Raw genomic sequence first — 55,704 nt, 5'->3', positions numbered from 1 at the left:
GCGTCCGCGGCCCGCCCCGGCCAGCGCACCCGCCGCACCGGCCCCCGCGCCGGACACGGTCGCGGCCGTACGGCGCGTGCTGACCGACGGTGGCGCGCCCGAGGCGCTCGCACCCCAGGCCGCCGCGGTCCTCGGCGAGGGTGCCGATGCCGTGCTGCGGGAGGATCCCTGGCAGCTGCTGCGGGTCGCCGGAGTGCGCCCCGAGCAGGCCGACGGGTTCGCGCGGGCGCTGCTCGGCGCGGAGTGCGGCCCGGACGACGAACGGCGGGGCCGCGCGGTGACCGGCTGGCTGCTGGAGCAGGCGGCCCTGGCCGGACACACCGCCCTGGAACTGCCCGCGCTCACCACGGCCCTGGGCCGGCAGGGCGTGCCCGATCCGGACGCGGCCGTGCAGAGCGCCCTCGCGGAGGGTGAGGCCCTGGCCTTCCAGGACGCGCTTGAGGAGCCCGGCGCCCCGGCCCGGACGGCGCGGGGGGAGAACGAGAAGGACGCTGGGGACACCGAGGACGCCGGGGAGAGTGACGAGCAGCGACCGGTGCGCGTGCTCGTCGGCCTGGAGCGGTACGCGCTCGCCGAGGAGAGCCTCGCCGACGGTCTGGCCCGTCTGGTCAACTCACTGCCCAAGGAGGCCGCCGAGGAGTGGCAGGCGGTGACCGCGTCCGGCGGTGTCGCGGAGCTGGTGCGGGCCGTCGCCGGGCACGGCCTGGTGCTGCACACGGGAGGTGAGGCGGCGCGCGCCGAACCGGCGGCCCTGCTCACCGCGGCCCGGGCGGCCGGGCTGCGGGCCGTGGCGGCCTGCCACACGCCGGACGGACGGCAGCGGTTCGCGGCCCTGCTCGACGCTGCGGACGGGGGCGAGGACACCGGGTCCGTCGTCACCGTTCCCGGTCTGCTGACCGGCGCGGAGGGACCGGGCCGGGACGCCGAAGGGGCCCTGGACCTGGATCTGCTGATCGTGCTGGACGCCCCGCAGCTCGATGTGGAGAGCGCGGCGATGATCGTGGAGTCGCTGCCCGACGGGGCCCGCCTGGTGCTCGCGGGGGACCCGGGGGTGCTGTGGTCGGCCGGGCCGGGCCGGGTCTTCGCCGACCTGCTCGCCGCGCGCGTGTGCCCGCAGGTCGCCTCCCGCGTCCCCGACCCGGGCCCGCTCGGCGAACTGGTCTCCGGCATCGGCGTCGGCGAGCTGAACCAGGTCGGGGCGCCCGGCAAGGAGATCGTCATCGTGCCGGTCCGGGACGCGGGCGAGGCCGTGCACCGGACCGTGCAGCTGGTCGCGGACTCCGTGCCCCGTGCCATCGGCGTGCCGCCCGAGCAGACGGTGGTGATCACCCCGGGTCACGGGGGCGCCGCGGGCACCCGGGCGCTGAACGCGGAGCTCAAGAAGCGGCTCAATCCGGGTCCCGGCCGCTTCGGCGGGTTCGATCCGGGCGACCGGATCGCCTACTCCCCCGCGCCGGGCCGTACGCTGCCGGGTCAGGTGGTGAAGGCCGACGCCGACGGGCTGCACCTGTCGTGCGCGGGTGACCCGGTCGTCGTACCGAGGGAACGGGTGGAGCAGTCCGTGCGGCACGGTTGGGCGCTGACCGCGCACCAGGCGGTCGGTTCGCTGTGGCCGGCGGTGGTCGTGGTGCTGCCGGGCGACGCCGCCCAGACCCTCAGCCGGCCCTGGGTGTACACGGCCTTCGGCCGGGCCGGCCGGCATCTGTCCGTGGTGCACGGAATCGAGCAGGCGCTGCCCAGGGCCGTCGCGGAGATCTCGGCCAAGCCGCGCACGACGCGCCTGCCGGTGCTGCTGAGAACGCAGGTCCCGGCGGCAGGCTGATCGGTCACGGCGGTGCCGGCCGGCCCCAGGGCCGTACGGCACCGCCGCCCGGGTCAGCGTTCGGCGTCCAGCGGCTCGAGGTCCTCGTCCTCGTCGAGGTCGAGGACGTCCTCGAAGTCGTCGGCCTCGTCGTCGCCGTCGTCGTTGTCGTCGTCCGGTTCTTCGTCGTCTTCGTCGTCTTCGTCGTCCTCGTCGAACACCGCGCTGACGTCGAACCGGCAGATCACCCGCTGCGGATCGACCTGCTCGAAGGGTGCCTCGAGCCACTCACCCGGCTCGGCCGGTTCCTCGGCGGCGGTGACCCAGAGCGTGGAGTCGCCCTCCTCCAGGCCGAACTCCTTGTGCCGGGAGGCGATCTCGTCCGGTTCGAACTCGCCGAACAGGATGCCCAGGGCGCCGTGGACGGTGCCGGAGGCATCCGTGCCGTCTTCGTAGTCCGCCGCCTCGACCCGCTCGGCCTGCGCCTGCAGCCGCTGGGGTTCCGCCACGGCGTAGTCGCGGCGGATCAGCACGCTGATCGCGTTCGGCTCCTCGGGGCCCGCGTACGGCGGCAGTGACTCGTCCGCGGCGGGGATCTCGAAGGGGGTCACCTCGTCGTAGCGGTCGTAGAGCAGCTCGTCGTACGTCTCGGCGGCCGCCGCCAGCTGGTTGAACGCCTCGTAGACGGCCGGGTCGTCCTCACCCGACCTGCGTTCTACCGCCGCAAGGTGGCGGTCGAGCGCGGTCTTGACCGCCTCGGCGGCGGCGCGTACCTCGGCAGCGGTGGGCTGCGCAGCATCAGACATAGTGCAGACGCTATCCGTACCGGGCCCCAGCCCGCACAATAGATGCGATGCCGGAATACGAATTTGTCGACGTGTACGTGCCTCGCGGGGTCTCCCGCAAGGATGCGACACGCCTGCTGACGGACCATGCCGAGTACGGACACTGGGAATTGGACCGACTGAGCCTGCTGCGCGACGGCAGCCGCAGGGTGCGGTTGCGCCGGCGGATCATCCGCCAGGTGCGTGCCACGTGGTGAAGCAGGTCGACTGAGACGGAGCGGGCCCCGCCGATGCGGGGCCCGCTCCGTTTCCGTCACCGGGTTGTTGCCCGGAGGTGGGGTCACCGGCCGGGTGTCATGCCGAGGCCCGGGCCTTGCGGTAGAGCACCGCGCCCGCCAGCAGCGCGCCCGCGCCCGCGGGCAGGGCGATGCCCAGCGGCAGCCCGCTGCCGGTGTGGGCGAGCTGCCCGGCGGCCGACTGCTGGGCGGCACGTCCGCCGTGCTGGTTGACGTGCGAGGAACCACCCGGGTTACCGGGGGTCCCCGGCGTACCCGGAGTGCCCGGGTTACCGGGGGTTCCCGGCGTACCCGGAGTGCCCGGGTTACCGGGGGTTCCCGGGTTACCCGGCGTACCGGGGGTGCCGGGCGTACCGGGGTTGCCCGGCTGCCCCGGCGGCGTCGTACCGCCGCTACCCCCGCCGTTGCCGCAGTCGTTGTCCTTGGCGCTGTTGACGACGCCGATGACGCCGATGCTGTTGCCGCACACGTTCACCGGCACGTGCACCGGCACCTGGACCTGATTGCCCGAGCCGACCCCGGGCGAACCGCCCGTGTCCCCTCCCGCCTGAGAACCACCGGAACCACCGGAACCACCGCCGTTGCCGCAGTCGTTGTCCTTGGCGCTGTTACCGGCGCCGATGACGCCGATGCTGTTGCCGCACACGTTCACCGGCACGTGCACCGGCACCTGGACCTGATTGCCCGAGCCGACCCCGGGCGAACCGCCCGTGTCCCCTCCCGCCTGAGAACCACCGGAACCACCGGAACCACCGCTGTTGCCGCACTGGTTGCCCGTCGCGGGGTTGAGGAACCCGACGACGTTCACGGTGTTGCCGCAGACGTTCACCGGCACGTGCACCGGCACCTGGACGACGTTGCCGGACAGCACGCCCGGTGCATTGGACGAGGAGCCCGCCGCACCCGCATCCGCGTGGGCGTAGCCACTCGCGGCGGCGATCACGCCGGTGGCGGCTGCCACGGTCATCAGACCCTTACGGGTACCCTGTCGCATCACTGCTTTTCCCCCTGCCTTCACATCCTGCATTTCACGAAAAGTCTCGGTAAGCCCCGGAATGCGTGGAGCGCGCTCCGGGGCCGACCGCGCAGACGTCCCTCAGAGAGACGTCATCACCCGTTGATGCAGGCGTTGTCAGAGGCAGGGTTCATGAACCCGATCACGCTGATCGTGTCGCCGCACACGCCCACCGGGACGTGCACCGGCACCTGGATGGCGTTGCCGGAGACGACACCCGGGGAGTGTGCGGCGGAACCCTGGGCAGCCGAGTCGGCGACGGCCAGGCCCGCGCCTGCGAGAACCAGACCACTGGTGGCGGCCGCAGCAGCGACGACCTTCTTGAGCATTGTTCCTCCTCGTTGACACAAGCGATCTCGCGTTGCTGATCGCATTACCTGTAACGAGGAGGGAGTAATGGAGCTACGAGCTTATGGTCGCATTCACCCTTCTCAGTCGATCTCGTACGGGCGCCCGAATAGCTCTGCCCCTTGACTCACCACGCGTGCCTCACGACGCGTCGATGAACCGGTCGAGCACCCGCACACCGAACTTCAGCCCGTCCACCGGCACCCGCTCGTCCACGCCGTGGAACATGCCCGCGAAGTCCAGCTCCGGCGGCAGCTTCAGCGGTGCGAAGCCGAACCCCCGGATGCCGAGGTCGTCGAAGGACTTGGCGTCCGTACCGCCGGACAGCATGTACGGGATGGCCTTGGCGGCCGGGTCCTCGGCCAGCAGCGAGGACTGCATGGCCTCCACCAGCGCCCCGTCGAAGGTGGTCTCGACGGCCTTGTCGGCGTGCACGTCCTCCCGCCGCACCTTCGGCCCGAGGATCCGGTCGAGGTCGGCGAGGAACTCCTCCTCGTGGCCCGGCAGGAAGCGCCCGTCGACGTGCGCGGTGGCCTCGCCCGGAATGACGTTGACCTTGTAGCCGGCGCCCAGCTGCGTGGGGTTGGCGGTGTTGCTCAGGGTCGCGCCGATCAGCTTGGCGATGCCGCCGAGCCGGGCGAGCGTCGACTCCATGTCCTCGGGGTCGAGCTCGGTGCCGAGCGCGTCGCCGAGCTCGTCGAGGAAGGCGCGGGTGGTCTTGGTGACCCGTACCGGGAACTTGTGCCGGCCCAGCCGTGCCACGGCCTCCGACAGCTCGGTGATCGCGTTGTCCCGGTGGATCATCGACCCGTGCCCGGCGGTGCCGGCCACGGTCAGCTTCATCCAGTGCATGCCCTTCTCGGCGGTCTGGATCAGGTAAAGCCGCCGCTGCTCGCTGACCGTGAACGAGAACCCGCCGACCTCGCTGATCGCCTCGGTGACGCCGTCGAAGAGGTCGCGGTGGTGGTCGACGAGGTACCGCGCCCCGTACGTGCCGCCCGCCTCCTCGTCCGCGAGGAAGGCCAGCACGATGTCCCGGGGAGGACGGCGTCCGCTGCGCAGCCGGTCGCGGACGACCGCCAGCGTCATCGCGTCCATGTCCTTCATGTCGACGGCACCGCGTCCCCACACGCATCCGTCGGCGACCTCCCCGGAGAAGGGCCCATGGGTCCAGTCGGCCGCGTTGGCGGGCACGACGTCCAGGTGGCCGTGGATCAGCAGCGCGGGCCGGGACGGGTCCTCGCCCTCGATACGGGCCACCGTCGACGCCCGCCCGGGGTGCGACTCGTAGATCTTCGGGTCCAGGCCCACCTCGGCGAGCTTCTCGGCGACGTACTCGGCGGCCGTGCGCTCGCCCGGGCCCGAGTGGTCGCCATAGTTGCTGGTGTCGATCTGGATCAGCTCGCGGCAGAGGTCCACGACCTCGTCCTCGCCGGTGACGCCCCTGGCCGTGTCCGTCTCGCTCACGCTGCTTCCTCCCGCTGTCACTGCCGGCCGGTCCCCCTCATCCTGCCCCTCCGCACCGCGCGACCCCAAGAGCGGGTCCGCCCCGTCACACACCGTTCACGCCGGACGCGACCCGGGACGGGGTGTGATCGGCCACCCCCGAAAGCCTGGTAATGTTTCCTTCGTCGCCGCGGGGGACACCTCGCACGACAGACACCTTGTCCGGGTGGCGGAATGGCAGACGCGCTAGCTTGAGGTGCTAGTGCCCTTTATCGGGCGTGGGGGTTCAAGTCCCCCCTCGGACACCAGCTGGGACCCCTGCTGAGCAGGGGTCTTTCCCATGTCAGGGCTGCCGCCCGGCCGCGCGACCGGTATGCGCCGAGCCCGGCGGGGCCATGTGGGCCATCTCTCCTCGCGGCCGAATACCGCCAGGTCAGCGGTTTCTGACCGGCCCTCACCCATCCCCCGGACGGCCCACCCGCGTGGCCGTGACCAGGCCGGAAGCCTACCGTCGTACTAATATTTCCGGCTTGTTACGGAGCTGGAGCCGGACAACCCCAGGCAGACCTGCGGGCCCGCCAGCGCCCCGGAGGCTTCCGGGCTGGAGACGCGAGGACCCGATGGCAGCCACGCACGAGAGCAGTGCTCTTGGCCTGCTCGACGAAGAGATACGCGAGCGGTTCGGCGACACGGCACGGTTTTCCGGAGGGCCGGCGGCCCCTGCCCGCACGCTCGTGGACGTCTTCGACGCGTCGGTGCGGTCGTACCCGGACGAACTCGCCCTGGACGACGGCACGACGCGGCTCACCTACCGTGAGCTGGCCGCGGAGGTGGAGCGGTTGCGGCGGCGGCTGGCCGCGGCCGGGGTCGGCCGCGGCGACCGGGTGGGGGTGCGGGTCCCGTCCGGCACCAACGGCCTGTACGTCGCGGTGCTCGCCGTGCTGGCCGCGGGTGCCGCCTACGTCCCCGTGGACGCCGAGGACCCGGACGAGCGGGTCGAACTGGTGTTCGGGGAAGCCGGGGTGCGGGCCGTCGTCGGGGCCGGGCACCGGCTGGACGTGACCGGCCGCGGTGACGTCCCGGCCGCCCGGCCGGGCGTGGAGGACGACGCGTGGATCATCTTCACCTCGGGGTCCACCGGGAAGCCCAAGGGCGTCGCCGTCAGCCACCGCAGCGCGGCCGCGTTCGTGGACGCCGAGGCCGCGCTGTTCCTCACGGAGGAGCCGATCGGGCCCGGCGACCGGGTGATGGCGGGGCTGTCGGTGGCGTTCGACGCGTCCTGCGAGGAGATGTGGCTGGCGTGGCGGTACGGGGCCTGTCTGGTCCCGGTGCCCCGGTCACAGGTCCGCAGCGGCGCCGACCTCGGGCCCTGGCTGGTCGAGCAGGAGATCACCGTCGTCTCCACGGTGCCCACGCTGGCGGCCCTGTGGGAGCCCGAGACCCTGAACGACGTACGCCTGCTGATCTTCGGCGGGGAGGCCTGCCCGCCCGAGCTGGTGCAGCGGCTGGTGACGGAGGGCCGCGAGGTCTGGAACACCTACGGGCCCACCGAGGCGACCGTCGTCGCCTGCGCCTCGCTGATGTCCGGTGCGGAGCCGGTGCGGATCGGGCTGCCGCTCAACGGCTGGGAGCTCGCCGTCGTCGACGAGGCCGGGGAGCCGGTGCCGATGGGCGGCAGCGGGCAGCTGGTGATCGGCGGGGTCGGGCTCGCCCGGTACCTGGACGCCGAGAAGGACGCGGAGAAGTACGCGCCGCTCGAGCCGCTGGGCTGGGAGCGGGCGTACCGCAGCGGTGACCTGGTGAAGGCCGAGCCCGAGGGGCTGGTCTTCCTCGGGCGGGCCGACGAGCAGATCAAGCTCGGCGGGCGGCGCATCGAGCTCGGCGAGGTGGATGCCGCCCTCCAGGCGCTGCCCGGCGTCGCGGGGGCCGCCGCCGCCGTGCGCACCGCCCGCGGCGGCAACGAGCTCCTGGTCGGTTACGTCGTCACCCAGGAGGGCTGGGACCACGCGGCGGCCGTCGGGAAGCTGCGCGCCGAGCTGCCCGCGGCGCTGGTCCCGCTCCTCGCGCCGGTCGCCGGCCTGCCCACCCGGACCAGCGGCAAGGTGGACCGGGGCGCGCTCCCCTGGCCGCTGGACGGCCTGGAGACCGGCGGTCCGGCCGAGCGGCTCCACGGCACCGAGGCCTGGCTCGCCGAGCAGTGGACGGAGGTCCTCGGCATCCCGGTGGCCGGCGCCTCGGACGACTTCTTCGCGATCGGCGGCAGCAGCCTGGCCGCCGCCCGGCTGACGACGCGGCTGCGTACCCGCTACCCGGGCGCCGCCGTCCTGGACATCTACCAGCAGCCCACCCTGCGCAAGCTGGCCCGCCGTCTGGAGAAGTCGGCGCGGGACGACGGCGCCCGCCGCACGGTCGCGCCGGTGCCGACGCGGGCCAAGGTGATCCAGCTGCTGCTGCTCGTGCCGCTGTTCACGCTGCTGGGGCTGCGCTGGACGGTGGCGCTGGCCGCGCTCGGGAACCTGTTGCCCGCCTTCCCCTGGCTGCCGACGGCCCCTTGGTGGCTGGTCGCGGCCGGTGCCGTCCTGCTGTTCAGCCCGCCGGGCCGGCTGGCGGTCGCCGCGGGCGGGGCGCGGCTGCTGCTGCGCGGTGTGCGGCCCGGTCACTATCCGCGCGGCGGCGGCGTGCACCTGCGGCTGTGGACCGCCGAGCGGCTGGCCGAGTTCAGCGGGGCGACCTCGCTGACCGGGTCCTGGCTGGAGCGGTACGCGCGGGCACTGGGCGCCAGGGTCGGGCAGGACGTCGACCTGCACTCGCTGCCGCCGGTCACCGGCATGCTGAAGCTGGGCCGGGGTGCGGCCGTGGAGTCCGAGGTCGATCTGTCCGGGTACTGGCTGGACGGAGACCTTCTGGAGATCGGCCCGGTGAAGGTCGGCGCGCACGCCGTCGTCGGCACCCGCAGCATGCTCTTCCCGGGTGCCCGGGTCGGCAAGCGGGCCGAGGTGGCACCCGGGTCGGCCGTCACCGGCCAGATCCCGACCGGTCAGCGCTGGGCGGGCGCGCCCGCCGTGAAGCTCGGCAGGGCCAAGCGGAACTGGCCGAAGGACCGGCCGCGGCGCCGGGTGCGCTGGCGGTTCCTGTACGGCGTCTCCGGTGCCGCGCTGACCCTGCTGCCGGTGGTCGCGGGGATCGCCGCGCTCGCCGTGGCCTCGGTGTTCGTGGCGCCCGGTACCGGACTGGGTGCGGCCCTGCGGGGTGCGGCGCTCGCGCTGGTACCGGCCACGCTGGCCTTCGGGCTGGCGTACGCGCTGCTGATCCTGGTCTGCGTGCGGCTGCTGAGCCTGGGCCTGCGCGAGGGCACGCACCCGACGCACGGCCGGGTCGGCTGGCAGGCGTGGACCGTCACGCAGCTGATGGACCGGTCCCGGGAGACGCTGTTCCCGCTGTACGCGGGGCTGGTGACGCCGGTGTGGCTGCGGCTGCTCGGGATGCGGATCGGGCGGGGCGCCGAGGTGTCGACGGTGCTCGCGCTGCCGAGCCTGACCACGGTCGGCGAGGGCGCGTTCCTGGCGGACGACACGCTGACCGCGCCGTACGAGCTGGGCGGCGGCTGGCTGCGGATCGGGCGTGCGGAGATCGGGCGGCGGGCCTTCCTGGGGAACTCCGGGATGACCGCGCCGGGCCGGTCGGTGCCGGACGGCGGCCTGGTGGGGGTGCTGTCGGCGGCGCCGAAGAAGGCGAAGAAGGGCGGCTCCTACCTGGGGCTGCCGCCGGTGCGGCTGCCGCGCAGCGCGAGCGGCGGTGACCGGAGCCGTACGTACGATCCGCCGGCCCGGCTGCTGTGGGCGCGCGCCCTGGTGGAGGCGTGCCGGATCGTGCCGGTGCTGTGCTCGGCGGCGCTGGCGGTGCTGACGGTGGCGGCGCTGTGCGTGCTCGGTGTGTGGGCTCCGCTGCTGTCCGGGCTGGTGCTGCTCGCGGCGGGTGCGGCGGCGGGGCTGGTGTCGGTCGTCGCGAAGTGGCTGCTCGTGGGGCGGCACCGCGGCGGGGAGCACCCGCTGTGGAGCGGCTTCGTGTGGCGCAACGAGCTGGCGGACACCTTCGTGGAGGTGGTGGCCGTGCCGTGGCTGGCCGGTTCGGTTCCGGGTACACCGGTGATGACCGCGTGGCTGCGCGGGCTGGGCGCGCGGATCGGGCGGGGTGCGTGGGTGGAGAGCTACTGGCTGCCCGAGACCGACCTGGTGACCCTGGGGGACGCGGCCACCGTGAACCGTGGCTGCGTGCTCCAGACGCACCTCTTCCACGACCGGATCTTGCGGACGGATACTGTGGTCCTCCGTGAGGGCGCGACGCTGGGCCCTGGCGGGATCGTGCTGCCCGGCAGCACGGTGGGGGCCCGTACGACGCTGGGTCCCGCGTCGCTCGTCATGGCCGCGGAGTCCGTTCCGGACGGCACCCGCTGGCTCGGCAACCCGATCGAGGCATGGCGTCCCTGAGGGCGGGCCGCTCGGGACGGGTGAGCGGTGTTCCGGCACGGAGTGGCAGCGCGGCGCAGGGAGCGGAAACAGCGGTGGCGGTTCAGCGGTCGGCGGGGCAGGACCCGTACTTCCCGGACAACGGTGATCCCCGGTACCGGGTGCACCGCTACGAACTCGTGCTGGACTACCGCCCGGGTCCGAACCGGTTGTCGGGCACGGCCCGCATCAACGCCATAGCGGGCCGTGCGCCGCTCACCGAGTTTCAGCTGAACCTGGCCGACTTCCGGGTGGGCCGGGTCCGGGTGGACGGCCGTCAGCCGCACTACGCGCACCGGGCCGGGAAGCTGCGGGTGCGTCCCGCGAAGCCGGTCCGTGCCGGGGCCGCGTTCACGGTCGAGGTGCAGTGGTCGGGCAACCCCGGGCCGGTCAGCAGCCCGTGGGGCGGGATCGGCTGGGAGGAGCTGGAGGACGGGGCGCTGGTGGCGAGCCAGCCGGTGGGGGCGCCGTCCTGGTACCCGTGCAACGACCGGCCCGCCGACAAGGCGTCGTACCAGATCTCGGTCACCACGCCGTCGGCGTACGCGGTGGTGGCGGGCGGGCGTCTGCTGACCCGGACGACGAAGGCGTCGACGACGACGTGGGTGTACGAGCAGTCCGCGCCCACGTCCAGCTATCTCGTCGGGCTGGCGATCGGCAAGTACCAGACGGTGCTGCTCGGCGATCCCGGACCGGGGGGCGTCCCGCAGCACGGGCACATCCCGGCGCATCTGCTGCCCCGGTTCTCCCGGGACTTCGCCCGCCAGCCCGCGATGATGGAACTGTTCCAGGAGCTGTTCGGCCCGTACCCCTTCGACGAGTACGCCGTGGTGGTCACGGAGGAGGAGCTCGATGTGCCGGTCGAGGCACAGGGGTTGTCCCTGTTCGGCGCCAACCACGTGGACGGGGCGCGGGGTTCGGAGCGGCTGGTCGCGCACGAGCTGGCGCACCAGTGGTTCGGCAACAGTGTGTCCATCGCCGACTGGCGGCACATCTGGCTGAACGAGGGCTTCGCCAAGTACGCGGAGTGGCTGTGGTCCGAGCGTTCGGGTGGCCGCGGGGCCCGTCAGCTCGCCGCCTCCGCCCACCGGTTGCTGTCGTCGCTGCCGCAGGACCTGCGGCTCGCCGACCCGGGCCGCAAGCTGATGTTCGACGACCGGCTCTACGAGCGTGGCGGCCTCGCCGTGCACGCGGTGCGCTGTGCGCTGGGTGACGAGGCGTTCTTCCGGATGCTGCGCGAGTGGACGCGGCTGCACCGGGGTGGTTCCGCGTCGACGGCGGCCTTCACGGCGCACGCCGCGCGGTTCACGGACGAGCCGCTGCACGACCTGTTCACCGCGTGGCTGCACGAGACGCGACTGCCACCGCTGCCCCAGCCGGACGCGCGGGTCGCCGTCTAGCCAGGGCCGGTCCAGCACAATGGTGTCCATGACCTCGCGTTCCTGCCCGTGCGGGCTGTCCGGGCCGTACGAGAAGTGCTGCGGCCGTTTTCACGCCGGTGCGGCCGCGCCGACCGCCGAGGCGCTGATGCGGTCGCGGTACAGCGCGTTCGTGAAGGGCGACGCGGGGTACCTGCTGCGCACCTGGCATCCGCGGACGCGGCCCGCGCTGCTCGACCTCGATCCGGGGATGCGGTGGACGGGGCTGGAGGTGCTGGAGACCACGGACGGGTCGGCCTTCCACTCCACCGGGACGGTGACCTTCCGGGCCTCCTACCGGGGCGGTTCGCTGCGCGAGCGGAGCCGGTTCGAGCGGGTGGGCGGGGCGTGGGTGTACGTGGACGGGGAGTTTCCCGGCGCGTAGGGCCGTCAGGGCGCGAGGATGTCCAGTTCGTGGAGGGCGCCCACGGTGATCTCCCTGGTCAGCTGCTCCGCGCGGGGGGCGTCGCCGGCCCGGATCGCCTCGGCGAGCTGGACGTGGAGGGTGACGGCGGCCGGGTCGGGTTCCTCGAACATGACCTCGTGGTGGGTGCGGCCGGCCAGGACCTCGGCGACGACGTCGCCGAGGCGGGCGAACATCTCGTTGCCGGAGGCGGTCAGGACCACCCGGTGGAAGGCGATGTCGTGGACGAGGTACTCCTCGAGCCTGCGGCCGCGTGAGTTGGCCACCATGCCGAGGGCGCACGCGGTGAGTTCGGCGCACTGTTCGGCCGTGGCGTTCCGCGCGGCGAGGGCCGCCGCCACCGGTTCGACCGCGGAGCGCAGGACGGTCAGCGAGCGCAGCTGGTGCGGGCGGTCGGCGCCCGCCAGACGCCAGCGGATGACCTGCGGATCGTAGACGTTCCACTCGGACCTGGGACGGACCGTCACGCCCACCCGGCGGCGGGACTCGACCAGATGCATGGACTCCAGCACGCGCACCGCCTCGCGCATCACGGAACGCGACACGTCGAAGCGCTGCGCGAGTTCGTCCGTGCGCAGGACGCTGCCCGGAGGGTACTCGCCCGCGGTGATGGCAGGGCCGAGGGTGTCCAGTACATGGCCGTGCAGCCCCCGGCCCGCTGTGCTCATGCACTCAGCGTACGCGGTGGATCACCGAGCCAAAAAGTCAGACTTATTTGTCACAGACTCTTGAATTCGTCGTACCTAATCGGTTTCAGTGTCGTCGGCGTCCGTTGACGCCAGAGGTCGACGAAGACAGCGAGGCTTCAGATGCGTACCCCCCACGTCGTCGTGGTGATGGGCGTCGCCGGCACGGGCAAGACCACGATCGGTCCGCTGCTCGCCGCCCGGCTCGGCGTTCCCTACGCCGAGGGCGACGACTTCCACCCGCAGGCCAACATCGCCAAGATGGCGGCCGGCACCCCGCTCGACGACACCGACAGGTGGCCGTGGCTCGACGCCATCGGCGCGTGGACGCACGGGCGGGACGGGCGCGGTGGGGTGGTCAGCTGCTCGGCGCTGAAGCGGTCCTACCGCGACCGGCTCAGGGCGACGGCTCCCGGCGTCGTGTTCGTGCACCTGGCGGGCGAACGGTCGCTGATCGAGGACCGCATGACGCATCGTCAGGGGCACTTCATGCCCACCGCGTTGCTCGACTCCCAGTTCGCCACCCTCGAGCCGCTCCAGGCGGACGAGGCGGGCGTCGTCGTCGACGTCTCCGGCAGCCCGGAGGCCATCACCGACCGGGCCGCGAGGGCGCTCGACGAGCTCCCCGGCCCGGCGGTCCGGTAACACCCCGCTCCCCTCGTCGCTCCCGTCCCTTTCACCTCACCTCGTTCCCGTTCCCCCTCATCTGCAAGGAAACCCGTGACCAGACTCAGCGTCGAGATGCTGGCAGCGGACGCGCCCGCGCCGATCACCTCGGCCGGCCACGCCCAGCTGGGCATCGCCGTCCTCGTGGGCATCGCCGTCATCGTCCTGCTCATCACCCGGTTCAAGCTGCACGCCTTCCTGGCGCTGACCATCGGGTCGCTGGCGCTCGGGGCGGCCGCCGGAGCGCCCCTGGACAAGGCCATCACCAGCTTCACCACCGGTCTGGGCAGCACGGTGGCCGGTGTCGGTGTGCTGATCGCTCTCGGCGCGATCCTCGGCAAGCTGCTCGCCGACTCCGGCGGCGCGGACCAGATCGTCGACACGATCCTCGCCAGGGCCGGAGGGCGGGCGATGCCGTGGGCGATGGTGCTGATCGCCTCGGTGATCGGCCTGCCGCTGTTCTTCGAGGTCGGCATCGTGCTGCTGATACCGGTGGTGCTGATGGTCGCCAAGCGCGGCAACTACTCGCTGATGCGGATCGGTATCCCGGCGCTGGCCGGCCTGTCCGTGATGCACGGGCTGGTGCCGCCGCACCCCGGTCCGCTGGTCGCGATCGACGCCGTCAAGGCCAACCTCGGCGTGACGCTGGCGCTGGGCATCCTCGTCGCCGTGCCCACGGTGATCATCGCCGGCCCGCTGTTCTCGAAGGTCGCCGCCCGCTGGGTGGACGTACCGGTTCCGGACCGGATGCTGCCGCCGCGCGCCTCCGAGGAGCTCGAGCGGCGTCCCGGCTTCGTGCCCACGCTGGCCACCGTGCTGCTGCCGGTCGTCCTCATGCTCGCCAAGGCGCTGGTCGATCTCGTCGTGGACGACCCGGCGAACACCACCCAGCGGGTCTTCGACGTCATCGGCTCGCCGCTGATCGCGCTGCTCGCGGCCGTCATCGTCGGCATGTTCACGCTCGGCCGGCCGGCCGGGTTCTCCAGGGAGCGGATCTCGCGGACCGTCGAGAAGGGCCTGATGCCGATCGCGGGCATCCTGCTCATCGTCGGCGCGGGCGGTGGCTTCAAGCAGACGCTGATCGACTGCGGGGTGGGCCAGATGATCCTGGACATCTCCAAGGACTGGTCGATCCCGGCACTGCTGCTGGCCTGGCTGATCGCGGTGGCGATCCGGCTGGCGACCGGTTCGGCGACGGTGGCGACCGTCTCGGCGGCAGGCCTTCTCGCCCCGCTGGCGGCCGACATGTCGACCACGCACACCGCCCTGCTCGTCCTCGCCATCGGCGCCGGCTCGCTGTTCTTCAGCCATGTCAACGACGCCGGGTTCTGGCTGGTCAAGGAGTACTTCGGGCTGAGCGTCGGCCAGACGGTCAAGACCTGGTCGGTCATGGAGACGATCATCTCCGTGGTCGCCGGCGGGCTGGTCCTCCTGCTGTCCCTGGTGATCTAGGGCATGTGCGTCGGCTGGGGCCCGGACGGCGTCCAGGTCAACGGCCTCGGCCCCCGGCTGCCTGGAGACCGAGCCGACCAGGCCCTTCGTCGAGGACGAGGAGTTCAGCGCCTGGGTGCGGCGACGCACCCCGGCCGGCCGGTGGGGCCGTGCCGAGGACCTGGTGGGCGGGCTGCTGTTCCTCGCCTCGCCCGCGGCGGACCTCGTCAGCGGGCAGGTGCCGTACGTCGACGGCGGCATGACGAGCGTCCTGTGACCTCCGGGGCGACGACGGTGCCCGGCTGCGTGATCCACGGTCCGGGCGGTCGCCGCGTCGAGGAACCGCCGGCGCCCGGGCCGGGTGCCGGCGCCGGCGAGGCGGGCCACCGGCCGGCCGGTGGCCGCGGGCCACGGCGACGACGAGCCGGCCGGGCCACGGTCCCGTAGGCCGGTCCGGGCGGACAGGCCGAAGGTCAGGGCCGCCACAGCGGGTGTTCGCGCTCCGCCCACTCCCGGCTCACCGACCCGGTGCGCAGACCACGGCGGGCCTCGGGGTCGGCCAGGGCCATGCCGATGTGGCCGGCCAGCACGACTCCGATGGTCAGGGCCAGCCAGTCGTGCACGAAGGTCGCGCCGGTCCGCCACATCAGCGGGGTGAGGTGGGTGAACCACATCATCAGGCCGGTGCCGAGCATCACCAGCGTCGCGCCGGCGATCCAGGCGGCGTAGATCTTCTGCCCGGCGTTGAACTTGGCCGCCGGGCGTGCTTCGGGCCGCCGGTCGCGGCGCAGCGCGGCGCGCAGCCAGAGCCGGTCGTGCGGGCCGAAGCGGTTGAGGAAGCCGAGGTCGGCGCGGAAGGCGCGGGAGGCGAGGCCGATCAGGACCGGTGCGGGCAGGGCGAGGCCGACGCACTCGTGGATGCGCACGACCAGCTCGCGGCGGCCGACGAGCACGGCCAGCTGGGGGATGTAGAGGCAGGCCGCCGTGGCGACGCACACGCCCATCAGCACGGCCGTCGTCCGGTGCACCCATCGCTCGGCCCGGCCGAAGCGGTGGACCCGCGCGCTCGGCGGGGCGGGGGTCTCAGCTCGTAGGCTCATCAGTCCGTCCGTTCGAACGGCCCACCCAGGCGTCGACGTCGTAGCCCAGCTTCTCCCAGTAGCCCGGCTGCACGCGGTCCGTGACGGTGATGCCGGAGAGCCACTTGGCGGACTTGTAGAAGTACATGGGCGCCGCGTACAGGCGGACCGGGCCGCCGTGGTCGTGGCCGATGTCCTTGTCCTGCATGCGCAGGGCGACCAGCATGTCGGGGCGGCGGGCCTGGTCCAGGGTGAGGCTCTCGGTGTACGCGCCGTCGAAGCAGGTGAAACGGATCGCCTTCGCGTCGTCGCGCACGCCTGCCGCGTCCAGCAGGTGCGCGAGGCGGACGCCTTCGAAGGGGGTGTCGGGGACGCGCCAGCCGGTGACGCACTGCACGTCCTTGACCAGCCGGGTCTGCGGCAGGGCGCGCAGGTCGGCCAGGGTGTAGGTGCGGGGGTGGTCGACGAGGCCGTCGACCTTGAGCCGGTAGTCCGTGGGGCCCTTGTGCGGGACGGAGGCGGTCACCGAGTAGTAGCGGAAGCCGCCGCCGTTCGGCAGGAGGCCGGTCAGGCCCGTCGGGTCCTTGCCGGACACCGTGCCCAGGAAGGACTCCATGCCGTGCTGAAGGGTGGGCGCGGCGAGCACGCCCAGTGCGCCGAGGCCGAGGGTGCCGAGGAAGATGCGGCGGCCGATGGGGCGGCCCTCTTCCTCGGGTTGTCCGGGGTTCACCTTCTCATTCGAGCACTCCCGCGGTCCCGCGGGCCACTGATCACGGATTCCCGTCAGGATTCCGTAATCACTTCTGATGGACGTCCATCACTTCTCATGGACGTCTCACGAAGACGCGCCTCACGGACGTCTCATGGAGATGCGTCGGGTGCGGGACGCGTCAGTGGCCGTCAGTGGCCGAGGATCCGGCCGCGGGCCGCGCGGAAGGCGGTGCGCGGGTCGCGGTCCGGGTACGACCAGGGTGCCGGGGTGGCGTGCCGGCCGATGCGCTGGAACAGGGCGGCGGCCTCGGCGGTCCGCTCCTGGCAGGCCATGGCGTGGGCGAGGAAGTTCAGGTCGACGTGCCGGCGCGGGTGGTCGTCGTGCTCCCACTCCAGCCACCAGTCGAACGCGGCGCGGGTCTCCTGCCGGGCCCGGCTCCCCGTCCAGTGGGCGGAGTCGGCCGGGTCGGCGGGCTCCAGGCCGGCCGTGGCCAGCACGCGGTAGCGCTCGGCGCGGGCGACCACGGGCAGGAGGGCGAGCGGGGAGTCGGCGGGGGCCCGGGCGGCGGTGCGTTCGGCGACGTCGTACACCTCGTGCGGGGCGTCCGGGCCGCGGTCGGTCGGGCGCTCGGCGAGGCGGGCGAGCATCAGGTGGTGGGCGTGGTGGTGCTCGGGGTGGCGGGCGCGCACCTCGCCGAAGATCCGGGACACCGTGTCGTCGCTGCCGGCGGCCCGCTCGAGCAGGAGCAGGCCGAGCCACGGGGTGGGGTCGGCGGGCGCCAGCGCGGCCGCGGCACGGCAGGCGTCCCGGGCCGGGCCGCGGCCCTCCTTGCCGCGCAGGGCGCGGTGGACGAGGGCCAGGGCGAGGAGCGCGGCGGCGTCGGCGGACCGGGGCTCGGCGCTCAGCCAGTCGCGGGACCAGGCGGCGGCGTACGGGCTCTGGGCGAGGACGGTGATGCGGTGTCCCCGCCGGTCCCAGTCGTCCCCGGTGCGCAGCAGCAGCGCTCGGGCGCCCTGGCGGCGGCCCTGCGCGAGGGCGGCGCGGGCGGCGACCAGTTCGGTGTCGTCGTGCGCGGGATCGAAGTCGGGGGCGGCGCCCCGGGCGGGCGGCGAAGCGGTCCCCGGCCCGGGCGCGGGCGTGCCGTCGTGGGGCGGGACGGGTGCCGGGCCGGGGCGGTCGGTGGGGTGCGTGCCGGTGGGCGCGGTGCCGAGGACGACCGTGTCGGTGGTGCCGCGGGGTACGCGGGGGCGGCCTGGGGGTGGCGGGGGTGGGGACAGCGGGGGCCTTCCTCGGGGCGGGACTCGTCGTCGGCGCCCGGATGGATGGCGGGCCAGCATCGACCGATGACGCACAGCAAACCCTCAGCCAACAGTTGTCGTCAAGCGATGACGAGGCGTTACACGCGTCAACCACCTTTCCCCGTGGGCCAGTTGTGATCCACTCGGCCGCCGCGACCGTGCCGGGGACACCGTGTCGCCGGTCACCCTGTGGCGTGTGCCATGGCGCCGGCGGCCGGGCCGACGGACCATGGCGGCACGGTCCCGCACACCGCCCGCGCATCCCCCGGGCACCGTGAGCGAGTCGACTGCCCGGTTCCGGGTACTCCCAGGGACGACGTCGACCCGGGAGCGCTACAGTCGGCCACTACGCACTCCGTGGCCCGACCGGATGATCGAGGTACGCAGCGTGTCGGTTCTGGTTCTGATTCTCGCCGTGGGCGCGGCCTGTTGCCTGGGCTTCGGGTTCGTACTCCAGCAGGCCGCCGCCCAGCGGGCGCCGCTCAGCGACTTCCTGTCGTTCCGGCTGCTGCTCGACCTGATGAGAGTGCCCAGTTGGCTGGGCGGCATAGGCCTGATGGTGGCCGGCATGGTCCTGGGCGCGATCGCCCTGGGCCAGGGTGAGATCTCCCTGGTGGAGCCGCTGCTCGCGACGAACCTGCTGTTCGCCCTCGCCCTGTCCCGGTACCGGACCCGGCAGGTCCTCGGACGCCAGGGCTGGGCGGGGCTCGTGCTGCTCGCGGGAGGCGTGAGCGCGTTCATCCTGGCCGGCCGGCCACGCGGCGGGACCGCCGTCGCCGACCCGGTCCGGCACTGGCTGATCATCGGCGTCATGGTCGGCGTCGCCCTGGTGCTGACGACGTACGCCAAACGCTCGCGGCTGAGCTGGGGCCCGGTTCTGCTGGCGTGCGCGGCCGGGCTCCTGTACGGCGTGCAGGACGCGCTCACCCGGGTGAGCGGGGAGCGCTTCTCCGAGGGCGGGTTCGCCGAGGTGTTCACCGGCTGGCAGCCTTACGGGGTGGTCGCACTCGGTGTGACCGGGTTGGTCCTCGTACAGAGCGCGTTCGAGACCGCCCCGCTGCGCATGTCGCTGCCGGCGCTCACCGCGACCCAGCCGCTGGCCGGGATCCTGTGCGGGGTGGGCTTCCTCGGCGACCGGCTGCGCACCGACACCGGGGCGCTGGTCTGGGAGGCAGCGGGCCTGGCGGCGATCGTCGCGGGGATCATGCTGCTGGGGCTGCACCCGGCGATGCCGCGCGGCACGGCGGAGGGGGAGCCGGCGCGGGATCTCCAGCGCCGCTGACCCCGGCCCGGCTCTGCGGCCCGGCTCCCCTGCGGGGCCGGTCCGGCTCCCGTCCTGCTTCCCCCGCCTGCCATCCGTCCTGCTTTCATGGGGCCATGAGCGCTGCTGACGAGATCCTCGACATCGTCGACGAGAACGACCAGGTCATCGGGCAGTACCCGCGCGGGGAGGCGTACGCGCGCGGACTGCGCCACCGCTGCGTGTTCGTCCAGGCCCGGGACCCGGCCGGCCGGCTCTTCGTCCACCGGCGTACGCCGACCAAGCTGGTGTTCCCCTCCCTCCACGACATGTTCGTCGGGGGTGTCGTCGGGGCGGGCGAGTCCTACGACGACGCGGCGCTCCGGGAGGCGGAGGAGGAGCTGGGGGTGAGCGGGCTGCCCCGGCCCTCGTTCCTGTTCAAGTTCCTGTACGACGACGGGGCCGGGCAGAGCTGGTGGTCGGCGGTGTACGAGGTCCGCTGCCAGGCTCCGGTGCGGCCGCAGGCGGAGGAGGTCGCCTGGTACGGCTTCCTGCCCGAGGAGGAGGTGGAGCGGCGGCTCGGCACCTGGGAGTGGGTGCCGGACGGGCTGGCGGCGTACGAGCGGCTGAGGGCGTTCCGGGCGGCTCGGTGACCCCCCGGTAAGGTCGGTCGTGTGATCGAGTTCGTACGGAACGTCCGGTTGTGGTGCGCGCCGGAGCAGGTACGCGAGGAGGGCAGTACGCCCGACTACCGGTTCTCGCTGGCGAACGAGCGCACCTTCCTGGCCTGGCTGCGGACCGCGCTGGCGCTGATCGGCGGAGGGTTCGCGGTGGACCAGTTCCTGCCCGGCCTGCGCTGGGCCTGGCGCGTCGGGCTGGCGCTGGCCCTGCTCGGGGCGGGTGTGCTGTGCTCGCTCAGGGCGGTGAACCACTGGGTGCGCTGTGAGCAGGCCATGCGCCGGGGCGAGGACCTGCCCGCCTCCCGGTTCCCCGCCGTGCTGAGCCTGGTCATCGCGGTGGTGGCCGTCGCCATGGTCGTGGTCGTGCTGGCGGGGCGGGCCGGTTGACGGCCGGGCGGGACCCCGGGCTGCAGCCGGAGCGCACCCGGCTCGCCTGGCGGCGCACGACACTGTCGTACACGGTCGCCTCCGTACTGGCCGTGAAGAGCGCGCTGGACGGCGGGGTCTCCGCCACCGAGATCGTGTCCTGCGCCCTGTGCGGCGTCTTCTGGGTGGGCTTCCTGCTGCTCGCCCAGTACCGTATCCACGCGCTCATGGACCCGGCCGGCCGGATGGCCGCGCTCGCCCCCCGCCATGCCCTGGCGGCGGTGCTGTGCACGGTGGCGATCGTGGTGTGCGCCGCCGCGCTGGTCGTGTAGGGCTGGTGTCCGGAACCCGCTACCGCCCGGTGTCCGGTTCCGTCTCCACCGTCATCCCGTACCCCCGCGGGCGAGCAGCGTGACGGCCCCCCGGGTGACCGTCGGCCTGTCGTGGCGCCGGTCACGTTCGGCCCGCCCACTGGACGGCATACCGACCGGTCGGCATCATGAGACGTGTCTTGTTCACCCGTTCGTTGGAGCGACGCATGAGCCCCGATCACCCGCCCGGACTCGATCTCGACCGGCTGCGCGGCCTGCTCGACCGGGAGCGGCCCGGCCTGGTGACCGGCCCGCTGACCGGCCGGCTGATCGAGGGCGGACGGTCGAACCTCACCTACGCGGTCTCCGACGGCACCTCCCGGTGGGTGGTACGGCGGCCCCCGCTGGGCCATGTGCTGGCCACGGCGCACGACATGAAGCGCGAGCACCGCGTGATCAGCGCCCTGTACCCGACGGACGTGCCGGTGCCGCGCCCGGTGCTGCTGTGCGAGGACCCCGGGAACGGGGCGGCGCCCGGGGCCCCGTTCTACGTGATGGAGTTCGTCGAGGGCACCCCGTACCGCTCGGTGGACCAGCTCGCCCCACTGGGCGAGGAGCGCACCCGGAACGCGGTGCTGTCCCTGGTCGACACCCTGGTGGAGCTGCACGCGGTGGAGCCCGCCGAGGTGGGCCTGGCGGACTTCGGCCGGCCCGAGGGCTTCCTCGACCGGCAGCTGCGCCGCTGGGGCAAGCAGCTGGACGCCTCGCGCAACCGCGAGCTGGCCGGGATCGACGAGCTGCACGCCCTGCTCGCCCGGCGGCTGCCGCACTCCCCCGCACCCACCGTCGTGCACGGCGACTACCGCCTCGACAACGTCCTGATCGGTCCGGACGACACGATCAGGGCGATCCTGGACTGGGAGATGTCCACGCTCGGCGACCCGCTCACCGACCTGGGCCTGCTGGTGATGTACAGCCGGCCGCTGGGCATGCCCCGATCGCCGGTCTCCACCACCGCCGAGGCCCCCGGCCACCCGTCCCCCGCCGAGCTGATCGAGCGGTACGCCGCGCGTTCGGGCCGGGACGTCTCGGCCGTCTCCTGGTACACGGCGTTCGCCTGGTTCAAGCTGGCCGTGATCCTGGAGGGCATCCACTACCGCTACACCCTGGGCCAGACGGTCGGGAGCGGCTTCGACCGCATCGGCGAGCTCGTGCCCGTCTTCATCCACCACGGACTGACCACTCTTCAGGAAGGCTGACCGGCATGGACTTCGCGTTCGACGCGCGTACGGAGGAACTGCGCGCCAGGCTCCTCGCCTTCATGGACGAGCACGTCTACCCGGCCGAGCCGGTCGCCGAGGAGCAGCGGGCCGCGCTGGCCTCGCCGTGGGACACCCCGGCCGTGGTCGAGGAACTCAAGGCGGAGGCCCGCAGGCAGGGCCTGTGGAACCTCTTCCTGCCCGACGCCGAGTACGGGGCGGGGCTGACGAACCTCCAGTACGCGCCGCTGGCCGAGATCACCGGCCGCTCCCCGCACCTCGCGCCCACCGCGCTGAACTGCGCCGCGCCCGACACCGGCAACATGGAGATGCTGGCGCAGTTCGGCGACGAGCGGCAGCGCAAGCAGTGGCTGGAGCCGCTGCTCGCCGGTGAGATCCGCTCGGCGTTCGCGATGACCGAGCCGGAGGTGGCCTCCTCCGACGCCACGAACATCACCACCCACATCGAGCGGGACGGCGACGAGTACGTCATCACGGGCCGCAAGTGGTACATCTCCGGGGCGATGAACCCGGACTGCGGGATCTTCATCGTGATGGGCAAGACCGACCCGGACGAGCCGGACATCCGCCGCCAGCAGTCCATGGTCCTGGTCCCCCGCGACACGCCGGGTGTCACGGTGCGGCGGGCCATGCGGGTGTTCGGTTACGAGGACCACTCCCACGGCGGCCACGCCGAGGTGGTCTTCGACCACGCGCGCGTGCCGGTCACCCAGCTGATCGGCGAGGAGGGCGGCGGCTTCGCCATCGCGCAGGCCCGGCTCGGTCCCGGCCGCATCCACCACTGCATGCGGCTGATCGGCATGGCCGAGCGGGCGATCGAGCTGATGTGCAGGCGGGCCGTGGCCCGCACGGCCTTCGGCAAGGCGCTCGCCCAGCAGGGCGTGGTCCACAACTGGATCGCCGACGCCCGGGTGACGGTGGAGCAGCTGAGGCTGCTGGTGCTCAAGACCGCCTGGCTGATGGACACCGTCGGGAACCGGGGCGCCCACGCGGAGATCCAGGCCATCAAGATCGCCACGCCCCGCGCGGTGGTCGACATCATCGACCGTGCCATCCAGTTGCACGGCGCGGGCGGTTTCGGCCAGGACTTCCCCCTCGCCGAGCTGTACGCGAGCGCCCGCACCCTGATGATCGCGGACGGCCCCGACGAGGTGCACCAGCGGTCGCTGGCGCGGCGGGAGCTGAAGAAGTACCTGTGAGGCACGGGCAGCGGGTACGGGTGAGGGGCGGTCGCCGTGGGCGACCGCCCCTCACCCGTCATGGGCGCCCTTTCAGGGCCGCAGCGCCCGCAGCAGCAGGTCGGCGAGGTGGTCGGCGACCTCCTGGGGGGTGAGCGGGCCGTCGGGGCGGTACCACGTGGACAGGTGGTGGACCGAGCCGAAGTGGTAGTCCACCACGAGGTCGGCGGGGGTCGCCGTGGAGAAGACGCCCTCCCGCTGCCCCTCCTCGATCAGCGCGCGGAAGCGTTCGTGGTAGCGCCGGCGCTCGGCGCGCACCTGCTTGTTCTTCTCCGGGCTCAGGTGGTGCATGGAGCGGAAGAAGATCGACGCGTCGTCGAGGTTCTCGATGGTGGTGACCACGACGTCGGCCGCCGCCGCCCGCAACCGCTTCTCGACGGGCTCGTCGGCGTTCGCGAACGCGTCCAGGCGCTCCTGCTGCACCCGCAGCACGCGCGCGTACACCTCGTGCAGCAGGTCGTCCTTGGAGCCGAAGTAGTGGTACAGCGCCCCCTTGGTGACGCCGGCCGCCTCCACGATCTCCTGCACCGAGGTGCGGTCGTAGCCCTGCTCGGCGAAGAGCCGGGTGGCGGCGGCGAGCAACCGCTGCGGGACGGGGGTCCCGTCTCCGTCCGTCGTCCTGGGCACTGCCGCCACCTGCCTTTCCGTAGTTCTTCAGTTCTTGCGTGGTTCTACCGGCTGTCGTGCGCGCGGGAGCGCAGTTCCCGACGCAGGATCTTCCCACTCGCCGTCTTGGGCAGGTCGGGCAGGATCTCCACCTGCCGCGGGTACTTGTAGGCCGCCAGTCTCTCCTCGCAGTAGGCGGCCAGTGCGCCGGGGTCCGTCTCGGCTCCGGGGCGCAGGCTGATGTACGCCTTGACGGTCTCGCCACGATAGCCGTCCGGTACCCCGACCACGGCCGCCTCGCGCACTGCCGGGTGGCTGTAGAGGACGTCCTCGACCTCGCGCGGCCACACCTTGAAGCCGGACGCGTTGATCATGTCCTTCTTGCGGTCGACGACGTACAGCCAGCCCCGCTCGTCCATGAAGCCGATGTCGCCGGTGCGCAGTTCGCCTCCGGGAAAGGTCTCGGCGGTGGCGTCGGGCCGGCGCCAGTAGCCGGGCACCACCTGTGGCCCGCGCACGACGATCTCGCCCTGCTCGCCGAAGGGCACCTCCGCGCCCCGGTCGTCGACGATCCGGACGACCGTGTCCGGGCCGGGCACGCCGACGGCCAGCGTGCCTGAGACCGGGTCGACGGGCGCCTCCCGGCCGGGCGGCACGCTGGCGCAGGGCGCGGTGCACTCCGTCAGCCCGTAGCCGTTGCGGATGTACGGCCCGAAGCCCGCCCGGAACTTCTCCACCAGGGCGGGCGGCAGGGGCGCGCCGCCCGAGGAGATGACGTGGAAGGAGGAGAAGTGCCCGGGGGTGACGGCCGGGTGGGCGGCCAGCGCCATGAAGGCGGTCGAGGGGCCGACCGTGTAGTGCGGCCGGTGCTCGGCGAACGCGTCCAGGACGACCCCGGGTTCGAAGCGGTAGGCCAGCACCAGCGTGCCCGTGCTGTTCAGACAGGCCCCGAGCTCGCAGACCATCCCGGTGATGTGGAACAGCGGGGCCAGCGCGAAGTAGACCGGCGCGGCGGGCAGGCCGAGGCCGGTGCGCTGCCGCTCGGCGTTGTACATGATGTTGCCGTGCGTGTTGGTAGCGCCCTTGGGGGTGCCGCTGGTGCCCGAGGTGTAACTGATCAGGGCGATGTCGTCCGGGCCCGGGTCGCGGTCCCCGGGTGCCGTGCCGCCCTGCCGGGCGACGGTCGCCAGGTCGTCGGCGTCCGGGGCCTGGGGCAGCCGCTCGAAGGAGAGCACACGCGCGTCGTCGCGGGTCTGGAAGTCCAGCTCGCAGGCGGTGAGCACGATCCGCACGGGCGAGCCGGCGGCCGTGTCCCGCAGGTACGACTCCCAAGCCCGGTCGGCGCAGACCAGGGCGGTCACCTCGGCGTCCCGCAGGACGTGGGAGACCTCGCCGGACTTGTACATCGGGTTGACGGGGACGACGGTCGCGCCCGCCTTCCAGGCGCCGAGCAGGGCGAGCACGAAGTGCGGGGAGTTCTGCAGGAGGACGGCGACGCGGTCGCCGCGCCCGAGTCCGCGGGCGGCGAGGTGCCCGGCGACGGAGTCGCTGAGCTCGTCGGCCTCGCGGTAGGTCAGGCGGGCGTCGAAGTAGGTGAGGAACGTGCGGTCCGGGGCCTCGGCGACCGCGCGGCGCAGGGCGTGCACGAGGGAGTCGGCGGGGTCGACCGGGGCGCGCTGGGCGTCGTCCAGGAGGCCCAGCCAGGGCTTGGCCGCGTAGCGGGACCCGGTCACCGGACCTCCTCCCACTGGCGCTGGATGTGGTTCATGCCGCCGAGCCAGCGGTCGGGGTCGGTGGCCCGCGCCCGGTAGTACGCGGCCACCTCGGGGTGCGGCAGGATCAGGAAGCGGTCCTCCTCGATGCCCTTGAACAGGGCGTCCGCCACGTCGTCCGGCTCGATCGCGGTGGGCTTGAGCACGATGTCCCCCGCGCTGCCGGTCGCGGCCAGCATGTCGGTGCGGACGCCCTGCGGGCAGATCGCGTGCACCTTCAGGCCCCGGTGGCGGTAGGTGAGCGACAGCCACTCGGCGAAGGCGAGCGCGCCGTGCTTGGTGACGCTGTAGGAGGGGGCGCCGATCATGGTGAGGAGCCCGGCGGCCGAGACGGTGGAGACGAACCGGCCGCGGCCGCGCTCGAGCCATTCGGGCAGCAGCGCGTGGGCCGCGCGGACGTGGGCCATCACGTTGACGTCCCAGGACAGCGCCCAGGACCGTTCGTCGAGCGGCTCGCCGGCGCCCGTGTCCTCGAAGGCGACGCCCGCGTTGGCGCAGAAGACGTCGACCGTGCCGCCGAGCGCGTCCCGGGCCTCGGTGACGATCGCGGAGGCGTCGCCCGGCACCGCGGTGCCGCCGATCTCCGCGGCGACGGCCTCGGCCCGCCCGGCGTCCAGGTCGTTGACCACGACCCGGGCCCCTTCGGCGGCGAACCTGCGGGCCAGCGCGGCCCCGATGCCGCCACCCGCTCCGGTGACGACCACTCCCGCATCCTGCACGGCTTCCACCATCGGTCTCCTTCGACACGACGCGACTCGGCTCTGCCGCGTCAGACTAACCAGTCGGTATGTGTAAAAGGAAGGGTGACCCGGCCACACTCGGCATGTACCTTCCCCCCTCACGGAGGCCGCCCATGCGCCTGGCCAGACGGAGTCTTCTCGCATCGGCCACGATGGCAGCGGTGCCCGCGGCGCCGGTCACGACCGGACCCGGCACGCGGATGCGCACCGGATTCGACCACCTCTCCGCCGACGGCTACACCCTCCTGTCCGGCCAGAAGACGGGCGTCGTCACCAACCCCACCGGCGTCACCCGCGACGTGCGGCACATCGTCGACGTCATGCACGCGGACCCCCGCGTCCGGCTGACGGCGGTCTTCGGCCCCGAGCACGGGTTCCGGGGCACCGCACAGGCGGGCGGCTCCGAGGGCCGCTACGACGATCCGGTGACCGGGCTGCCGGTCTACGACACCTACCTCAAGAGCGGGCAGCCGCTGGCCGACGTCTTCACCGCGTCGGGCGTGGACACCGTCGTCTTCGACATCCAGGACGTCGGGGCGCGCTTCTACACCTACATCTGGACCCTGTACGACTGCATGGAGGCCGCCGCGCTGGCCGGCAAGCGGTTCGTGGTGCTGGACCGGCCGAACCCGGTGACCGGGCGGGCGGCCACCGGGCCGGTGCTGCACCGGGAGTTCGCCAGCTTCGTCGGGCGGCAGCCGATCGCCCAGGCGCACGGGATGACGGTGGCCGAGCTCGCGCGATTGTTCGACGCGGAGTTCCTGGGTGGCCGGGTGGCGCTGGAGACCGTGCTCATGACGGGCTGGCGGCGGTCGGAGTTCCACGACGCCACCGGGCTGCCCTGGGTGCCGCCGAGCCCGAACATGCCGACCCCGGACACGGCGCTGGTGTACTCGGGGACCTGCCTGTTCGAGGGGACGAACCTGTCGGAGGGGCGCGGCACGACCCGGCCCTTCGAACTGCTGGGGGCGGAGGGCATCGACGGGCGGTGGGCGGCCGCGGTGAACGAACTGGGGCTGCCGGGCGTGCGCCTGAGGGAGGCGTACTTCGCGCCGACGTTCTCCAAGTTCCAGGGCAAGACCGTCGGCGGGGTGCAGATCCATGTGCACGACCGGGCCGCGTACGACCCGGTGCGGACCGGGATCGCGCTCCTGGTGACCGCGAAGAAGGTCTGGAGCGGCTTCGCCTGGCGGTCCGACGACTGGATCGACAAGCTCACGGGATCCGCGCGGGTCCGCACGATGATCGACGCCGGGGCGGGTCCGGACGAGGTGACCGGCGCCTGGCAGGAGGAGCTGGCGGCGTTCCGATCGATCCGGAAGGAGTACCTCCGTTACGGCTGAGCCGTGGCGTATGGCCAACCCCGGCCTCCGGCAGGACGGGGCGCGATGGGCCACGACGGGGTGCAGGCCGTGCCGGGCACGTGCGCGCTGACGCTCGCCGAGGCGCTGGGGGTCCGCTGCCCGGCTCGGGACGCGTGAACGTCGACGCGGCGGCGGTCGTCCGGCGCGGCGGACCACCGGCGGGCGCGCACAGCGACATCGTGCACCCGGAACTGGCCCGGGTGGTACCGGCGGCGGGGCGCATCACCTGACCCCGCCGCCGGCCCGCTGTCACGGCGTCATGGCCTCACCGGTGCGAGGTGTACTCCACGACCTGCTGGAAGGTCGGCCGGTTCTGCCAGCTGATGCTGCCGTGCTTGATGCCGCCCAGGGTGCGTTGGACGATCGAGTCGGCGCACCACTGGTCACCCGCCGAGCACTGGTCGTCGCCGGGGTAGACCTGGGCCGCGGTCATCCCGGCCGCCGTCTTCAGCGTGCTGATGAGGACGTCACGGCAGGAGCCGAGGCTGCCGCCGCCGCAGTACTGCCGCGCGAGGCCGCCCTGCACGGACTCACCGAGCACCGCCCGGATGTCCTTGTCGACATAACTCCACCAGCCGTACTGGAAGGAGCTTCCGGCGTGCGAACCGGTCGGGCCGTGCCCCGCGGACGGCGCCTCGTCGACGGGCAGGTTGTCGCTGAAGGCGGTGTAGAGGTCGCTGCCCAGTCCGGGCTCGAACTCGGCCTTCACCAGCAGCGGCCACCAGGCGTCCAGGATCCGGATCGCGTCGGCGTCGGCGTACTTCTTGGAGCCCGCCGAGGTCTCCGTGCGCTTGGCGCCGGCCGTCACCCAGGCCTGGAGCTTGCTCACCGCCGCCGCGGCCGTGGAGTCGGTCACCGTGGAGCTGTTCACGACCTTCAGCAGCTTCGGCAGCACGTCCTCGGCCCGCAGGTCGGCGAGGGCGGCGTCCGCCATGGCCTGCACCAGCTCGGTACGGGTCACCCCGCCCGCCGCGACCAGCTTCTTCACCCGGTCCTCGAGCAGGTTGCCGCGGTGCACGGACCCCTCGCCCCAGGGGGCGGCGGCGTAGTCCTCGGCCTGCTTGTTGTTCCAGGAGATGTAGTAGTCCTGGTCGATGGAGTTGGGGTGGGCGGAGGCCGGGGTGTAGGCGGCCGTGTTGGTGGCCGGGTCCCAGTTCTTCCACTCGTACGCCGCCTGTCCCCACACCGGGAACTCGGCGTCGACGCCGCTCGCGCGTACCGGGTTGTCGCCGCTGTTGTAGTACGCGGTGTGCTGGGAGTCGGCGTAGAACCAGTTGAAGGTGTAGTTGATGTGCTGGGCCGCGGCCTGGAAGTCCGCCGGGCCCTTGACGAAGTCCGGGTCGTTCAGCATCTGGAAGCCGATGATCGAGTCGGCCTCGTGCAGGTAGGAGGAGCGCAGGGTGGTGTAGGCGACCTTCTTGCCGCCGACCGTGGCCCGGTACTCGACCGGTCCGTACTTGGTGCGCCACACCCGCATCGTGTAGGAGCCGGCCGCGGTGCCGTCGGCGGTCGTCGGCTTCCAGGCGTTCGGCTGCTCCACCTTGTCCATGGCCGTGCAGGTGCCGTGGTACAGGTAGTGGTAGTCGTCCTGACACAGCTCGACGGCGTAGCTGTCGATGATGTCCTGGCCGGAGGTCGTCGCGCTCCAGGAGTAGTCCTGGCCGCGGCCGAGTTCGACGTACATGCTCAGGCCGGCGAAGGAGGCGCCGCGGGCGCTGATGCCCGGGCCCTGGATCTCCTGGAGCATGAGCAGCTGCGGGGCGAAGTAGCCGGTCTGCGGGCCGAACACGGCGACGGGGTGGCCGCTCTTGGTGTACTTGCCGCTGACCACCAGGGCGTTGGACATGCCGCGCTTGGCCGAGCTCAGCGTGGTCTTCGCCGCCGTGGCCGAGGCGCTGGTGGCGCCGGCGGTGGCCGCGCTGCCCGTCCGGTCGTAGACCAGCGGCTCCTGGGTCACCGAGCCGGGGTCGGGCAGGGCCTCGCCCTGGGCGGCGTCCGGCTTGGACGCGTACGGGAAGCTCTCGCCGTTGTGGATGGTGAGGACGGCCTCGGGGTCGTTGCGCTCACGGAACGACTCCCAGACCTTGGTGCCCTCCGCCACTCCGTACTTGGACTGGGCGGCGATCAGGGACAGGGCGTTGTCGACCTCGCCGCCGCCACCGGACCCGAACAGCGAGCCGACCACCGAGGCCAGCGCCACCAGGTCGGTGATCTTGAAGTGGTCGATGGTGCCGGCGTTGGTGATCGAGTCCTTGTGGCCGGTGAGGACGTACTCGCCGGGGAAGTAACGGCCGCTGTCGGAGGCGTCGATGTAGGAGTTGATGCCCGCGAGGTAGGCGTTCGCGTCGGCGAGTGCCTGCTGGCCGCGGGCGCCGTTCGTCGCCACGGCGTTGTCGATCTGGGCCTGCAGGTCGGCCTCGGTGTACGGCGCGCTGCGGTAGAACTCCTGCTCGAGGCCCTGGTTGGCGGCCGCGCCGCCCGCGAAGGTGGTCAGCTGGCCGCGGCCGACGTGCCGGAAGACGTCCATGAGCCACAGCCGGTCCTCGGCCGCGGCGTACCCGGCGCCGAACTCGGTCCCGTACCTGGTGGTGCCGGTGATGTGCGGGACACCGGTCTTCTTGTCGCGGACGATCGTCACGTCGCTGCGGCCGGCCGGCTTCTCGGTGGAGGCGACCTGGTCGGAGGGCACGCCGAACGAAGCGTCGTTGAAGAACGTATTGAGGGTCGAGTCGGTGAGGGCCGGGTAGCCGGTGGCCAGGTTGGCGTAGGGGCCGAGCTGGTCCTCGGCATGGCTGGGCTGGGTGCCGAACGCCTGGTTCAGCAGGATCTGGGCGAGGGTGGCGTTGCCGTTCTCTCCGGGCGGCAGGATGTCGGAACACTGGCCGCCGCAGTAGTCGTTGGAGGCCGTGGCCGCGGTGGCGGTCACCTGGGTCAGCGGAGACAGAAGACCGGCGATGAGAACGCATATCGAGGCCGACTTCAGGAACCCGGGGAACCTGCGGGGAGTTCTCAGTCTGTCGAGTGTGGTGCGTGGGACGCGCCGTGCCATGGCAGCTCCTGGGGAGTGGGGGTGCGCAGACGTTACCGCCGGTATCCCCGGGAGTGAAGATGAACATGCGTCACTTTTTGGAGTCACCCTCGGGTTTCTTCACGGAAGGTCAACCCGGAACGGCTTATGGGAGGGCATCGGAAAACGTATGGAGCCGGATCGTGTGTCGATACGTCTACTCGTCGACGTCGGTACGTGGACTCCGTACGACGACGCCGAAGTGACCGAAGTACAGGTGCAGATGTGACGGAGGTGCAGGGCGATGGCCGGTTTCCGGAGTCTGGCGAGACAGGTGCGCGACCCGCGGTGCGATCTCGCGCTGCGGCGGTACTCACTGCGCAAGTGCCTTGAGCGGTTCGCTCCCTACGGGCACAGGGCGACCTGGGACCATCTGTGTTCCCGGGCCGGGTTCGGTCCCGAGGACCGCTCCCCCGACCCGGCGCGGCTCGTGGCCGCGCTGGAGGAGCTGGAGGAGGCCCGGGCGGTCTGGCTCGCCTATGAGGTGGAGTTCGCCGAGCGCCGCAGGAAGGAGAAGCACGACGGACTGCGCCGGCCGGGCAGCGTGGACGACTGGCACCGGCTGACCTGGGGCGGCTTCGGGGTCGCCTGGTGCGACGACCCCCGCGTGCACCCCGGTGAGCCCCTCGCGGAGGTGCTGCGGCGGCTGATCGCCGCCCTGGAGCGCGAACCGGGCTCGGCCTGCCCGGTGTGCGACGGGGAGGAACTCGTCTGGAAGTACGACCTGGACCACGAACCGTCGTCGGGTCCGGTCTGCGCGGACTGCGGGATCCTCGTCCCCCGCCCCGTGCTGACACCCGAGTCCCTGGCGTACGCCAGGCGCGGGCGGCTGCTCATATCCGCCTGACCGAGCGGGGGTGCGCCGGGGATGCCGCACCCCCTTTTCCGCCGTGCGCCGTGGTCCGTGGCGACCGGCGCGTGGAGGCGTGGTGCGCGCCGCGACGGCCTCGCCCGCCCCGTGCGGCCGGGACGGTCCGCCGCGGCCGGCCGGTGCCGCGGCCGCGCTCCACTCCGTGCGCCCCGCCTCAGGTGCGGGGGGACTCCACCAGCAGCCGGGAACCCGCCCGCCGTTCGCCGAACGCGTCGTCCGGGTTGGACAGGACACAGGCGCTGAAGGAGAGGCAGCCGCAGCCGATGCAGTCGGTGAGGTGGTCGCGGAGCCGGCCCAGCTGTCTGATGCGCTCGTCGAGCTCGGAGCGCCAGGCCTCGGAGAGGCGGGCCCAGTCCTCGCGGGTGGGGGTGCGCTCCTCGGGCAGTTCGGCGAGGGCCTCGCGGATCGTGGCCAGCGGAATGCCGACGCGCTGCGCGGCACGCACGAAGGCGACGCGGCGCAGCGTGTCGCGGGTGTAGCGGCGCTGGTTGCCGGGCGTACGCCGGCTGCTGATGAGGCCCTTGGACTCGTAGAAGTGCAGGGCGGACACGGAGGCACCGCTGCGGGCGGACAACTGACCGACGGTCAGCTCGTGGATCTTCTCGGGGATCTGGGGCACCCCGCCGAGCCTACCGACGCCGACCGCACGCCTGTCGTTGACATCGGTTCCCGCACCGACCATGCTAAGCAGTCGCTTAGACATGCCGCCGACCCCGTGACGCGAGAGGCCCTGGACATGGCAGAACCGAGGATCTTCACCTCCCCCGACGAGCTGAGGGCGGCCGTCGGCGAGCAGCTGGGCCACACCGACTGGCTGGAGATCGACCAGAAGCGGATCGACCTCTTCGCGGACGCCACCGGCGACCACCAGTGGATCCACGTCGACCCGGAGAAGGCGGCCGCCGGCCCGTTCGGAACGACCATCGCGCACGGGTACCTGACCCTGTCGCTGCTGCCGCTCTTCGGCCCCCAGCTGATCAAGGTCGAGGGCGTGCGGATGGGCGTCAACTACGGCACCAACAAGGTCCGCTTCCCCGCCCCCGTACCCGTCGGCTCCCGGCTGCGCGCCACCGGGCGGATCACCGGCGTCGAGGACGTCACGGGCGGCGTCCAGGTCAGCGTCGCCTTCACCGTGGAGCGCGAGGGCGGCGACAAGCCGGTCTGCGTCGCGGAGTCGGTGTCCCGCTACTACCTCTGAGCGGCGTCCGGCCGGTCCTGCCGCACCCCGACCATCCGCAGCACGAGGTCGGCGTAGAGCGCGCCGACCTCCTCGGGCGTGCGCGGACCGTCCACGTTGAACCAGCGGGCGACGTCGATGCACAGGGACAACACCGCGAGGGTGGTGCCGTGCACGTCGAGCACCCGGAACTCACCGGAGGCCACGCCGTCGTCGATGATCCCGCGCACCTCCGCGTCCACCTGGCGGCGCAGTGCGAGGATCTCGGCGCGGGCCTCCGGGCCGAGCGCGTCCAGCTCGTACTGGACGACCCTGGCGGTCGTCCGCCGCCCGGCGTGCCAGCGCACGAAGGAGCTCACCGCCTCGGCGAGCCGCTGCGTCGCGGTGCCCTCGCCCCGGGCGGCCGTGCGCAGGATCTGCAGGGCCTTGTCGTGGCCGATCCGGCTGATGCGGTGGAGCAGCTCTTCCTTCGTCTTGTAGTGGATGTAGAGCGCGGCCGGGCTCATGCCCGCGCGGCCGGCGATGTCGCGGGTCGTCGTCGCGTGGTAGCCGCGCTCGGCGAAGGCCTCCACGGCGGCGACGAGCAGCCGCCGTGCCGCGTCAGGGGTGACCTCTTCCCACGGCTCCGTCTCGCCGCCGGCCGTCTCCTGCGCCGTACTCATCGCTCGTTCGCCCCTCTCGGTACCGGGGCTCCACCATACCGCCGAAGCTGAGCGAGCGCTTAGCCTGCCCGCTCGCTGCTTTTCGGGGCTTTCAGAGCTTTTCGAAAGGATCGTGCTCGGCGAGGAGCTTCTCCAGCCGGGCCTGGTCCACCCGGCTCACGATCTGCCCGGCCTCCTGGCGGTCCCGGATCACCTTGGCGAGCGTGAAGGCGGAGGTGACGAGGTAGAGGACGGCGATGCCGAGGAAGCCCCGCACCCAGGAGTTGGCGTCCAGACGGAAGATGCCGACGGCGGTCGCCACCAGGGCGAGGGAGAAGGAGGCGACGGCCTGGCCGTAGAAGGCGGCCGTGCTCTGCTGCTTGACCGGTGTGTCACTCATGGGGACAAGCTTCGGCGGACGCGGCCCGTGCCACATCCGCCGGCATACTCAGACGAGGTACTCAAAGACACCCGCTCGGAACGCCCTCGGAACGCCCTCGGAACGCCCTCAGAACGCCGAAACCCCCGTCAGCGCGCGCCCGATGAGCAGCTTCTGGATCTGGCTGGTGCCCTCGTAGAGGGTCATCACCCGGGCGTCGCGCAGCAGTTTGCCCGCCGGGTACTCGTCGATGTAGCCGTAGCCGCCGAAGACCTGCAGGGCGTTGTTCGCGGCGCGGACGGCCGCCTCGGAGGCGAAGAGCTTGGCCTTGGAGGACTCCACGGCGAAGGGCAGGCCGCGGTCGACGAGGTCGGCGACCCGCCAGGTCAGCAGCCGGGCCGCGTCTACGTCGACGGCGATGTCGCTGATCAGTTCCTGGACGAGCTGGTGGTGGGCGATGCTCCTGCCGAACTGCTCGCGTTCCCCGGCGTGGCGGACCGCCGCGTCCAGCGCCGCCTGGGCGATGCCCACGCAGCCCGCCGCGACCGACATCCGGCCCTTGGCGAGGGCGGACATGGCCACGGAGAAGCCCTTGCCCTCCGCGCCCAGCATCGCGGAGGCGGGCACCCGCACGTCCTCGAGGACCAGTTCGGCGGTGGCCTGCCCGCGCAGGCCGAGCTTGCCGTGGAGGGCGCGGCGGGTCAGGCCGGGGGTGTCGGTGGGCACGAGGAAGGCGGAGACGCCCTTGTGGCCGGGGGCGTCCGTGGAACGGGCGAAGAGCAGGACGACATCGGCCCAGGTGCCGTTGGTGATGAACATCTTGGTGCCGTTGACGACGTAGTCCCCGCCGTCCCGGACCGCCCGCGTGCTGAGGCTGCCCGCGTCGGACCCGGTTCCCGGCTCGGTCAGGCCGAAGCAGCCCACGTACTCGCCGGAGGTGAGCCCGGGCAGCCAGCGCCGCTTCTGCTCCTCGTCGCCCCAGGCGGCGATCGACTTGGCGACCAGGCCGAGCGAGACGGAGACGATTCCGCGCACGGACGAGTCACCGCGTCCCAGCTCCTCGGTGACCAGGCAGTACGCCAGGTGGTCACCACCGGAGCCGCCGTACTCCTCGTCGACGGTCAGACCGAGGAAGCCGAGCCGGCCGAGCTTCTTCACGATGCCGCGGTCGACCTCCTCGGCCCGGTCCCAGGCGATCACGTGCGGGGTGATCTCACGGGCCACGAAATCCTGGGCGAGCTCCCGGACGGCGGTCTGCTCCTCGCTGAGCCCCAGGTACACCACGCGATCACCTCATTTGAACGCTGCACATTTAAATTAGCACTGCTAGTTTTAGTGCGCAGCCCTACTATGTGCGCCATGGCCCGACCGCGCAAGCCCCTCCTCAGCACCGACCGGATCGTCGCGACGGCACGGGAACTCGTGGACGCGGAAGGCCTGCCGGCCGTCTCGACCCGCCGGCTCGCCGCCGAACTGGGGGTGAGCGGGCCCTCGCTCTACAACCACTTCCGCACCAAGGACGAGATCCTGGAGGCGGTGGCCGACTCGGTGAGCGCCCAGGTCGACCTGTCGATGTTCGAGGACGGCCGGGACTGGCGGACCGCACTGCACGACTGGGCCGTCTCCTACCGGGCCGCCCTGCGCGACCACCCGAACATCGTCCCGGTCCTGGCCCGCGGCCCCGGCCGTCGCCCGGCCGCGCTGCGCCTGGCCGACGCCGTCTACGGCGCGATGGTCGACGCGGGCTGGCCCCCGGCGCAGGCCACCTCCATCGGCGCGCTGATGCGGTACTTCATCATGGGCTCGGCGCTCGGCTCCTTCGCCGGGGGCTTCGTGGACGACGAGAGCGCGTACGACCCGGCGGACTATCCCCACCTCGGCCAGGCCCACCTGCTCGCCGACCAGCCGGAGAAGATCGACCAGCGGGCCTTCGAGACGGGCCTGACGGCACTGCTGGACGGGCTGGCGCGGCAGTACGAGCAGGTCGGCCGGTCCGGATGACCGGAAGAGCGGGCGGCCCTTCTTCGGCCGCCACCGAAGTGTCCAGGACGCATGCTGGAAGACATGACCACCAAGGACCCCCAGGCACCGGACCTCGCGGCACTCGCGGGGCTGATCGCCGACGAGACGCGGGCCACGTGCCTGCTGGCGCTGCTGGACGGGCGGGCCTGGACGGCCGGCGAGCTGGCCCGGCACGCCGGCGTGGCCGCGTCGACGCTCAGCGAGCACCTGAGCAAGCTGGTCGCCGGAGGGCTGCTCACCGAGGAACGGCAGGGCCGGCACCGGTACGTCCGGCTGGCCGACGCGCGGGTCGCGCACCTGGTGGAGGACCTGGCCGCCCAGGTCGCGCCCACCGCCCGGCGCCCGCGCACCCTGCGCGAGTCGAGCGCCGGATCGGCCATGGCCCGGGGCCGCACCTGCTACGACCACCTCGCCGGGCGGCTCGGCATCGCGGTCACCGACGCGCTGACCGCGCGCGGGCTGCTGCAGCAGGAGACCGGGTTCGCACTGACGGACGCCGGTCTGCGGTGGTTCGGCTCGGTCGGCATCGGCCTGGAGCGCGGGGGCCGCCGGCCGCTGGCCCGCGCCTGCCTCGACTGGACCGAGCGCCGCCCCCACCTGGCGGGCCTCGCGGGCGCCGCCCTGTGCCGGCACGCCCTGGACGCGGGCTGGTGCGTGCGCATCGGCTCGGGACGCGCGGTGAAGGTGACCGAGTCGGGTCGGCGGGCGTTCAGCGCGTTGCTGGGGATCGGGGAGGACGCGCTGCGCTGACCCCGGCTGCCCGTCCGAAAACCGCGAGCCCGCACCCCGCCTCTCCCTCTGGCCTCAGGAGCATGATGCACCCCGCCCCGTCCCCGACCGCCCGCCGCCCCGAGGTGCTCGCCGCCGGCGCGGCCGCCGTCAGCGTCGTGCTGTGGGCCTCCGCCTTCGTGTCGATCCGCAGCGCGGGTGCCGCGTACTCGCCGGGCGCGCTGGCGCTCGGACGGCTGCTGTCCGGAGCGCTGGCGCTCGGGCTGATCTGTCTCGTCCGGCGCGAGGGGGTGCCGCCGAGGTCGGCCTGGCGCGGTGTCGCGATATCCGGACTGCTCTGGTTCGGCTGCTACATGGTGGTCCTCAACTGGGGTGAGCAGCAGGTCGACGCGGGTACCGCGGCCCTGGTCGTGAACATCGGCCCGCTGCTGATCGCCCTGCTCGGCACGCGGCTGCTCGGTGATCCGATGCCGCCGCGGCTGCTGGCGGGGATGGCGGTGTCGTTCGCCGGCGCGGTGACCGTGGGGCTGTCGATGTCCGGCGGGGGCGGTTCCTCGCTGCTCGGGGTGGCGCTGTGCCTCCTCGCGGCGGTCGCGTACGCCTCCGGGGTGGTCGCCCAGAAACCCGCCCTGGCCCGGGCGAGCGCGCTGCAGGTGACGACGTGGGGGTGTCTCGTCGGGGCCGCGCTCTGCCTGCCGTTCGCCGGGCAGCTGGTGCACGACGCGGCCGACGCCCCGGTCGGGGCCACGCTGAACATGGTCTACCTGGGTGTCTTCCCGACCGCGCTGGCCTTCACCACGTGGGCGTACGCCCTCGCCCGGACGACCGCGAGCCGCATGGGGGCGACCACGTACGCGGTGCCCGCGCTGGTCGTGCTGATGTCCTGGCTGGCGCTCGGCGAGGTGCCGGGGCCGCTGACGCTGGCGGGCGGGGTGCTGTGCCTGGCGGGTGTGGCGGTGTCCCGGTCCCGGGCGCGGGCGTCCCGGGCCGCTGCCGCCGAGCCGGAGCAGCGACCCGAGCGGGTGTCCTGACCGCCCGGACCACCGCACCGGCCGGACCACCGCACCGCCTGGGGACACCGCACCGCTCAGAACACCACCAGCGCCCGGCCGCCCTTGCCCGCCGGGATGTTGTCCGAGGCGGCCGGGATGCCGTCCAGGGCGATCCGCTCGGTGACCAGCGCGCCGAGGTCCAGGCGGCCCGCCCGTACGTGCTCGGCGAGCACCGGCAGGTCCCGGGCGGGGTCGCAGTTCGTGCAGCCCGCGGCCAGGGCCGGGGCGGCCTTGGCGACGATCTGGTGCAGGGGGTGGTTCCAGGGGGTGATCGCGCCGACCACGCCGAGCGGTTCCAGGTGGACGGTGGAGTTGCCGACCTTCTCCTCGACGGGGTGGGTGGCGGCCGGCTCCGCGTACGAGCCCGCGACAGCGATCGGCACGGCGGCGTGCACGGCCTGCGACAGTTTCAGGGGCGAGCCCAGTTCCGCGGTGATCGTCGCGGCGATCTCCTCCCGGCGGGCCACGAGCACGTCCCGCAGCGCGGCCAGGCGGGCGGACCGCTCGGCCGGGGGTGTCGCGGCCCAGCCGGGGAGGGCGGCACGGGCGGCCCGTACGGCGGTGTCGACGTCCTCGGCGAAGGCCGCCGGAACCTGCCCGATGACCTGCTCGTCGGCCGGGTTCACGACCTCGATCAGGTCGTCGACGGCGGCGGAGCGCCAGGCGCCGTCGATGTAGAGGCCGTCATGTGGCTTCATGTGCTTCCTCCCGGCGGGGCGTGTCGTCCGGCGCGTGGGCCGGCGTACCGGCCGGCGCACGCCTCACGAACCAGCGGCGATGGTTTTCGCGCGCCGGCGCGCCCTTCCGGGGCTCACCCTTCCAGGTCCGGCAGGCGCGCGGGCGACGGGCAGATCCGGTCGCCGTGCTGGTCGAAGACGAAGAGGTGGGCGAGGTCGACGAGCAGCGGGATCTGCATGCCGTGCCGGAGCTGGAGGTCGGGGGCGGTGCGCACGACCAGGTCGCCGGGCAGCCGGCCCTCCGGCGGCTCGGGGCCGGGGTCGGCGTCGGTGGCGGCGGCGTCGGCATAGGCCGGGTGCTCCAGGACCACCACCGGTCCGGCGCGCAGCGAGCTCGCCCGTTCCCGCAGCCGGTCCAGGACGCCGGTGCCGTCCCTGCGGCGGCGCCGGGAGGGGCGGGCGACCGGGCGCGGGGCCTCCAGCTCCGGTACGACCGCGGGCCGTGAGCCGGTGTCGAAGTGGACGAGCATCTCGTGCCCCTGGAACTCCACGTGCCGCACCAGGCCGGTGATCGGCACCTCCCCGGGACGGGCGGCCTGGTGCTTGGCGATGCGGACGGCCTCCGAGCGCAGGCCCACGATCACCTCCCGGCCCTGCTGCACGCGCAGCAGGCGGTGGTCCTGGGAGAGCGGTTCGGGCAGGGGCAGGGCCTGCTTGCCGAGGCTGATGGTCATCGCGCCGTCCAGCGGGGCGCGGACCAGGCCGCGTATGAGGTTGATACGGGGGGTGCCGATGAAGGCGGCGACGAAGACGTTGCGCGGCAGTGCGTACACCTCGCGCGGGGTGCCGACCTGCTGGAGCAGGCCGCCGCGCAGGACGGCGACCCGGTCACCGAGCGACATGGCCTCGCCCTGGTCGTGCGTGACGTACACGGTGGTGACGCCCAGCTCGCGGGTGAGCTGGGAGATCTCGGCGCGCAGGTGGTTGCGCAGCTTGGCGTCGAGGTTGGACAGGGGCTCGTCCATCAGGAAGGCGGAGGGGTGACGGGCGATGGCCCGGCCCATGGCGACGCGCTGGCGTTCGCCGCCGGAGAGCTGGCTGGGGAAGCGGTCGAGGAGGTCCTCTATGCCGAGCATGCGGGCGGTGGCGTCCACGCGGGTACGGGGGTCCGCGCCGGGGGTCTCGATGCGCAGCGGGAAGCCGATGTTGTCGCGGCTCGTCATGTTCGGGTAGAGCGCGAAGTTCTGGAAGACCATCGCGATGTCCCGGCCGGACGGAGGGAGGTCGTTGGCGTACTCGCCGTCGAGCAGCAGCTCGCCCTCGTCGATCTCCTCCAGACCGGCGATCATCCGCAGCACGGTGGACTTGCCACAGCCGGACGGCCCGAGCAGCACGAGGAACTCCCCCGGCGTGATGTCCAGCGACAGCCGGTCCACCACGCGGACGCCTCGCGTATAGGTCTTGCTCACGTCGTGCAGGGAGATGGCGCGTGTCATGGCATGTCCCCGGGGGCGAATCCGATGCCTCGTGCGGTCGTAAGAGGCTTGTGAGTCACGGAAGTTAACGGAATGTGCGCGGCGGGGGGAAGAGATCGGCCGGGATCGGGCGGGCCGGTCCGCCTGCCGAGAAAGCGGACGCGCCGGTTCAGCGCGGTCCCTTTCTCACCGGGCCGGTACGTCAGGAGCCCCCCGGCGGGCCGGCGCCCCCGGTCACGGGTGGCCGGGCGTACGGCACGACCGCCTTCCACCGCGGCGCCACCGTCGCACCCGGGACAGACACCACGGCGCCCCGCCGAGCGACGGCGACGAACCGACGAACAGCCACCGAGGGGCGCCCGCTGGAGCCCCACCGGGGGGTGCAGGGGGGCGGGGCCCCCGGCGGGGGTGAAGGGGCGGAGCCCCTCGGGACGGGAAGGGCGGGGGCGGCGGGGGCGAGGAACCAGCCGCCCCCGCGCGACCGCCGGTCAGCGGGTGGCGGTCAGGTGGGCGAAGACGACCACGTTGCTGGTGTAGCCCGTTCTTCGGTTGTAGAGGCCGCCGCAGGTGAGGATCCGCAGTTCGGGGCGGCGGCTCGGACCGTACACCTCCTTGTCGGGGAAGTCGTCCCTGTCGAAGACCCGGACCCGGTCCACGGTGTAGACGGCGGTACGGCCGTCGGCGCGGCCGGCCTCGATACGGCTGCCCCGGGGCACTTGCGCGAGCGCGGCGAAGACCGCGGGTCCGGTCCGGCTGTCGCGGTGGCCGACGGCGATGGCGGTGCCCGTCTCACCGGGGGTGGGCCCGTCCTGGTACCAGCCGACGAGTTGCGGCTTGTCGAGCGGTGGTGTCCGCAACTGGTGCGCGGAGTCGAGCCGCACCCCGACGACGGGTGCGTCGACGTCCACGGAGGGGACGCGCAGGGTGGTCGCCGGGGAACGGGGCAGCGGCCGGGGCGGCGGCACGGGGCGGGCCGCCGCGGCGTGCCCGGCCCGCGCCGCTCCCCCGTGCGGCATGTCGTGCCCGCACCGGACCACCGTCACCAGGACGGTCACGAGCACGGCCGTCCTGGCAAGGCGGTAGGCACGGCTCCGGTGCCAGGGCCTGCGTCCGCGCCTACGCGGCACCATGGGCGCGCCGGCGAATCAGCCGGAGGTACACGGCTGCGCAGACCACGACCAGTCCCACGGCCGCTGCCGCGGTCAGCGGAGTGTAGGCCTGGGTCGTGTCGACGAGACCGCCGCCGCCGGCGTGGACGCCGCCCCTCGGACCGTCATCCTGGTTCCCGACGGCTCCGGCGTCGCCACCACGGTCCTCGATCCGGCCCGGGTCCTCCTGCTGTCCCTGGCCCGCCTGGTTCCCCAGGACCCCCGGGTCCTGAGCCTGGCCCTGCCGGTTGCCCGGGTCACCGGCGCCGGTCCCCGGCGCCCCCGCCTGTCCGCGGTCCTGCCTGCCGTGGCAGTCGACGCGGAACACCTTCGCCTTGGTCGTGGGAGTGGGGGCGGGGGTAGGGGTAGGGGTGACGTCGCCCACCGTCCACGTGAGCGTGTACTGCCCGTCGGCCAGCCCCATCGGGTCCGTGTGCCCGGCGCCGGAGTTGGGACCGAGGGCGATGGTGCCCGTCACGGTGGCGCTGTTGGGCAGGGGCGGGTGGGCCGTGATCTCGTAGTTGATGCTCCCCAGCGAATCGAAGTTGACGGCGTCGAGGTAGAACCGGCAGACCACGGGGTCGTCCTTCGAGACGCCGTAGGGCACGCCCACCCGGTGGATCCTGATGTCACCCGCCTCCCCTTGGGCCGTGGCGCTCGGCGCCGCCAGCCAGGTGGCTCCCGCCGCGGTGAGGACGGCGAGGGCCCCGGCGCCGAGCCGGGCGCCGACGGCGGGTGGGAGTGTCAAGGTGGGCATGGGTACTCCTCCAAGTCAGACGATTTTCATACAAATCGACCTTTCATCTGACTCTCTTTCACATCCACCCCGGGCCCCGCGGCAGCGACACCCGACGCGCCGTCAGGATTCTCCCGAACGGCGCAGCGCGGGCCCCGTACGGCCCTCCCGCACGCCCGGCCCGGCCCGCTCCGGCGCGGCCTCCGGGGCCCCCGGACCCCGCGGGCAGCAGGGGCGCGCAGCGCCCGTGGTCGGTGCGGCGGCCGAGCGGTACGGCCGCGAAGAGCGGCAGCAGGGCGTAGCCGCCCGCGATCACACCGACCGCCCGCTCGTCGGCGCCCAGCGCGAGGGCCCGGTAGGAGACGGCGGGCCGGGCCATCGACACCGCCCCCTGCGCGAAGCCGAAGGCGAGGACGAGGCGGAGCAGCCAGCCGCGGTTCCCACCGGGCGCCATGGACGTTTCCTCCCTGGGGGAGGACGGGGGATCAGACGATGCCGAACAGGATTCCCGCGCCGAGTACCACCAGCGAGGTGAGCGCCGCCCACTTGACCACGAACCGCGTGTGGTCGCCGAACTCCACCTTCGCCATGCCGACCAGGACGTAGACGGCCGGGACGAGCGGGCTGGACATGTGCAGCGGCTGGCCGACCAGGGAGGCACGGGCGATCTCCAGGGAGGAGACGCCGTGCGCGTGGCCCGCCTCGGCGAGCACCGGGAGGATGCCGAAGTAGAAGCCGTCGTTGGACATGAAGTACGTGAGCGGGATGCTCAGTACGCCGGTGACGAGGGCCATGTGCGGGCCCATGCCGTCGGGGACGTTGTCCACCAGCCACTCGGCCATGTGGTCGACCATGCCGGTGCCCTGGAGGACGCCGGTGAAGACGGCGGCGGCGAAGACCATGCCGGAGACGTTGAGGACGTTCTCGGCGTGCGCGCCGAGGCGGGCTTTCTGGTCGGGCATGTGCGGGAAGTTGACGGTGAGCGCCAGGGCCGCGCCGAGCAGGAACAGCACCGGGATCGGCAGCCACTCCATGATCATGGCCGTGAGCAGGGCGACCGTGAGCAGGGCGTTGAACCAGTACAGCCTGGGCCGCAGGGTCGCCCGGGCCGGGTCGAGGCCCCGCACACCGTCGCCCTCGTCCTCGGGGGCGTCCGCGTCGGTGCCGGAGCCCGCGCCACCGGTGCGCACGGGGGCCCTGCCGTCGCCCTTGCCGGAACCAGAACCGGCACCCGCACCCGCACCGGCACCGGCACCGGCACCCACCAGGACGGTCTCCGTCTCCGGCTCCTCCACCAGCACCTGGTCCAGCGTCAGCACGCCGAGCCGCTTGCGCTCGCGGCGGCCGAGGACGTAGGCGAGGGCGAAGACGAACAGCAGGCCCACGGCGAGGGCCGGGATCATCGGCACGAAGATGTCACTGGCGTCGAGCTTCAGCGCGGTCGCGGCGCGGGCGGTCGGGCCGCCCCAGGGCAGCGTGTTCATCACGCCGTTGGCCATGGCGGCCACACCGGTCATCACGACCAGGCTCATCCTCAGGCGCTTGTACAGCGGGTACATCGCCGAAACGGTGATCATGAAGGTGGTCGAGCCGTCGCCGTCCAGCGACACGATCGCGGCGAGGAGGGCGGTGCCGATGACGATCCGCAGCGGGTCGGCCCTGCAGAACCTGAGGATCCCCCGGACGATCGGGTCGAAGAGGCCGACGTCGATCATCACACCGAAGTAGACGATCGCGAACATCAGCATCGCCGCGGTGGGGGCGAGGCCGGTGACGCCGTCGAGGACGTAGTCGCCGAGCTTGGCGCCCTTGCCGACGAACACGCAGAACAGCGCGGGAATCAGCACGAGCGCCGCGATCGGCGACATCTTCTTCAGCATGATCAGGACCAGGAAGGTCGCGATCATGGCGAAGCCGAGGATGGTCAGCATGAGTGGATACCTAACGTTCGCCCTTGAACATCCCACCGGGCAGGCGGTCCGTTGACGTTAGGTCCGTTCACGCAGCGTTAACAAGACGTTGACGTGCGAGCAATAAGCGCAAAATTCCAGGTCACAGCGGTGCGGGGACGGCGGTGAGGGCGCTGACGGCCACGGGCACGCCGTTGAGCACCGCGTTGCCCGACAGCGGATCGAGCAGGCTGCCGTCGAGGAGCTGGTTGACGTTGACGCCGGGGTCGGCGGCGGCGTGGCGCAGCCGGGTGCCGGGGCGGTCGTGGCCCCAGCCGTGCGGCAGGCTCACCACGCCCGGGCGGACGCTGTCGGTGACCTCGCCGGGGGCGGTCACCTCGCCCCCGGCGCCCTTGACGCGGACCGGCGCCCCGTCCCGCACGCCGAGGCGTTCGGCGTCCTCGGGGTGGATGTGCAGGGTGCAGCGGTTGGTGCCGCCGGTGAGGGCCGGCACGTTGTGCATCCAGCTGTTGTTGGACCGCAGATGGCGGCGGCCGACCAGGACGAGCCCGTCGGCGCGCTCGCGCAGGGCCTCGCGCAGGCGGGGCAGGTCGTCCGCGATGGGCCGGGGCAGCAGCTCGGCCTTGCCGCTCCTGGTCTTCAGCGGCTGCGGCAGACGGGGGCGCAGCGGGCCGAGGTCGATGCCGTGCGGGCGGGCGAGGAGTGCGGTCAGGTTCAGCCCGTCCGGCCGAGCGCCGAAGCCGTCGCCGTAGGGGCCGAGGCGCAGCATCATGTCCAGCCGGCGCTCGGGGCCGGTGTCTCCGCCGAGCTGTGCGGCGAGTTCCTCCGGGTCGCGGCCGTGCACCGGGGAGTGGAGGTCCTGGACGGCCTTGCCGAGGGTCTGGTCGATCACCATGGCGTCCACGGCCGCCGGGTCGGCGCCGTGCATGCCGGTCACGGCGAGGACCAGCCGGGCCAGGATCTCGGTCTCGGCCATCCGGCCGGGTTCCAGGGGGACGGCGGGGCGGGTGTAGCGGACCTGGTTGCGTACGGCGAGGGTGTTGAAGGCGAAGTCGTGGTGCGGGCTCTGCGCGGGCGGGGGCGGCGGCAGGACGACGTGGGCGTGGCGCGAGGTCTCGTTCAGGTAGGGGTCGACGCTGACCATGAAGTCCAGGGAGTCCAGGGCCTTGTCGAGCCGGTCGCCGTCCGGGGCGGACAGCACGGGGTTGGCGGCGACGGCTATGAGGGCGCGGACCGGCTCGCCCTCCTCGGTGACGGTGTCGATCTCCTCGGCTAGCGCGGAGAGCGGCAACTCGCCCTTCGCCTCGGGGTGCCGGCTCACCCGGGAGTGCCAGCGGCCGAGCGCGAACCCGCGGCCGGGTCCGGCGGGGCGGGGGGTCCTGTCCGTCGCCGCCTGCGGGAAGAGGGCACCACCGGGGCGGTCCAGGTTGCCGGTGAGGATGTTGAGGACGTCCACGAGCCAGCTGGCGAGGGTGCCGTGCGGGACGGTGCAGCTGCCGATGCGGCCGTAGACGGCGGCGGTGGGGGCGGCGGCCAGTTCGCGGGCGAGGGTACGGATGTCCGCGGCCGGCACGTCGCAGGCGCCGGCCACGGCGTCGGGGGTGAAGTCCCTCAGCGCTTCGGCGAGTTCACCGACCCCTGTCACGTGCGGGGCCAGGTCTCCCAGGTCGACGAGGCCCTCTTCGAAGAGGACGTGCGCCATCGCCGCCAGCAGCAGGGCGTCGGCGCCGGGGCGGATCCCGATGTGCCGGTCGGCGAGCTGGGCGGTGCGGGTGCGGCGCGGGTCGATGACGGTGAGCGTGCCGCCGCGTGCCTTGAGCGCCTTGAGCCTGCCGGGGAAGTCGGGGGCGGTGCACAGACTGCCGTTGGACTCCAGCGGGTTGGCGCCGATGAGCAGCAGGTGGTCGGTGCGGTCGAGGTCCGGCACGGGGATCGCGTTCGCGTCGCCGAACAGCAGTCCGCTGGAGACGTGCTTGGGCATCTGGTCGACCGTGGAGGCGGTGAACAGGCTGCGGGTGCGCAGCGCGCCGACCAGGACGGGCGGATAGAGGCCGCCGGCCATGGTGTGCACGTTGGGGTTGCCGAGGACCACGCCGACGGAGTCCGCCCCGTACCGCTCGACGACGGGGCGGATCCCCGCGGCGACGGCGTCGAAGGCCTCCTCCCAGCTCGCCTCGCGCAGCTCGCCGTCCCTGCGGACCAGGGGTGTGCGCAGCCGGTCCGGGTCGCCGTCGACGGCGCCGAAGGAGGCGCCCTTGGGGCAGATGAAGCCCTTGCTGAACACGTCGTCGCGGTCGCCCCGGGCGCCGGTGACCCGGGTCCCGTCGATGGTGAGCGTGAGGCCGCAGGTGGCCTCGCACAGGGGGCAGATTCGCAGGGCGGTGCGGGACACGGGTCCTCCCGGTGGGCTGGCGGCGGCACTGGCGCCTCGGCTCGGCCGAGCATACCGACCGGTACGCACGACGGGGAGGGGGGTGAGTGCGCGGGGACCACGTGGGCGGGGTGCGGCCCGGAGTCCCGGCAACCGGCGCCGCCTCAGTCCAGTACCCGTCCCAGATAGGCCCTCAGCAGCTCCCGCGTCTCCCGGATGATCGCCTCGTCGCCGTCCGGGTGCACGCGGAAGGCGAGCTGGACCAGGGTGTCGGAGGCTTCCACGGCGACCAGGAAGGTGCGGCTGAGGTCCTCGTCGGGCTCGCGGCCGAGGTAGCCGGAGAGGAGAACGGTGAGGCGGTCGGCGACGCGGTGGTTGGGCTCCGCGTGCCGGGCCCCGACCGGTATCTGGTTGCCGAAGTCGACCAGGGAGAAGCCGGGCGCGGTGCGCTTCATGGCCAGGTACTCGTCCAGGACGGCGTCCATCGCCGCCCGCCAGTCCCCCGGCCGCGCGTCCTTCAGGCGCTCGGTGACCCGCTCGGAGTACCGCTCGAGGTTGCGCTGGGCGAGCGCGTCGGCCATCTGCCGCTTGTTGCCGAAGAAGCGGTAGACGGAGCCGATGGGCACGCCGGCGCGCAGTGCCACGGCCCGGGTGCTCAGCGCGTCGTAGCCGACCTCGTCGAGGAGGTCGGCGCAGGCGTCGAGAATCCTGGTCAGCCGTTCGGCGCTGCGCCGCTGCACGGGCGCGCGGCGCAGCGATGTCGCATCGTGGGGCACGGGCTTCATGATGCCTTCCCGCCGGACTCCGGTGAACCTTGCCCCCTGGTACGGAGAACGATGGCTGATGCACTCATCTCGCCCGGTCATCCCACCCTGAGCGTGGTGCTGGTGACGCTCCCGGGGCTCTGTGCCGCCGGGGACCGCGGGCCCGGCTCCGTCCCGGACGCCGTGATGTCGGCCGTGCTCTCCACCGGCTTGCCGCGCACCGCCCACACCGTGCCGTCGTCGGCGTACAGGCGGGCGGTGACGTGGTGGGTGCCGTGCGGGACGAGACGGGCGGCGAGCCGGCAGCCGGGGGTACGCAGCCGGGCGACCCGGCCGCCGTCGACGAAGAGGTAGGCCAGCCCGCGCCCGGCGACCACCTCCGTCTTCGCGTCCGGCGCGGAGAAGCGGAAGCGGCGGAGGGTCAGCCGGACCTTCCAGCCGCCGCCGGCGTCCGGCGTCACCTCGATACCGACACCGGGTGCCCCGTCCTTGCCGACCTCACGGTAGTGCCGTCCTTCCCGGTCCGTCTCGTCGAGGAGTCTGCCCACCGGTAACGGCGACTCCCCGTCCTTCCCCTCGTTCGCGTCGCTCGTGCCGCATCCCGCCGGTCCGAGCACCAGCGGGACACAGACGACGAACGCGGCGAGCAGCCCCCGCTTCCACGTCATGCCCGGGACTGTAGGACACCGCACCGGGGCGGCGGATCCTTCTGAAGTCTGGTTCCGGCCCTACCTCTCCCGTAGGACCCGAGGAGGAGGACACCGGGCCCCCCTTGCGCCCGGGAAAACGCAATCCTACGGTGTTGCATAGGAATCAGGTTCGCAAGGGAGCGATCATGAGCGGGGACGCGCGGAAGACCGCGGAGGCACTGGCCTATCTGTCCGGATTCGGCAACGAGCACGCTTCGGAAGCGGTGCCCGGCGCACTGCCCGAGGGCCGCAACTCGCCACAGCGCGCACCGCTCGGCCTGTACGCGGAGCAGCTCAGCGGCTCGGCGTTCACCGAACCCAGGGCGCACAACCGCCGCTCCTGGCTGTACCGGATCCGCCCCTCGGCCGCCCACCCGTCCTTCGTCCGCGTCTTTGACGGCGCACTGCGCACGGCCCCCTTCACCGAGACCGTGCCGGACCCGAACCGGCTGCGCTGGAACCCGCTGCCCGAGCCGCCGGCCGGGACGGACTTCCTCGCCGGTCTGTGGACGCTGGGCGGCAACGGCGACGCGACCCAGCGCGCCGGCATGGCCGTGCACCTCTATCACGCCAACCGCTCGATGGACCGCGTCCTCGGCAACGCCGACGGGGAGCTGCTGATCGTGCCGGAGCGTGGCGGGCTGCTGCTGCGCACGGAGTTCGGACTGCTGCACGCGGAGCCGGGACATGTGGCGCTGGTGCCGCGGGGGGTGCGCTTCCGGGTGGAGCTGCTCGACGGCTCCGCCCGGGGGTATGTGTGCGAGAACTACGGCGCCCCCTTCCGGCTGCCCGACCTCGGCCCCATCGGGGCCAACGGGCTCGCGAACCCCAGGGACTTCCGGGCGCCGGTGGCCGCGTACGAGGACGTCGAGGGCCCGGTGGAGGTGGTGACCAAGTTCTGCGGCAACCTCTGGTCGGCGACGTACGACCACTCGCCCCTCGACGTGGTCGCCTGGCACGGCACCCATGTGCCGTACGTCTACGACCTGCGGCGCTTCAACGTCATCGGCACGATCTCCTACGACCACCCCGATCCGTCGGTCTTCACGGTGCTGACGTCGCCCTCGGACACCCCCGGCCTCGCGGGCGTCGACTTCGTGGTCTTCGCGCCGCGCTGGCTGGTGGGCGAGGACACCTTCCGGCCGCCGTACTTCCACCGGAACGTGATGAGCGAGTACATGGGCCTGATCGAGGGCGCCTACGACGCCAAGACAGCCGGGGAAGGGGGGTTCGTGCCGGGCGGCGGCTCGCTGCACAACATGATGTCGGCGCACGGCCCGGACCGGGAGACCTTCGAGCGGGCGAGCGCGGCCGAGCTGAAGCCGCAGAAGGTCGACGACGGGCTCGCGTTCATGTTCGAGACGCGCTGGCCGGTGACGCTCACGCCCCACGCGGAGCGCGCGGACCACCTCCAGCAGGGCTACGACGACGTGTGGCAGGGCCTCGAGCGGCACTTCCGCCCCTTGCACTGAAGATCCCCCACCGGTACGGATGGCCCGTGACCTCCTTCGCCCCCGACTCCATCGTCCTGAACCGCAAGCTGCCGCTCTGGTACCAGGTGTCGCAGTCGCTGCGCGCCTCGATACTCGGCCGCTCGCCCCGGGACCCGCTGCGGCTGCCCACCGAGGAACAACTCGCGGAGCACTACGGCGTGAGCGTGCTGACCATGCGGCAGGCGCTGAAGGAGCTGGAGGACGAGGGGCTGATCACCCGGCACCGCAGGCGCGGCACGTTCATCGAGCCCGACGCCGTACGGGGCGCTCCCGTACGGCTGCTGGGCTCGGTGGACGCCATCGTGGCCCAGCAGTCCGGCATGACGACCGAGCTGCTGGAGCACGGCAGGACGCCCGTGCCGGCCGAACTCGCCGAGTTCTTCCCGGATCTGGCCGAGGTGGCGACGTACCACCGGCTGCGCAGCGACGAGAAGACGGGTGAGCCGACGAACCACGCCCGCAACCACGTCCGTCCCGAACTGGCCGAGCGCATCGCCCCTGACGACCTGACGCGCTGGCCGATGACCAAGGTGCTGCGGGACGTCGTCGGGGCCGGCATCAGCCGCATCACGGACACCGTGGAGGCCAGGCTGGCCGATCCGGACACCGCGCGGCTGCTCCGGGTCCCGCTGCTCAGCCCGATCCTGCACTACACGGGCATCACGTACGACGCCGAGGGCCGGGTCCTCGACGTGGCGGTCATCCACTACCGGGGCGACCGCTTCTCCTTCACGGTGACCCTGGACGCCACCTGACCCGCCACGCGCCGGCAGGTCGTACCATGCCCAGCGTGACGCACGACGACGCTCCGCTTCTGGCGGACCTCATGCCGTGGTCCGTCGCACCGCTGCGGCTGGGCCGCGCCTGGCCGACGGCACCCGATCCGCGCTCCCTGAAAGCCCGCTGGGACGCCCTGCTGAAGGCCGAAGGCCCGGACCGGGAGGCTCTGTTCGAGCCGACGCGTTCGCGGACGCTGCACTCGGCGGTGGGGCAGTTGCCCGGCCGGTCCAGCGGTACGGAGAAGCTGGTGCGGGCCTCGGGGCCCTGCCCGGAGCCGGTGCGGGTGCTCGCGGCCCCCTTCGACGAGCAGTGGCTGATCCCCGACCACCGCCTGCTGGACACGGCCCGCCCCGAGCTGTGGCGGGTGGCCGACGAGCATCAGGTGTTCACGGTGGAGACGCCCGGCGACACCCCCTCCCTGGGCTCGCCCCTCCTGGCCACCTCCCGGCTGCCCCTTCTGCGCCCCGGCCGCGTCCGCCCGCTGTACCGGCGCCCGGGGGGCGAGGAGCCCAACCTCGCGCCGGGTCTGTCGGCCTTCCTCGCCGCCCGGCTCGGCCTGTCCCCGGCCCCGGTGGACGTGCTCGCCTGGATCCTGGCCACGACCCGCCCGGACCTCACCGTCCCGCTCACCGCCGACGCCGGACTCTGGGCACGGGGCGTGCGGCTGGGCCACCGCATGCTGTGGCTGATGCGCCGCGACGGCGAACGCCCCAAGCTCCCCGGCGGGCGCCGCCCCTACGTCCGCGCGCCCCTGCCCGCCCTGCCGCTCACCCTCGACTACGACCGCGACGAGGAGACCCTGCGCCTCGACGAGGGCCGCATCGCGCCGGTGCCGCCGGAGGCGTGGGACTTCGAGGTGGCCGGGGTCCGCGTCCTGGAGCAGTGGTTCGCCACCCGCACCGCCCCCGCCGAGCCCGGCACCCTCGCCGCGGTGCGCCCCGGCTCCTGGCCGCAGACCTGGACATCGGAGCTGCTGGAACTGATCACGGTGCTCGCGCTCCTGGCCGAACTGAAGCCCCGGCAGGAAGAGCTGGAGCCGACAGCCCCGGTCACGGCCACCGACCTCGGCGAGGCGGGCGTACTCCCGGCCCCGGAGCGGTCCCGCCGCCCCGCCTCCGTCCTCGACCACCAGGAGGAGGGCCCGGAGGGCCAGTTCACGCTGCTCTAGCCTACGGCTCAGCGGCCGGCCCGGTCCGGGCCGAAGATGTCCAGGACCCGTTCCAGCGCCCGCCGGAACACCGCCTCCAGGTCGATCGGGCCCGGGTCCGCCGTGAAGGCCGCCGCCCTGCGCGGACACGCGCCGGAGGCGATCCGACCGCCCAGGCAGGCGCGGCGGGCCGCGTGCGTCACGACGCCGTTCAGCATCGCGAGTGGCTCGGTCTCCGTGCCGGAGCCGGCCCGCGGCGGGTCCAGGCAGGCCAGGCAGTGCTCGATGTGGCGCAGGGCGTGGGGGCCGAAACCGTAGACCGGGGACAGCCGCGCGGGCTCGCCGAGCGGAACCCGATCAGCGCCGCGCCCACGGCGCTGCGCGACCTGGTCGGCGACGCGTCCGCGCCCGAGGGGGCGGCATGGCCGGTGGCACATCCGGTCGCGGGGGCACGGGCGTGGTACGCCCCGCTGATCGCCGTCTTCGCACCGCTCGCGGTCCGCCGCTCCGCGCCCGGCTGACGAAGCGGACGGGGTGCCGGCCGAGCAGGTCCTCGGGCAGCCCGGGTCGGGCGCGGATCCCGGGTACGCGACGAACCCGGCGCGGGTGGCGAGCCGGGAACGTACCGACGAGCCGGTCGCCGAGACGCCGGGCGCGCTGACGGCCGACGGGGCGCCGGCGCGCCTGGAGGGGGCAGGCATCGCCTGCGCCCGGCTGGGGGACTTGCGGGAGGACGGGGAGCATCCGCGGGCGGCGGCCCGGGAGCGGTGGCGGGAGGTGGGGTCGCCGGTCGGGCCGGTGCGGGCACTGCTGCCGCCGGTCACCGTGCCGGGCGGGGACGAGACTCGGACGGGTGACGTGGCCGCGCTCGGGCCGCACACCGGTGCGCCGCTGCGTGCCGCGGGGATGACGGACGACGAGATCGCAGCGTTGCGCCGGGACGGTGTGGTGGCCTGAGCGCGGACCGGGTTCAGTGCTTGTTGCCGCCGAACAGCGAGCGACGCAGTCGGCGCAGGGGGGCGAAGAGCGAGACCCGGCGGACCCGGGCGCCCCTGCCGCTGCGCTCGTGCGCGGGTTCACGTGCGGTCAGCTCACGCATCAGCGAGGTCGCCTCGACCGTCTCCCGCTGCGGTATGGCGGGGCCCGCCAGCACCGACAGATGGCGGTCCAGGCGCGAACTGGTCGCGCTGCTCCCGCAGGTGATGGCAGGGACTCGCGCCCTGCTGCGCACTGTTATCTGCTCCATGTCACTCCCCACCCGTACGAGTCCACCCGGCCCGGGCAGGGTAACCCTATCGCCCCGACGAGGCATGCGTGTATCTCGGTCGCAGGATTCACCTACCCCGTAAGGCTGTTGATGATTACTCTCCGAATCCGACCGATTTCAACGCGAGTTGGGCAATTGGCTGCGTAGTTGGCTGTGCTGAGCCTCCATCGGGTTCCACGGTTACGGCGAGTGACGTCGCCGATGTGCCGAGACCGGTCGCGACCAAGGGCGTGTCGCCCTCGAAGAGCCCGAGGGAGCGCGGTTGCACACCGGGGCGCATCAGCCAGAGCTGGCGCACCTGTCCGCTGGGCGGAGCACCGTATCCGCTGAGCGTGACGACGGCCCGGCCCTCGGATGCGGAGGCGATCACTCCGATGGTTCGTCCCTGCGGGTCCTTGCCGCTGGTCGCGCGGGCGTCGGAGGCGGAGAGAACGTGGGCGATGTCACGTGACTGGGCCCGCGCGGCGTCGAGCTGGTCCCGGGTCCGGTCGGCCTGGACCGCGAAGAGCCCGGCGACGACCAGCGCGGCGGCGGCCGTGGCCGTGGCGAACGGGACGAAGAGGGGGCGCGGGCGGGGCGCACGGGTGCGGGCCGGCGGCGGCTGGGCACCCCAGACGTGCGGCGGGAGTTGCGGTGCGCGTTCCCGGGCCGGGGCCGGGGCCGGGTCCTGGGGAGTGGCCCGGACCGCCGCCAGCACCCGGTCGCGCATCGCGGCGGGCGGCGGGGCGGCGGCCGACCAGGCCAGGCGCACGGCGTCCTCGGCCAGTGCCCGTACCTCGGTGGTGCAGCGTTCGCAGGTCCTCAGGTGCTTCTCGAAGCGGACGCGCTCGGCGGGTTCCAGGGCGTCCAGGGCGTAGGGGGCGGCGAGCGAGTGCAGGTCCCCGCGGCCGATGAGCCGGTCGAGCAGGCTCATGCGACACCTCCCAGGCACTGGCGCAACCGGGTGAGCCCGTCGCGCATCCGCGTCTTGACCGTGCCCAGCGGCAGCGACAGCCGTTCGGCCACCTCACGGTAGGTGTACCCGTCGTAATAGGCGAGGGTCACGGACTGCCGTTGCAGGGTGGTGAGGCGCTTCAGGCAGCGCCGCACCCACTCGCGCTCCAGGCCCGCCTCGACCTCCTCGGAGACGTGGTCGAAGGCGGGTCCGTCGGCACGCAGCGCCTCGCGCTGCTCCCGTTCGCCGGCGGCGCGGACGCTGCGCACACGGTCGACGGCGCGGCGGTGGGCGAGGGTGAGCACCCAGGACAGGGCGCTGCCCCGGGCGGGGTCGAACCGGGCGGCCGAGCGCCAGAGTTCGAGCAGCACTTCCTGGGCCACCTCCTCCGACTGGGAGGGATCGCGCAGCACGCGGCGCACGAGCCCGTACACCGGCCCGGACACCATGCCGTACAACTGCTCGAACGCCTTCTGGTCACCGCCCGCCACGCGCACCAGGAGTTGGTCCGCCTCCACCCGGTCCCCCTCTCCGCGGCCGCACCGGCCCCATCCCGCCACACCGACTCCTGTCGCACCCGCCCTGCCCAACGAACACACCTCCAGCAGGGCTTACGGATCCAGGGGCCGAAAACGCGGGTCACGAACTCGAAAAAGATTTTTTCTCCGAGACCAATCCGGGCCCGCCGTCCGCTCCGTATACCCGTCCGTCAAGCAAGTTGGGACTGAGGACGGACGGCATGACACCTCACTTTTCCAGGAGCGGTGCGGGACGCAAGGGCCTGGTCACCCTCGTATGTGGTGCGCTGGCCGCCGGAGGGCTCGCAGCCGCCGGCGTCGCCACGCTGGAACCCGGGGCGGCCTCCGCCTCCAGCCACCGGGAGGCCCCGTTGATCTCGGGGACCCCGCAGTACGACAACACGGACGTGTACGCGTTCGTCAGCCCGGACAAGCCGGACACGACGACGATCGTGGCGAACTGGATCCCGATGGAGGATCCGGCCGGCGGCCCGAACTTCTTCACGTTCGCGGACGACGCCCAGTACGACCTGCACATCGACAACAACGGTGACGCGCAGGACGACCTGCTGTTCCGCTACACCTTCAAGACCCACCGGAAGAACGAGAACACCTTCCTCTACAACACGGGCGTGGTCGACAGCCTGAACGACCCCGACCTCAACGTCACGCAGACGTACGACATCGACCTGATCAAGTCGAAGTACGGCAAGCAGGTGTACAAGACGAGGCTCGCGAACAACGTCCCGGTGGCCCCGTCGAACGTCGGCAAGGCGTCGATGCCCGACTACGCGAAGCTGCGCTCGCAGGCGATCTACAAGGCGGCGAGCGGAGCGCAGACCTTCGCAGGGCAGGCGGACGACCCGTTCTTCCTGGACCTGCGGGTCTTCGACCTGCTGTACGGCGGGAACCTCAGCGAGGTCGGCCGGGACACGCTCAAGGGCTACAACGTCAACACGATCGCCCTCCAGGTGCCCAACGACATGATCCGCGAGTCGCACAAGCAGCCGGTCGTCGGGATCTGGTCGACCACCCAGCGCAGGAACGCGCAGGGCTACTACTCCCAGGTCTCACGCCTGGGCAACCCGCTGGTGAACGAGGTCGTCAACCCGCTGAAGGACAAGGACAAGTTCAACGCGTCCACGCCGGCGTACGACGCGCAGTTCCTGAAGAACGTCACCAACCCGGAGCTGCCGAAGCTGATCGAGTCGATCTACAAGATCAAGGCACCGAGCGAGCCCCGCAACGACCTGGTCGAGGTGTTCCTGAAGGGCGTCAAGGGCCTCAACCAGCCGCCGAACGTCAAGCCTTCGGAGCAGCTGCGCCTCAACACCTCGATCAAGCCCGCCATGCACCCCAAGCGGCTCGGTGTGCTCGACGGTGACACCGCCGGATTCCCGAACGGCCGTCGTCTCACCGACGACGTGATCGACGAGGCGCTCCAGGTCATGGAGGGCGAACTGGGCGGCGCCAAGAACGATCTGGGCGACGCGGTCGACAAGAACGACAAGAAGTTCGAGAAGTACTTCCCGTACGTGGCCGAGCCGACCCCCGGTTCGCGCGGCAAGCTCGCCAAGGGCACGACCAGCGGTGCCGACGTCCGCAGCCAGCTCGGTGACGCGCTCCAGCCGGCGGGCTCCGGCGGCGCGACCGACAACAAGGTCCTGATCGCCGGGTCGGCGGCCTCGGGCGCGGCCGGAATCCTGCTGATCGGCGCGGCCGTGGCGTGGTGGCGCCGGCGCATCCAGCGCCCGTACTGACCCACGTCCCACCCCCACCGACTGGCGCGGCCCGCGTAACCATTCCCCCACGGCGCGGGCCGCGCCGCCCACGCATTCCCGTAACGACCAGGCGACCCAGGAGAGGGCATGTCCCCGCGCACGAACGACGACTCCGTGTCCGAGGTGGACGGGGACGAGCTCCCCCCCGCCGGTGAGACATCCCCCGCCCCGCGGGCCGGAATTCCTGGTCGAGCAACCGAGTCCACTCCCCCGGCGGAGTCCGCCGAAGCCGCCACGGAACCCACCGCCGAGGACGCGGGCCCCGCCCCCGCGGACGGCGACGCTACCGGCGCGGACGCGCGGGTCGCCGCCGTGCGGCGGGTCGGGGACGCCGGATCCGCCGCCGGTGCCGGATCACCGGACGGCGGTGCGGAAACCGCCACCCCCCACACCGAAACACCGGCCCCCGACGCCGGGCTCCGGACCGCGGCCCCCACACCGGCGCCGGACGAGCGGCAACCCCACGGCTCCCGAACCGAGTCCCCCACCGGCGCGGGCCCCGCCCCCGCGGACGGCGACGCTGCCGGGGCGGACGCGCGGGTCGCCGCCGTGCGGCGGGTCGGGGAGGC

49 protein-coding genes, 1 tRNA gene and 8 pseudogenes are annotated in these 55,704 nt (G+C 72.8%); 29 read left to right on the top strand and 29 right to left on the bottom strand.

Annotated features, from left to right (window positions below; genetic code table 11):
- Positions 1-1,822, top strand: a 1,822-nt coding sequence (locus ABZX30_RS23890; protein WP_355936617.1) for a helix-hairpin-helix domain-containing protein, incomplete at its 5' end; no start/stop codon positions are given.
- Positions 1,823-1,875: 53 nt separating this feature from the next.
- Here ABZX30_RS23890 and ABZX30_RS23885 read toward each other — a convergent pair.
- Positions 1,876-2,607, bottom strand: a complete 732-nt coding sequence (locus ABZX30_RS23885) for a hypothetical protein (protein ID WP_355936614.1) — start codon at positions 2,605-2,607, stop codon at positions 1,876-1,878.
- Positions 2,608-2,654: 47 nt separating this feature from the next.
- On the opposite strand from ABZX30_RS23885, the gene ABZX30_RS23880 reads away from it, so the two are divergent.
- Complete coding sequence (locus ABZX30_RS23880) at positions 2,655-2,843, top strand: DUF5703 family protein (protein ID WP_005485166.1); 189 nt, start codon at positions 2,655-2,657, stop codon at positions 2,841-2,843.
- A gap of 97 nt (positions 2,844-2,940) precedes the next feature.
- On the opposite strand, the gene ABZX30_RS23875 is transcribed toward ABZX30_RS23880, so the two are convergent.
- The 3 genes from ABZX30_RS23875 to ABZX30_RS23865 all read right to left on the bottom strand — a co-directional run bounded on the left by ABZX30_RS23875 (position 2,941) and on the right by ABZX30_RS23865 (position 5,712).
- The gene (locus tag ABZX30_RS23875) at positions 2,941-3,876 is read right to left on the bottom strand and encodes a chaplin (RefSeq protein WP_355936611.1); all 936 of its coding nucleotides are present in this window, start codon (positions 3,874-3,876) and stop codon (positions 2,941-2,943) included.
- Between the two features lie 116 nt (positions 3,877-3,992).
- The gene (locus ABZX30_RS23870; RefSeq protein WP_355936608.1) at positions 3,993-4,226 is read right to left on the bottom strand and encodes a chaplin; all 234 of its coding nucleotides are present in this window, start codon (positions 4,224-4,226) and stop codon (positions 3,993-3,995) included.
- 160 nt (positions 4,227-4,386) lie between these two features.
- The gene (locus ABZX30_RS23865; protein WP_355936605.1) at positions 4,387-5,712 is read right to left on the bottom strand and encodes a M20/M25/M40 family metallo-hydrolase; all 1,326 of its coding nucleotides are present in this window, start codon (positions 5,710-5,712) and stop codon (positions 4,387-4,389) included.
- 199 nt (positions 5,713-5,911) lie between these two features.
- Here ABZX30_RS23865 and ABZX30_RS23860 point away from each other — a divergent pair.
- The 4 genes from ABZX30_RS23860 to ABZX30_RS23845 all read left to right on the top strand — a co-directional run bounded on the left by ABZX30_RS23860 (position 5,912) and on the right by ABZX30_RS23845 (position 11,999).
- Positions 5,912-5,999, top strand: a tRNA-Leu gene (locus ABZX30_RS23860).
- 312 nt (positions 6,000-6,311) lie between these two features.
- Entirely contained in the window at positions 6,312-10,178 is a 3,867-nt protein-coding gene (locus ABZX30_RS23855) for a Pls/PosA family non-ribosomal peptide synthetase (protein WP_355936604.1), read from the top strand.
- Positions 10,179-10,252: 74 nt separating this feature from the next.
- Positions 10,253-11,596, top strand: coding sequence for a M1 family metallopeptidase (locus tag ABZX30_RS23850; RefSeq protein ID WP_355936601.1), 1,344 nt, complete (start codon positions 10,253-10,255; stop codon positions 11,594-11,596).
- Positions 11,597-11,624: 28 nt separating this feature from the next.
- Positions 11,625-11,999 carry a YchJ family metal-binding protein gene (locus ABZX30_RS23845; protein WP_355936598.1) on the top strand — a complete coding sequence of 125 codons (375 nt, stop codon included), beginning with the start codon at positions 11,625-11,627 and terminating at the stop codon, positions 11,997-11,999.
- A 5-nt stretch (positions 12,000-12,004) separates the two neighbouring features.
- Here the strand turns inward: ABZX30_RS23845 and ABZX30_RS23840 are convergent, their stop codons facing one another.
- Positions 12,005-12,706 carry an FCD domain-containing protein gene (locus tag ABZX30_RS23840; RefSeq protein ID WP_355936595.1) on the bottom strand — a complete coding sequence of 234 codons (702 nt, stop codon included), beginning with the start codon at positions 12,704-12,706 and terminating at the stop codon, positions 12,005-12,007.
- A 141-nt stretch (positions 12,707-12,847) separates the two neighbouring features.
- On the opposite strand from ABZX30_RS23840, the gene ABZX30_RS23835 reads away from it, so the two are divergent.
- The 3 genes and pseudogenes from ABZX30_RS23835 to ABZX30_RS23825 form a co-directional block, all read left to right on the top strand.
- A complete protein-coding gene (locus ABZX30_RS23835) occupies positions 12,848-13,369 on the top strand; it encodes a gluconokinase (RefSeq protein ID WP_355936593.1) in 522 nt (173 codons plus the stop codon).
- A gap of 75 nt (positions 13,370-13,444) precedes the next feature.
- Entirely contained in the window at positions 13,445-14,842 is a 1,398-nt protein-coding gene (locus ABZX30_RS23830; protein WP_355936590.1) for a gluconate:H+ symporter, read from the top strand.
- A pseudogene (locus ABZX30_RS23825) lies at positions 14,843-15,098 on the top strand (SDR family oxidoreductase); the annotation flags it as partial. It lies immediately after the preceding gene.
- A gap of 196 nt (positions 15,099-15,294) precedes the next feature.
- Here ABZX30_RS23825 and ABZX30_RS23820 read toward each other — a convergent pair.
- The 3 genes from ABZX30_RS23820 to ABZX30_RS23810 form a co-directional block, all read right to left on the bottom strand.
- The gene (locus ABZX30_RS23820; protein WP_355936588.1) at positions 15,295-15,921 is read right to left on the bottom strand and encodes a cytochrome b/b6 domain-containing protein; all 627 of its coding nucleotides are present in this window, start codon (positions 15,919-15,921) and stop codon (positions 15,295-15,297) included.
- The gene (locus ABZX30_RS23815; protein WP_355936585.1) at positions 15,905-16,630 is read right to left on the bottom strand and encodes a molybdopterin-dependent oxidoreductase; all 726 of its coding nucleotides are present in this window, start codon (positions 16,628-16,630) and stop codon (positions 15,905-15,907) included. Before ABZX30_RS23815 ends, ABZX30_RS23820 begins: the two co-directional genes overlap by 17 nt.
- Positions 16,631-16,800: 170 nt before the next feature.
- On the bottom strand, positions 16,801-17,964 hold the full coding sequence (locus ABZX30_RS23810; protein WP_355936582.1) for a hypothetical protein: 1,164 nt from the start codon (positions 17,962-17,964) through the stop codon (positions 16,801-16,803).
- Between the two features lie 334 nt (positions 17,965-18,298).
- Here ABZX30_RS23810 and ABZX30_RS23805 point away from each other — a divergent pair, with 334 nt between their 5' ends.
- The 6 genes from ABZX30_RS23805 to ABZX30_RS23780 all read left to right on the top strand — a co-directional run bounded on the left by ABZX30_RS23805 (position 18,299) and on the right by ABZX30_RS23780 (position 22,986).
- Positions 18,299-19,192: a DMT family transporter gene (locus ABZX30_RS23805; RefSeq protein ID WP_355936580.1), complete on the top strand. Its 894-nt coding sequence runs from the start codon at positions 18,299-18,301 to the stop codon at positions 19,190-19,192.
- A gap of 95 nt (positions 19,193-19,287) precedes the next feature.
- Entirely contained in the window at positions 19,288-19,803 is a 516-nt protein-coding gene (locus ABZX30_RS23800; protein ID WP_355936577.1) for an NUDIX domain-containing protein, read from the top strand.
- A gap of 21 nt (positions 19,804-19,824) precedes the next feature.
- Positions 19,825-20,217, top strand: coding sequence for a DUF202 domain-containing protein (locus ABZX30_RS23795; protein ID WP_355936574.1), 393 nt, complete (start codon positions 19,825-19,827; stop codon positions 20,215-20,217).
- Positions 20,214-20,528 (top strand): DUF202 domain-containing protein, encoded by a 315-nt coding sequence (locus tag ABZX30_RS23790; RefSeq protein ID WP_355936572.1) that lies wholly within the window; start codon positions 20,214-20,216, stop codon positions 20,526-20,528. The genes ABZX30_RS23795 and ABZX30_RS23790 overlap by 4 nt, the downstream gene beginning before the upstream one ends.
- 206 nt (positions 20,529-20,734) lie before the next feature.
- A complete protein-coding gene (locus ABZX30_RS23785) occupies positions 20,735-21,766 on the top strand; it encodes a phosphotransferase family protein (protein ID WP_355936569.1) in 1,032 nt (343 codons plus the stop codon).
- A gap of 5 nt (positions 21,767-21,771) precedes the next feature.
- Positions 21,772-22,986, top strand: coding sequence for an acyl-CoA dehydrogenase family protein (locus ABZX30_RS23780; RefSeq protein ID WP_355936567.1), 1,215 nt, complete (start codon positions 21,772-21,774; stop codon positions 22,984-22,986).
- Between the two features lie 72 nt (positions 22,987-23,058).
- Here the strand turns inward: ABZX30_RS23780 and ABZX30_RS23775 are convergent, their stop codons facing one another.
- From ABZX30_RS23775 to ABZX30_RS23765, 3 genes are read right to left on the bottom strand one after another with little or no spacing between them, the layout of a single operon-like run.
- Positions 23,059-23,652: a TetR/AcrR family transcriptional regulator gene (locus tag ABZX30_RS23775; RefSeq protein WP_355936564.1), complete on the bottom strand. Its 594-nt coding sequence runs from the start codon at positions 23,650-23,652 to the stop codon at positions 23,059-23,061.
- A gap of 44 nt (positions 23,653-23,696) precedes the next feature.
- Positions 23,697-25,364, bottom strand: coding sequence for an AMP-binding protein (locus ABZX30_RS23770; RefSeq protein ID WP_355936562.1), 1,668 nt, complete (start codon positions 25,362-25,364; stop codon positions 23,697-23,699).
- Positions 25,361-26,134 carry an SDR family oxidoreductase gene (locus tag ABZX30_RS23765; protein ID WP_355936560.1) on the bottom strand — a complete coding sequence of 258 codons (774 nt, stop codon included), beginning with the start codon at positions 26,132-26,134 and terminating at the stop codon, positions 25,361-25,363. The genes ABZX30_RS23770 and ABZX30_RS23765 overlap by 4 nt, the downstream gene beginning before the upstream one ends.
- 122 nt (positions 26,135-26,256) lie before the next feature.
- Here ABZX30_RS23765 and ABZX30_RS23760 point away from each other — a divergent pair, with 122 nt between their 5' ends.
- The gene (locus ABZX30_RS23760; RefSeq protein ID WP_355936558.1) at positions 26,257-27,486 is read left to right on the top strand and encodes a DUF1343 domain-containing protein; all 1,230 of its coding nucleotides are present in this window, start codon (positions 26,257-26,259) and stop codon (positions 27,484-27,486) included.
- 39 nt (positions 27,487-27,525) lie between these two features.
- Positions 27,526-27,737 (top strand): annotated as a pseudogene (locus ABZX30_RS23755) (serine-threonine protein kinase); the annotation flags it as partial.
- Between the two features lie 35 nt (positions 27,738-27,772).
- Here the strand turns inward: ABZX30_RS23755 and ABZX30_RS23750 are convergent.
- Complete coding sequence (locus tag ABZX30_RS23750) at positions 27,773-30,556, bottom strand: penicillin acylase family protein (protein WP_355936556.1); 2,784 nt, start codon at positions 30,554-30,556, stop codon at positions 27,773-27,775.
- Between the two features lie 262 nt (positions 30,557-30,818).
- On the opposite strand from ABZX30_RS23750, the gene ABZX30_RS23745 reads away from it, so the two are divergent.
- Positions 30,819-31,421 (top strand): hypothetical protein, encoded by a 603-nt coding sequence (locus ABZX30_RS23745; protein ID WP_355936553.1) that lies wholly within the window; start codon positions 30,819-30,821, stop codon positions 31,419-31,421.
- 178 nt (positions 31,422-31,599) lie between these two features.
- Here ABZX30_RS23745 and soxR read toward each other — a convergent pair whose 3' ends face one another.
- Complete coding sequence (gene soxR / locus ABZX30_RS23740; RefSeq protein ID WP_355936551.1) at positions 31,600-32,064, bottom strand: redox-sensitive transcriptional activator SoxR; 465 nt, start codon at positions 32,062-32,064, stop codon at positions 31,600-31,602.
- 117 nt (positions 32,065-32,181) lie between these two features.
- Here soxR and ABZX30_RS23735 point away from each other — a divergent pair, with 117 nt between their 5' ends.
- Positions 32,182-32,643 (top strand): MaoC family dehydratase, encoded by a 462-nt coding sequence (locus ABZX30_RS23735; RefSeq protein WP_355936550.1) that lies wholly within the window; start codon positions 32,182-32,184, stop codon positions 32,641-32,643.
- On the opposite strand, the gene ABZX30_RS23730 is transcribed toward ABZX30_RS23735, so the two are convergent.
- From ABZX30_RS23730 to ABZX30_RS23720, 3 genes are all read right to left on the bottom strand, one after another.
- Entirely contained in the window at positions 32,634-33,284 is a 651-nt protein-coding gene (locus ABZX30_RS23730) for a TetR/AcrR family transcriptional regulator (RefSeq protein ID WP_355936547.1), read from the bottom strand. The two genes, ABZX30_RS23735 and ABZX30_RS23730, sit on opposite strands and share 10 nt — an antisense overlap.
- A 91-nt stretch (positions 33,285-33,375) precedes the next feature.
- Positions 33,376-33,663, bottom strand: coding sequence for a YiaA/YiaB family inner membrane protein (locus tag ABZX30_RS23725; RefSeq protein ID WP_355936544.1), 288 nt, complete (start codon positions 33,661-33,663; stop codon positions 33,376-33,378).
- A 108-nt stretch (positions 33,664-33,771) separates the two neighbouring features.
- Entirely contained in the window at positions 33,772-34,923 is a 1,152-nt protein-coding gene (locus ABZX30_RS23720; RefSeq protein WP_355936622.1) for an acyl-CoA dehydrogenase family protein, read from the bottom strand.
- Between the two features lie 78 nt (positions 34,924-35,001).
- Here ABZX30_RS23720 and ABZX30_RS23715 point away from each other — a divergent pair, with 78 nt between their 5' ends.
- The 3 genes from ABZX30_RS23715 to ABZX30_RS23705 all read left to right on the top strand — a co-directional run bounded on the left by ABZX30_RS23715 (position 35,002) and on the right by ABZX30_RS23705 (position 37,424).
- Positions 35,002-35,643 carry a TetR/AcrR family transcriptional regulator gene (locus ABZX30_RS23715; protein ID WP_355936542.1) on the top strand — a complete coding sequence of 214 codons (642 nt, stop codon included), beginning with the start codon at positions 35,002-35,004 and terminating at the stop codon, positions 35,641-35,643.
- A gap of 63 nt (positions 35,644-35,706) precedes the next feature.
- A complete protein-coding gene (locus tag ABZX30_RS23710) occupies positions 35,707-36,414 on the top strand; it encodes a winged helix-turn-helix domain-containing protein (RefSeq protein WP_355936539.1) in 708 nt (235 codons plus the stop codon).
- Positions 36,415-36,476: 62 nt separating this feature from the next.
- Entirely contained in the window at positions 36,477-37,424 is a 948-nt protein-coding gene (locus ABZX30_RS23705; protein WP_355936537.1) for a DMT family transporter, read from the top strand.
- Positions 37,425-37,609: 185 nt separating this feature from the next.
- On the opposite strand, the pseudogene ABZX30_RS23700 reads toward ABZX30_RS23705, so the two are convergent.
- The 9 genes and pseudogenes from ABZX30_RS23700 to ABZX30_RS23660 all read right to left on the bottom strand — a co-directional run.
- Positions 37,610-38,143: pseudogene (locus tag ABZX30_RS23700) on the bottom strand (aldehyde dehydrogenase family protein); the annotation flags it as partial.
- 113 nt (positions 38,144-38,256) lie between these two features.
- Positions 38,257-39,618: an ABC transporter ATP-binding protein gene (locus ABZX30_RS23695; protein ID WP_355936534.1), complete on the bottom strand. Its 1,362-nt coding sequence runs from the start codon at positions 39,616-39,618 to the stop codon at positions 38,257-38,259.
- Positions 39,619-40,085: 467 nt separating this feature from the next.
- A complete protein-coding gene (locus ABZX30_RS23690) occupies positions 40,086-40,727 on the bottom strand; it encodes a class F sortase (protein ID WP_355936532.1) in 642 nt (213 codons plus the stop codon).
- Complete coding sequence (locus tag ABZX30_RS23685; protein ID WP_355936529.1) at positions 40,714-41,502, bottom strand: hypothetical protein; 789 nt, start codon at positions 41,500-41,502, stop codon at positions 40,714-40,716. Before ABZX30_RS23685 ends, ABZX30_RS23690 begins: the two co-directional genes overlap by 14 nt.
- 202 nt (positions 41,503-41,704) lie before the next feature.
- Positions 41,705-41,935, bottom strand: a pseudogene (locus tag ABZX30_RS23680) (MFS transporter); the annotation flags it as partial.
- Positions 41,936-41,966: 31 nt separating this feature from the next.
- Positions 41,967-43,412: a citrate:proton symporter gene (locus ABZX30_RS23675; protein ID WP_355936526.1), complete on the bottom strand. Its 1,446-nt coding sequence runs from the start codon at positions 43,410-43,412 to the stop codon at positions 41,967-41,969.
- A gap of 121 nt (positions 43,413-43,533) precedes the next feature.
- Positions 43,534-45,783, bottom strand: a complete 2,250-nt coding sequence (locus tag ABZX30_RS23670; protein ID WP_355936523.1) for a molybdopterin oxidoreductase family protein — start codon at positions 45,781-45,783, stop codon at positions 43,534-43,536.
- Positions 45,784-45,926: 143 nt separating this feature from the next.
- The gene (locus ABZX30_RS23665) at positions 45,927-46,547 is read right to left on the bottom strand and encodes a TetR/AcrR family transcriptional regulator (protein WP_355936521.1); all 621 of its coding nucleotides are present in this window, start codon (positions 46,545-46,547) and stop codon (positions 45,927-45,929) included.
- A gap of 77 nt (positions 46,548-46,624) precedes the next feature.
- A complete protein-coding gene (locus tag ABZX30_RS23660; RefSeq protein ID WP_355936518.1) occupies positions 46,625-47,194 on the bottom strand; it encodes a hypothetical protein in 570 nt (189 codons plus the stop codon).
- Between the two features lie 167 nt (positions 47,195-47,361).
- Between ABZX30_RS23660 and hmgA the strand changes: the two genes are divergently transcribed.
- From hmgA to ABZX30_RS23645, 3 genes are read left to right on the top strand one after another with little or no spacing between them, the layout of a single operon-like run.
- The gene (hmgA, locus tag ABZX30_RS23655; RefSeq protein WP_355936515.1) at positions 47,362-48,687 is read left to right on the top strand and encodes a homogentisate 1,2-dioxygenase; all 1,326 of its coding nucleotides are present in this window, start codon (positions 47,362-47,364) and stop codon (positions 48,685-48,687) included.
- Positions 48,688-48,713: 26 nt separating this feature from the next.
- Positions 48,714-49,463: a GntR family transcriptional regulator gene (locus ABZX30_RS23650; RefSeq protein WP_355936513.1), complete on the top strand. Its 750-nt coding sequence runs from the start codon at positions 48,714-48,716 to the stop codon at positions 49,461-49,463.
- A 26-nt stretch (positions 49,464-49,489) separates the two neighbouring features.
- Positions 49,490-50,656 (top strand): type ISP restriction/modification enzyme, encoded by a 1,167-nt coding sequence (locus ABZX30_RS23645; protein ID WP_355936510.1) that lies wholly within the window; start codon positions 49,490-49,492, stop codon positions 50,654-50,656.
- Between the two features lie 8 nt (positions 50,657-50,664).
- Here ABZX30_RS23645 and ABZX30_RS23640 read toward each other — a convergent pair.
- Positions 50,665-50,964: pseudogene (locus ABZX30_RS23640) on the bottom strand (TetR/AcrR family transcriptional regulator); the annotation flags it as partial.
- Positions 50,965-50,967: 3 nt separating this feature from the next.
- Between ABZX30_RS23640 and ABZX30_RS23635 the strand changes: the two are divergent.
- Together ABZX30_RS23635 and ABZX30_RS23630 are read left to right on the top strand one after the other, a co-directional pair.
- Positions 50,968-51,156 (top strand): annotated as a pseudogene (locus ABZX30_RS23635) (ABC transporter permease); the annotation flags it as partial.
- 19 nt (positions 51,157-51,175) lie between these two features.
- A pseudogene (locus ABZX30_RS23630) lies at positions 51,176-51,592 on the top strand (CoA transferase); the annotation flags it as partial.
- Between the two features lie 13 nt (positions 51,593-51,605).
- Here the strand turns inward: ABZX30_RS23630 and ABZX30_RS23625 are convergent.
- The 3 genes from ABZX30_RS23625 to ABZX30_RS23615 all read right to left on the bottom strand — a co-directional run bounded on the left by ABZX30_RS23625 (position 51,606) and on the right by ABZX30_RS23615 (position 53,354).
- A complete protein-coding gene (locus ABZX30_RS23625) occupies positions 51,606-51,881 on the bottom strand; it encodes a hypothetical protein (RefSeq protein WP_355936508.1) in 276 nt (91 codons plus the stop codon).
- A 115-nt stretch (positions 51,882-51,996) separates the two neighbouring features.
- Positions 51,997-52,815 (bottom strand): anti-sigma factor, encoded by an 819-nt coding sequence (locus ABZX30_RS23620; protein WP_355936505.1) that lies wholly within the window; start codon positions 52,813-52,815, stop codon positions 51,997-51,999.
- A complete protein-coding gene (locus ABZX30_RS23615; RefSeq protein WP_355936620.1) occupies positions 52,812-53,354 on the bottom strand; it encodes a sigma-70 family RNA polymerase sigma factor in 543 nt (180 codons plus the stop codon). Before ABZX30_RS23615 ends, ABZX30_RS23620 begins: the two co-directional genes overlap by 4 nt.
- 221 nt (positions 53,355-53,575) lie before the next feature.
- Here ABZX30_RS23615 and ABZX30_RS23610 point away from each other — a divergent pair, with 221 nt between their 5' ends.
- Together ABZX30_RS23610 and ABZX30_RS23605 are read left to right on the top strand one after the other, a co-directional pair.
- Complete coding sequence (locus tag ABZX30_RS23610) at positions 53,576-55,114, top strand: DUF4331 domain-containing protein (RefSeq protein WP_355936502.1); 1,539 nt, start codon at positions 53,576-53,578, stop codon at positions 55,112-55,114.
- A gap of 108 nt (positions 55,115-55,222) precedes the next feature.
- A pseudogene (locus ABZX30_RS23605) lies at positions 55,223-55,704 on the top strand (hypothetical protein); the annotation flags it as partial.

Source organism: Streptomyces sp. NPDC004542, from assembly GCF_040610035.1.
Taxonomy (GTDB): Bacteria; Actinomycetota; Actinomycetes; order Streptomycetales; family Streptomycetaceae; genus Streptomyces.
Note: the sequence above shows the minus strand (reverse complement) of the source record. Positions and strands in the feature narration are given on the sequence as shown.

What these genes read in the sequence shown, in the direction of transcription:
- ABZX30_RS23845 (WP_355936598.1), top strand. Translation starts at nt 11,625, where the DNA reads ATGACCTCGCGTTCCTGCCCGTGCGGGCTGTCCGGGCCGTACGAGAAG.
- ABZX30_RS23735 (WP_355936550.1), top strand. Translation starts at nt 32,182, where the DNA reads ATGGCAGAACCGAGGATCTTCACCTCCCCCGACGAGCTGAGGGCGGCC.
- ABZX30_RS23690 (WP_355936532.1), bottom strand. Translation starts at nt 40,727, where the DNA reads ATGGTGCCGCGTAGGCGCGGACGCAGGCCCTGGCACCGGAGCCGTGCC.
- ABZX30_RS23760 (WP_355936558.1), top strand. Translation starts at nt 26,257, where the DNA reads ATGCGCCTGGCCAGACGGAGTCTTCTCGCATCGGCCACGATGGCAGCG.
- ABZX30_RS23835 (WP_355936593.1), top strand. Translation starts at nt 12,848, where the DNA reads ATGCGTACCCCCCACGTCGTCGTGGTGATGGGCGTCGCCGGCACGGGC.
- ABZX30_RS23780 (WP_355936567.1), top strand. Translation starts at nt 21,772, where the DNA reads ATGGACTTCGCGTTCGACGCGCGTACGGAGGAACTGCGCGCCAGGCTC.
- ABZX30_RS23745 (WP_355936553.1), top strand. Translation starts at nt 30,819, where the DNA reads ATGGCCGGTTTCCGGAGTCTGGCGAGACAGGTGCGCGACCCGCGGTGC.
- ABZX30_RS23750 (WP_355936556.1), bottom strand. Translation starts at nt 30,556, where the DNA reads ATGGCACGGCGCGTCCCACGCACCACACTCGACAGACTGAGAACTCCC.
- ABZX30_RS23695 (WP_355936534.1), bottom strand. Translation starts at nt 39,618, where the DNA reads ATGACACGCGCCATCTCCCTGCACGACGTGAGCAAGACCTATACGCGA.
- ABZX30_RS23710 (WP_355936539.1), top strand. Translation starts at nt 35,707, where the DNA reads ATGACCACCAAGGACCCCCAGGCACCGGACCTCGCGGCACTCGCGGGG.
- ABZX30_RS23685 (WP_355936529.1), bottom strand. Translation starts at nt 41,502, where the DNA reads ATGCCCACCTTGACACTCCCACCCGCCGTCGGCGCCCGGCTCGGCGCC.
- ABZX30_RS23855 (WP_355936604.1), top strand. Translation starts at nt 6,312, where the DNA reads ATGGCAGCCACGCACGAGAGCAGTGCTCTTGGCCTGCTCGACGAAGAG.
- ABZX30_RS23885 (WP_355936614.1), bottom strand. Translation starts at nt 2,607, where the DNA reads ATGTCTGATGCTGCGCAGCCCACCGCTGCCGAGGTACGCGCCGCCGCC.
- ABZX30_RS23840 (WP_355936595.1), bottom strand. Translation starts at nt 12,706, where the DNA reads ATGAGCACAGCGGGCCGGGGGCTGCACGGCCATGTACTGGACACCCTC.
- ABZX30_RS23765 (WP_355936560.1), bottom strand. Translation starts at nt 26,134, where the DNA reads ATGGTGGAAGCCGTGCAGGATGCGGGAGTGGTCGTCACCGGAGCGGGT.
- ABZX30_RS23645 (WP_355936510.1), top strand. Translation starts at nt 49,490, where the DNA reads ATGCCCAGCGTGACGCACGACGACGCTCCGCTTCTGGCGGACCTCATG.
- ABZX30_RS23785 (WP_355936569.1), top strand. Translation starts at nt 20,735, where the DNA reads ATGAGCCCCGATCACCCGCCCGGACTCGATCTCGACCGGCTGCGCGGC.
- ABZX30_RS23800 (WP_355936577.1), top strand. Translation starts at nt 19,288, where the DNA reads ATGAGCGCTGCTGACGAGATCCTCGACATCGTCGACGAGAACGACCAG.
- ABZX30_RS23730 (WP_355936547.1), bottom strand. Translation starts at nt 33,284, where the DNA reads ATGAGTACGGCGCAGGAGACGGCCGGCGGCGAGACGGAGCCGTGGGAA.
- ABZX30_RS23625 (WP_355936508.1), bottom strand. Translation starts at nt 51,881, where the DNA reads ATGGAGCAGATAACAGTGCGCAGCAGGGCGCGAGTCCCTGCCATCACC.
- ABZX30_RS23880 (WP_005485166.1), top strand. Translation starts at nt 2,655, where the DNA reads ATGCCGGAATACGAATTTGTCGACGTGTACGTGCCTCGCGGGGTCTCC.
- ABZX30_RS23820 (WP_355936588.1), bottom strand. Translation starts at nt 15,921, where the DNA reads ATGAGCCTACGAGCTGAGACCCCCGCCCCGCCGAGCGCGCGGGTCCAC.
- ABZX30_RS23665 (WP_355936521.1), bottom strand. Translation starts at nt 46,547, where the DNA reads ATGAAGCCCGTGCCCCACGATGCGACATCGCTGCGCCGCGCGCCCGTG.
- ABZX30_RS23875 (WP_355936611.1), bottom strand. Translation starts at nt 3,876, where the DNA reads ATGCGACAGGGTACCCGTAAGGGTCTGATGACCGTGGCAGCCGCCACC.
- ABZX30_RS23610 (WP_355936502.1), top strand. Translation starts at nt 53,576, where the DNA reads ATGACACCTCACTTTTCCAGGAGCGGTGCGGGACGCAAGGGCCTGGTC.
- ABZX30_RS23870 (WP_355936608.1), bottom strand. Translation starts at nt 4,226, where the DNA reads ATGCTCAAGAAGGTCGTCGCTGCTGCGGCCGCCACCAGTGGTCTGGTT.
- ABZX30_RS23675 (WP_355936526.1), bottom strand. Translation starts at nt 43,412, where the DNA reads ATGCTGACCATCCTCGGCTTCGCCATGATCGCGACCTTCCTGGTCCTG.
- ABZX30_RS23660 (WP_355936518.1), bottom strand. Translation starts at nt 47,194, where the DNA reads ATGACGTGGAAGCGGGGGCTGCTCGCCGCGTTCGTCGTCTGTGTCCCG.
- ABZX30_RS23725 (WP_355936544.1), bottom strand. Translation starts at nt 33,663, where the DNA reads ATGAGTGACACACCGGTCAAGCAGCAGAGCACGGCCGCCTTCTACGGC.
- ABZX30_RS23705 (WP_355936537.1), top strand. Translation starts at nt 36,477, where the DNA reads ATGATGCACCCCGCCCCGTCCCCGACCGCCCGCCGCCCCGAGGTGCTC.
- ABZX30_RS23715 (WP_355936542.1), top strand. Translation starts at nt 35,002, where the DNA reads ATGGCCCGACCGCGCAAGCCCCTCCTCAGCACCGACCGGATCGTCGCG.
- ABZX30_RS23620 (WP_355936505.1), bottom strand. Translation starts at nt 52,815, where the DNA reads ATGAGCCTGCTCGACCGGCTCATCGGCCGCGGGGACCTGCACTCGCTC.
- hmgA (WP_355936515.1), top strand. Translation starts at nt 47,362, where the DNA reads ATGAGCGGGGACGCGCGGAAGACCGCGGAGGCACTGGCCTATCTGTCC.